We start from the raw sequence: 56,052 nt of genomic DNA on the forward strand, positions 1-56,052 counted from the left end.
ACGATGGTCGCGGAAGATTGGCGTCGCCGTGCGGGTACAATCGGCAAGTCCGGGCAGCCCGGCGGGCAACGGGTTACGTGACGGGTCCGGAGTTGGTGCATCTCACGCTGTAAGGAGTCGGATGCATCGTCGATCAATGTGTACCGGTTTCAGCAATCAACATGACATACGTGAACGGATTCGCCTCTATCCCGGGGGAGACATGGTAAGGCACACGGATTCGGCATTCGAACCTCCAAGCAAGGAGGATCTCGAGGCGATGTCGGAATTCCGTTATCGACTCCGGCGCTTCCTGCGGTTTTCGGAGAACGTCACGCATATCGCAGGCGTTACGCCGCTTCAATATCAATTGATGCTTCATGTCAGGGGTATCCCCGGGCGGCGCTGGGCCAGCGTCGGAGAGCTGGCCGAACGACTTCAGGCGGCGCCGAACGGTACGGCCGCGCTGGTATCGCGCTGCGAGCTGGCAGGGCTCGTCGTTAGAAAACCGGGCCAGGCAGACCGTCGCCAGGTCGAAGTGCATCTGACGCGCAAGGGCGAACGTCTCCTGAACCGGCTTGCCGCACTTCATAAAGCCGAGATCAAGGCGTCCGGCTGGCTTTTCCGCTAGACGGTAACGGGATGGGCAACTGGTCGTTCGAAACTGGTCGTTCGACATTGCCGTGCCGACCAGCCGTGCCTTCACATCGATTGCGGATCGCCCGGTTCAGGAATGCCGTCACGCGAGGCGCGGCGCTTACGCGCTGGTCGCGCCGACGGGACCCGATAGTGCACCGCCGCGCCACTGCTCCGCGAGCCGCTTGACAGCTAGCAGCAGACGCGCATTGATGATCTGACTTCAGATAAGCACAGTGGCGCCGATGAGAAAGCCGGAGGAATGGGGCAGGCGGGAAATGGTGCGAGCTCGAGGCTCGCACAGAGTGCATCGGGCAACGCGTGCGAATCGCCCAGCAGGTCGACGCCGTGCTCTTCAACGTATCGGTCGAACAACCGATACCGCTATGACGCCACGCCTGCGAAGCTTGTCTTCACGCGAGCACGATGTCGCGTACTCCACCGGATTGAATCATGATGTACACCACATCGTCTGCCGTTTCGTTCTTGACGTGGTGTATCACGCCGGGTTCGACGGTGTAGTGGTCACGCACTTGCGTGCTGTCGATGAGCCCGCCTGTTTTCGTTTCGACCGTCAAGGTGCCTTGAACGACGACAAAGCGATCTTTGACATGCGTATGGTGGTGCCACTGCGTTTCGCCTCCCGCGCGAACCGTGGTTTGGGAGACGCTATAGCTCTGCTCGCTTAGCAGCGTTTTATAGAGAACCTTGGCATTGGCCAGTGGAATGTCTGTATCGTTCATGCAAGACTCCTGTCGTGACTTCGACGTCACTCTAACGACGGGAACGACCGGCGGGGTAGCGATAAATTTGTGCACCCCCATGTGAGTTAAATCGACATCTCCACCCTATGCGCCGACTTCCCCCGCTTAATACGCTGCGCGCCTTCGATGCCGCTGCCCGCCACCTCAGCCTTTCCTCGGCCGCGCAGGAACTGCACGTAACCCACAGTGCGGTGAGCCATCAGGTTCGTCAGCTTGAACAGTGGTTCGGCAAAGCGATGTTCGTGCGCCATGCGGGCGGCGTGCGATTGACCGCGGAGGGGCAGAACCTGAAGCTCGCTACCGATCATATCTTCGCGCTGCTGGAAGCACGTTGCGCGGAGATTGCCGGGCAAGCCCCGATCGCCGAAATCGTGCTGGGTGCGCCCGGTAGTTTTCTGTCGAACTGGCTTATCCCGAGGCTCGATCGTTTCGAGGCGGTCCATCCCGACGTTCGAGTCCGCTTGCAGACGAGTACGACGATGGACGATCTGCAGCGGCATGTCGTCGATTGCCTCATTGTCAGCGACCGCAGCTGGCCGGCGGATGTCGACGCCGAGCGCCTTTTCGAAGAAACCATCGGCCCGGTCTGTGCACCGGACTGGCCTCATCGCATTGCCACGCCGACCGAACTGCAAGGTCAGCCGCTGCTGCACACCACGTCGCGTCCTCGCGCGTGGGAGGATTGGGCGTCCCGCAACGAGCTTGAACCGGCCATGTTCGCGAATGGCCGTTGCTTCGACCACCTGTCTTTGCTTCTTGAAGCGGCGGCTGCCGGTCTTGGTGTCGCGATTGCCCCGGCGTTGCTCGTCGAGCGCGAACTGTCGCAAGGCAGATTGATTGCGCCGCTTGGCTTCGAACCGAGCGGCGCCGTCTTCGCTTTCTGCACGATGAGCGGGCGGTCCGATAACGCGCTCGAGAGCCTTCGCGAGTGGCTGAAAGGCGAGAGCCGCGTGTAGGGCAATGAGGATTGCCCGGCGCTCGTATTCCAGACGATGAAGCTGGCCGTCCGGCTCCGATATGCAAGCCGGACAGTCTGCCTGTATGCTGAAACGCCTCGCTTCGCAAGAACGAGGCGCACGTTCACCGGCACGGCTACCCGAAACAAAAGACGATACATGGCGCACTCTTCACGACCTGCTCACACGCGACCGCGCAAGAAGCCGAGCCAGGCGCGCGCGGAGGAAACCGTGGAATCGATCATCGAAGCCGCTGCACAGGTTCTCGAAACGAGCGGGCTCGGTGGCTTCAACACGAACGCGATCGCCCGGCGCGCGGGCGTCAGCATAGGGTCGTTGTACCAGTACTTTCCCGGCAAGGACGCGCTGACGGTCGCACTGATCCGGCGCGAAACAAAGCGGTTCTACGACGATGCGGCAGACGCGCTCGCTCAACGCAGCGGCAAGGCCGCGCTCGAGTATCTGATCGGCGCGTCGGTGCGTCAGCAGCTACGGCGGCCGATGCTGGCGAAGCTGCTCGACGTGCAGGAGAGCAGCCCAGCATTGCGCGGCGAAATCGAAAAAGGGGAGTTCGAAGCGCTGGTTGTCGCCATCGTCAAACGTGCGGCCCCGCGACTCGAGCATCCTGAGGTGGCGGCAGCGGATCTGCTCGCGATGATCCAGGCTTTGACGGACTCGGCCGGCGCGCGCGGAGAGCGCGACCTCGCGAGCCTCGAACAGCGCGTGCGCGCGGCTGCTTTCGGCTATTTGTCGAGGGTCGAGAGGGCCGGCTGACGTTCGCCGCGAGCGGACGGAATGTGAGCAATCGCAGCAAGCCCGGCCGTGCCCGGTGGTCCGGAACGCACGCAACGCGGGGGCTTTACGGCACACGGCGAAGCGATCGTAATGCGAGTTGTTGAATGTGAGCTTTTGCTTTTATTCTGACGTCGTCGGGCGGCAGTGCCCACAGTTATTGAAAGAGAGACGACGATGAACGATCTGACCCAAAACATGAAGCTCAACCATCTGAGCTTCCCCTCGGCCGACGCGGCCGCTACCGCGCAGTTCTTCGAGCAATACCTGGGCTTCACCGTTTCGGGCACCTGGGAGGGGTCCTACATACTCAAGCGTCCCGGTTTCGATGTGGTGATCGACGCCAGCAGTCACGATATTCCGGCGTGGCCTACGGCGTTCCATGCGGGATTCGAACTGCCGGATTTCGACGCTGTTTGCGAGCTATACGAACGCTTCAAGGCGGACGGCGTCGAGATGGAGACCGAAGTGTTCAACAATGGCCGCGGTTCGCGCTTTTTCTGCCGGGCTCCCGGTGGCGTGATGTTCGAACTGAATACGCGTGCGGATGCCGCGCCTGAGTATCGCGACTCTTTCCGGAACTGAAGGGAAATGCCTGGGTCGGGACAATGGACGCGTAAGACATTGCCGCGAACCAGGATTGCCGCCACGCAGGCGCGTTTCGGTCACCACGCTTTCGCCGAAGCGCGCTGTTTCCCACCTTTATCGAGCTTCATCGAGCCGCGCGCGGCACAGGTCGACAAAGCGCTGCACCGGCTGCGTCAGCGTCGCGCCGCGGCGCGTCGCAATGCCGTACGGAGGCCCGCGCCGCTCGATCTTCAACGGCAGCACCTTGAGGAGCCCGTGTTGCGCGAAATATTGCGCGACCTTGAGCGGCATCAGGCCGATCGTGCCGACGCCGGAGCGCAATAGAGACAGCGTGGCGAAGGTCGACGAGGTTTCGATCGCATAGCGCGGAAAAGGCAATTGCGCGTCGTCGAACAGCTGCTCGAGCAGCGAGCGCATCGGCAGCGCGGCCTGTGGCGCGATCCATGGGTTGCCGGCGAGGTCGGCCAGTTCGATGTGTGTCGCGTCTGCAAGCGGATCGCCGCCGTCCACCACGAGGCACACCTCCTCCACTTCGAGCGGCATGAAATCGTAAGCCTCGGGATGCACGCTGATGCTCGGTCGTCCGATCACCAGATCGAGCAGCCGTTGGTCGAGCATCGACAGCAGCCGCGCGCTGTTGTCTTCCCACACTTCGACCGATATATCCGGCTGTACTTCGCGCAATGCTTTCAGGATCGGCGTCAGCCACCCCGGCAACGATCCCATGACCGCGCCGATTGCGAGCGTGCCGCCGCTGCCGCGCATGATCGCCGCGAGCTCGTCGCGCAGCGCGCTGATCTCGGAGCGCAACGTGCGCGCGTGGCGGATCACGCAGCGTCCCATCTCGTTCGCGACGATGCCGCGCGGCGAGCGCGAAAAGAGCTCGGCGCCGAACATCGCTTCGATCTCGCGCAGCGACTTCGTCATCGCGGGCTGGGACAGCGACACCTGCTGCGCCGCTTTACGCAGCGAACCGTGGTCGTCGAGTGCAATCAGCAGTGCGACGTGGTTGCCGCGCAGTCTCCTCAATATCGCATCGATACTGGTTATCACCGATATAACTCCTCGCTTTCACCTGATCGCAACGTTTCATTATCGGCACGCACGCATCGCCCATACACTCGTTCTGTCGATGCTCATTGCGCGTAGCGGCTGGCCGGCTTGCAACGGCCTGTCACGGCCCGCTCGCGATCGCGTACGAACTCGGCCTGGGACGCATCATAACGGGTGAAACATTCCTCAGCGACGCCACGGCCCCGCCGTCCCGCTTCGGCGTGCGCATGGAGAGAGGCAATTGAAAAGAATCGGTATCGATGTCGGCGGCACATTTACCGATGTCGTGATGCTGGATGACGAAACGGGGCGCATCTGGTCGACGAAGGTTCCGACCACGCCGAAAGACCGGGTGGTTGGAACGGTCGAAGGTTTTCGCAGAATTCTCGAGTTGTCCGGTGCGGCCAGCGCCGACGTCGCGTTTCTCGGCCACGGCACGACCATGGCGACCAATATGGTCGTCGAAGGCACGGGCGCGAAAACGGCGCTCGTCACGACACGCGGGTTTCGCGACATCCTCGAACTGAGGCGCGTCTCGCGGCACGACCGCGCGGACCTGTACGACCTGCTGTTCGACAATCCGCGGCCGCTCGTCGAGCGCCGCTGGCGTTTCGAGGTCTGCGAGCGGATGCGTCACGACGGCACGGCGATCGCGCCGCTCGAGCGCGCGGAACTCGAGCAGATTGCCGAGCGCATTCGCGCATCGGATATCGAGGCAGTCGCGGTCTGTCTGCTGCATGCGCACTTGAATCCGTTGCACGAGCAGCAGGCGGTCGACGCGCTGCGCGAACTGCTGCCGGACCACTTTATTTGTGCATCGCATCAGGTGAACCCGGAAGCAATGGAGTACGAGCGCACCAGCTCGACCGTCATCAACGCGATGCTCGGGCCGGTCTGCGGCCGTTATATCGGGCGGCTCGTCAGTACGCTTGCGCAGCTCGGCTTTGCCGGCAAGTTTCTGTTCATGCAATCGAACGGCGGGCTCGCGAGCCCGGCGATGGTCGCCGACCGGCCAATCGTGCTGCTCGAGTCGGGGCCGGCCGGCGGCGTCAGCGCGGCGCTGCGCAATTGCGAAAAGAGCGAACTGCGCAATGCGATTCTCGGCGATATGGGCGGCACCACGTTCGATGTCTCGCTGATCCGCGAATTCCGGCCCGAACTGCGTAACAGGAACTTGCTGCATACCTACACGGTGCGCTCGCCGAGCATCGATATCGACTCGGTCGGCGCGGGCGGCGGCTCCCTTGTCTGGATCGATGCGGGCGGCGGGGTGCGGATCGGGCCCGAAAGCGCAGGCGCCGACCCCGGTCCCGCGTGTTACGGGCGCGGCGGCACGCGGCCGACGGTGACCGATTGCAATCTCGTGCTCGGTTATATCGATCCGGACAGTTTTCTCGGCGGCGAATTCCGGCTCGACGCCAAGGCCGCATGGCGCGTGGTCGACGAGGTGATCGCGAAGCCGCTTGGCATCAGCGTGCCGGAAGCGGCGCAAGTTGTCCGGGCGGTAGCCAATGCGCTGATGGCGCAGGCCATCCGCATCATGACCGTGGAGCGCGGTTACGATCCTCGCGAGTTCTCGTATATCTGCTATGGCGGCGCGGGGCCGGTTCACGCGCTCGATCTCGCGCAGCAGATGGGTATCCGGCGCGTCGTGATTCCGCCGCTGCCGGGCCTCTTCAGCGCATTCGGCATGATGGTCGCCGATCAGCAGTACGACTATCAGCGGCCGCTCGAATGCGACCTGGCGAGGATCGACGACGCGACGCTCGGCGAAGCGCTCGACGGTCTGCTTGCTCAAGGTATCGACGAATTGCAGCGGCACGGCGTCGATCCGGGCGGCGTGAAGGTCGTGCGGCTCGCCGATTGCCGCTACGCAGGCCAGCCCGATGTGATGACGGTTGCCGTGCAGGACGGCACGCAAGGGGTGTGCGCGGCGCTCGCGGCAAGCTTCGAGGCCGCGCATCAGCGGCAGTGGAATTTTGTCAGCAAGGACAAGCCGGTCGTCGTGGCGAATGTGCGGCTGCAACTGATCACGTCGACGGGCTGGCGCGGCGGCGTGGCACGACCCGACGCCGCCGCGCAGCCGAAGCCGGTGCGCAGGCGCGACGTGTACATCGAGGGCGGCGTCCATTCGCTGCCGGTGTTCGCGCGCGCGGAGATTCCGGTCGGCGCGCATGTCGAGGGGCCGGCCGTGATCGAAGAGCACAGTAGTTGCGCCGTGCTGAAAGCGTCGCATGTCGCGCGCGTCGACCCTGATCTGAATCTTGTCATTGAACTGGCCGCCTGACCTATGGATATCGTTACCTACGAAATCATTCGCAGCAGTCTTTTTGCTATCGCCCGCGAAATGAAGATCGCGATGATGCGCACCGCGGGCAGCCCGTTGATGCATGCAAGCGGCGACTCGTCGGCCGCAATTTTCGATGCCGATATGCAGCTCGTCGCACAAGGCAACGACATCCCGACGATGCTCGGCTCCGCGGTGATCTCGACACGCGTGTCGGTCGAAGCCGTTGGCCGCGACAATCTGCGTCCGGGCGATGTCATCGTCAGCAACGATGCGTATGTCGGCGGCGGCAATCACCAGCCCGACGTGCAATTCACGCGGCCCGTGTTCGCCGACGGCAAGATCGTCGCGTTCGTGATGACGCGCGGCCATTGGACCGATATCGGCGGGCAGTCGCCGGGCAGCTATACGATCACGACCTGGGACGTGTTCGCCGAAGGCATTCGCATTCCGCCGGTATTGCTGTATCGGAACGACGAACCGGTGCGCGACATGCTCGAGCTGCTGACGCGCAACAGCCGCAACGCACACGAGCTGAAACTCGATATTCAGGCGCAATACGCAGGTACCTTCGTCGGCGACCGCCGTATTGCGGACCTCGTCGCGAAGTACGGCGCCGATGCGCTGCGCGACGTGATGAGCCAGAGCCTCGACCATTCGGAAAAACTGATTCGCGCGGAAATCGCGCGAATTCCCGATGGCGTCTATGAGGCGGAAGAACTGCTCGATCCGATCGAAGCGCCGGGCTGGAAGCAGGAGCGGCCCCTGATCAAGGTGACGGTGACGGTGGCGGGCGATTGCATCACGTTCGATTACACGGGCACCGGCGCGCAGGTGCGCGGCGGCGTCAACTGTCCGTTTTCGGTGACCTGCAACAGCACATGGTTCACCGTGAAGGCGTTGACCGACCCGGGCATCCCGATCAATCAGGGCTGCTATCGGCCGGTTACGATCGTCGCTCCCGAGGGCAGTGTGCTGAACTGCCGCTACCCGGCCTCGGTCGTGTCGGGCAACACCGAGACCTCGCCGCGTGTGATCGACCTGCTGTTGAAGGCGCTCGCGCCGGCGGTGCCCGAGCGGATCACCGGACAGAGCAACTGCGCGTCGTGTGCGGGCATCTTCAGCGGACGCGATACCGATGTGGCGCGCGTTGAAGAGACCGGCCAGGAGTTCGTGACGATGCATGACGTGCATGCGGGCGGGATGGGCGCGCGTGCGGACAAGGATGGCGTGAACGGCGTTCGCGTGTATGTCGGCAATGCGGGCAGCCAGTCGGTCGAGATGATCGAGCGGACCTCGCCGTTGCTCGTCGAGGAGTGGTCGCTCGTGGCCGATAGCGGCGGCGCCGGGCGCCGTCGCGGCGGGCTGACGTCGCGGCGCGTCTATCGCGTCGAATACGACGAAGCGACGTTTACGATCTCCGGCGAGCGCGGCCGGTCGGCGCCGCAAGGCCACTTCGACGGCCTGCCGGGCGAGCGCTTCCTGTGCACGGTGCAACGCGCGGACGGCAGCGAGCATGCGGTGCCGGCGAAAGGCGGGCAAACGGTCGTGTACCGCGGCGATCGCGTGACGGTGCAGCCGGCCGGCAGCGGCGGCTACGGCGATCCGTCGCTGCGCGAACGCGAACGCGTCGCGGCCGATCTTGCCGATGGTTACATCAGCAAGGACGCGGCGAGCCGCTTGTACGGGTATGTCGAAGACGTTGCACATGCAACTTCCGAGGCCGCCGCGGACGTCCCGACGCTTGCGGTGGCCGGCGCATGAAAAAGACCGCTACCGCTACGCCCGCACGCAGGTCTCTGCCGCTGGAAGGGGTGTGCGTGATCGAGATCGGCCATAGCCTCGCGGCACCCTATGCGGGGATGATCCTCGGTTCGCTCGGCGCGGACGTGATCAAGATCGAAAGCGCGGAGGGCGGCGACTACGCGCGCGATTGGGGGCCGCCGTTTATCGACGGCGCCGCGGCGCTATTTCATGCGGTCAATCACGGCAAGTCGAGCATTACGATGTCGCTGTCGAACCCGCACGACGCGGCGGCGTTGCGCGAGTTGATCGTGCGGCGCGCGGACGTCGTGCTGCAAAACCTGAAAGCCGGGGGCACGGAGAAATACGGCTTGGGCAGCGCACAGATGCTCGCGCTGAAGCCGTCGCTCGTGTACTGCAATCTCGGCGCATTCGGCACGACCGGACCGTGGCGCGACAAGCCCGGCTACGATCCGCTCGCGCAGGCGCTGTCCGGCCTGATGAGCTTTCTCGGCGGCCCGGGCGAACCGTTGAGCCGCATTCCGGTATCGGTCAACGATATGGGCACGGGCCTGTGGGCGGCGCTTGGCATACTGGCCGCGCTGTTTCGCCGTGCGGCGAGCGGCGTGGGCGAGGTCGTTTCCGTTTCGCTGTACGAGACCGCGCTGAGCTGGGCCGGGATGCAGATCGCCGACTACCTCGCATCGGGCAACTTGCCCGGCCGCTGGGGTTCGGGCACGGCGGCGATCGTTCCGCATCAGGCATTTGCATGCGCCGACGGCACGATCATGGTCGCGGCCGGCAACGACAGGCTGTTCCGGCGTTTGTGCGAGGTGCTCGGCCTGCCCGCGCTGGCCGACGACGTCCGCTTTGCGACGAATGGCGCGCGCGTCGAGCATCGCGTCGAACTGATCGAATTGCTGCAACAGGCGTTCGGCACCGCGCGCATCGCGCATTGGCTCGACCGGTTCGACGCTGCCGGCATTCCATGCGGCCCGATCCAGACAATCGACGAAGTCGTTGCGCACGAGCAGACGAAGGCGCTCGATATCCTGCGCACGACCGACGACGGCGCGGCGAGTTTTGTGGGCCTGCCCGTGTCGTTCGGCGGCGTGCGGCCCGCACGCAACGGCCGCACGCCGAAGCTCGGCGAACACAACCATCTGCTGGCGAAGACGCCACTGGAGACACCTTGAAACTTGCCTCACACCTTGGTACGAACCCGCTTGCGACGCTGCAGCTCGAGGAGATCGACCAGCAGATTCTGGTGGTGACCCTGAATCGCCCGGCGGCGTCGAACGCGATCACCACGACGATGGGCGACGAACTGATTCGCGTATTCGGCGCGCTCGAAGCGGACCCTGCGCAATATCGCTGCGTGATCCTGACCGGCGCCGGCGAGCGCGCGTTCTGCGGGGGGGCCGACCTGAAAGAACGCGAGGGCATGAGCGACGAACGGTTCGGCGTGCAGCATTACCTGTTCGAGCGGATGAACCGCGCGCTCACGTATTGCCCGCTGCCGCTGGTCTGCGCGGCGAACGGCTCGGCGGTGGCCGGCGGTCTCGAACTGCTGCTCGCCTGCGATTTCGCTTATGCAGCGAAGACGGCCGTATTCGGCTTTACCGAAGTGAAGCGCGGCATCATGCCTGGCGGCGGCGGCACGCAGCAATTGCCGCGCACGATCGGCGCACGCCGCGCCAAAGAGCTGATTTTCCGCGGCGCGCGTTTTACCGCGGACGAAGCGCTTGCGTGGGGCGTGGTCAACCGGCTGTGCGAGCCGGGCCGCGTCCTGGCCGACGCGATCGAGGCCGCACGCGATATCTGCAGCAGCGCACCGCTCTCGGTCGTGCAGGCGAAGAAGGCGATCGACCTCGGCATGCAGGGCGATCTGCGGACCGGGCTTTATCTGGAGATCGAAGCGTATAACCGGCTGATTCCGACTGCCGACAGGCTCGAAGGCATCAGCGCATACAACGAGAAACGGCAGCCCGTATTCAAGGGCCGTTAGCCGTTCGGCGGCGGTACAGCGGTATCGGTTTTACAGTGGTATCGGTGGTGCTCACATAAAACCGGATCAAACCGGAGGAGACAGTGATGACCTCAACCCCAGGCAGCGCGGAGGACGCGCATGCGGAACAGACCTACGGCAAGATCACGCGCAGGCTGATTCCATTCCTGTTTCTCTGCTACGTGTTCGCGTTTCTCGATCGCATCAATATCGGCATCGCGCAACTCGATATGAAGCACGACGTCGGCTTCAGCGATCTGACGTACAGCATCGGCGCCGGAATCTTTTTTCTCGGCTATGTGCTGATGGAAGTGCCCAGCAATCTGTTGCTGGCCCGTATCGGCGTGAAGCGCACGTTTTCACGCATCATGGTGCTGTGGGGCATCGTTGCGGCCGCAACCGCTTTTGTGACCGCGCCCGCGCATCTGTACACCGTGCGGTTTCTGCTCGGGCTCGCCGAAGCCGGGCTGTATCCGGGCGTGATCTTTTATCTGACGCGCTGGTATCCGGTCGAGCGCCGTGCGAAGGTGATCGCGATTTTCACCTGCGCGACCGGTATCGCGGGTCTGGTCGGCGGCCCGCTGTCCGGCGCGCTGATGACGTATTTCAACGACGTATTCGGACTGCGCGGCTGGCAGTGGATGTTTATCGTGCAGGGGCTGCCGGCCAGTGTGCTCGGCGTGATCGCATTCTCTTATCTCGACGACGGGCCTCAACAGGCAGCGTGGCTCACCGAGCGCGAGAAGGCCGTCGTGCTCGGCGACCTTCGTCGCAGCTCAAGTGTCAGCGCGACGCATGCGGAACATACGTTCGGTCGTGCGCTTGGCGATTTTCGTGTCTACGTGATGGGCTTCGTGTGGTTTGCGCAGATCGCCGGCGTGTTTGCAATCGGCTTCTGGCTGCCGGCGCTGATCAAGAAGTCGGGCGTCGGCAGCGCGTTGCATATCGGGCTCTATTCGGCGATTCCGTACTTCGTCAGCTGGGTGGCGCTGGTGATGCTCAATCGTCATTCCGACCGGACGATGGAGCGGCGCTGGCATTGCGCGATCGCCATGCTCGTCGGCGCCGCGGCGCTCGTATGGGCCGGGTTCACGAGCGGCAATCTGGCGATGTCGCTGGTCGCGTTGTCGATCGCGACGGCCGGCATTCTCGCGCCGAACCCGCTGATCTGGGCGATTTCGACCGACTATATTCGCGGCAGCGGAGCGGCAGGCGGCGTCGCCATTATCAATTGCGTGGGGCTGCTCGGCGGTTTCGTCAGCCCGATGATCATCGGCTCGATCAAGACAGTGACGGGCAGCATGGCCGGCGGCCTCGGTGCGATTGCGGTGCTGATGACAATCGGTGCGATCGCGGCGATTGCGTTTGCGCCGGCGACATCGGGCACGGTCGCGGCGGGCGCGGCTTCGCCATCGGAAGGCGCGCAAGCGCATGGTGATGGCAGCGGCACGGTTGCCGATGCGGCGCTGTGATCGAAACGAAGGAGCATGAAGTCATGACGACGCAAGACTCGTTTGTGCAGATTCGCGAAGTCGGATTGCGCGACGGCCTGCAGATGGTGCGCACCATCCTGACGAGCGCGCAGAAGCTCGACTGGTGCCGCTGCATGGTCGATGCGGGCGTGACCGATATCGAAGTGACGTCGTTCGTGCCGCCGAAAGTCGTGCCGCAGTTCGCGGACGCAGCCGACGTGGCGAGCGGCGCGCTGAAGATCGACGGCCTGCATGCGGCCGCGCTGGTGCCGAACCTGAAAGGCGCGCAGCGTGCGTTCGAAGTGGGCTTGGGAAAGGTGCACTTCGTGCTGTCCGCGAGCAACGAGCACAACCTGAAGAACGTGCGGCGCAGCACCGCGGAATCGGTCGAGGACTTTGCGCGGATCGTCGCGGCGCGCGACGAAAGCGACGCCCCCGGCGTGCGCGGCATTGAACTCGGCGCCGGCATTGCGACGGCATTTGGCTGCACGATTGCCGGCAAGGTCGACGAACGGATGGTGCTGGACCTCGTCGACACGCTGCTCGAGGCAGGGGCCGACGAGATCACGATCGCCGATACGGTCGGCTACGCAAATCCCGGCCAGGTGCGCGCGCTGATGCGTCGCGTCTGTGCGATGGCGGGCAGCGTGCCGGTTGCGTGCCACTTCCACGACACGCGCGGGCTGGGACTCGCCAACGTGGTTGCCGCGCTCGACGCGGGCGTGCGCCGCTTCGATGCCTCGCTCGGCGGACTCGGCGGTTGCCCGTTCGCGCCGAACGCGACGGGCAACATCAATACCGAGGACACGGTGTTTTTGCTGGAATCTGAAGGTATGCACACGGGCGTCGAGATCGGCAGACTGCTTGAGATTCGCGAGAAGATCGCCGCGTGGCTGCCGGGCGAGCCGTTTACCGGCGCGATCGCGCGCGCTGGTTTGCCGATCACGTTCGAACCGGCGCAAGCGGTCGCTGCGTGACGATGATTAGAGGGCGCGTAACGCTGCCCAGGTAAATCGCGGCGACCGCCGCATCCATTCCCCGGGAACGTTTGGCCTTGCTGGCGACGACGTTACCCGGCTTTCCATCGGAATCCGTATCAAGCCGCGTCAGGCCGCATCAAGCCGCCGCGCGCTTCGATATCTCCTTTCCATCGCATATCTTTCGCAGACCTGACACGGCAGGCTGGTGTCCCTGCTCGTCCAGCCGGTTCGTCGAAGGCGCGCTTTATCCAATTGACAAGCCCGGCGATAGCTCCTATCTTTGTCATCACAAATGTGCGTTACATTCACATTTGTGATGACAAAGCAGTAAAACAACAAATTGGAGACAACCGATGTTCAAGAGCACAGCTCATGCATTGAGATTCGTGTCCGTCGCCGTCTGCGCGGCAGCCGCGCTGACGGCGACCCCAACCGCCGAGGCCAAAGGTCTGAAAATCGGCTTCAGCCAGGTGACGCTTCAATCGCCGTTCTATGTCCAGCTCAAGGAGGGTGCGCAGGCCGCCGCCAAGGCGAACGGCGACGAGCTGATCTTTCTCGACGCGAACGGCGACGTGAACAAGCAGAACAACGACATTCAGGATCTGCTCACGCGCAAGGTCAACGTGCTGATCGTCAATCCCGTGAACCCCGATGCGGTGGCGCCGTCGCTCGATGCCGCAAGCCGCGCGCACGTGCCGGTCATTACCGTCGACCGCGCCGCGCACGGCAGCGTGGCGGCCTATATCGGCCGCGACAACGTGAAGATGGGCGAGCTGTCGGGCAAGGCGCTCGTCGCCGCGCTGAAGAAGAAAGGCGTGACGAGCGGGAAGATCGTCGAGATTCAGGGCGATGCGGGCGGCACCGTGATGCAGGATCGTCGCAAGGGGTTTCACAACGCATTCAACGGCACCGGTTTCAAGGTCGTCGAGGGTCCGTATAGCGAATACATTCGCGCCAACGCCGTCACCGCGATGCAGGATCTGCTGCAGGCGAACGCCGATCTGAAGGCGGTCGTCGCGCACAACGACGACATGGCCCTCGGCGCGATGCAGGTGCTGCAGGAGGCCAATCGCAAGGACGTGCTGGTCGCAGGTATCGACGGCCTGTCCGAGGCGCTCAACGCGATCGAGAGCGGCAATCAGTATGTCGCGACCGCGCTGAACGATCCGCGCTATCTCGGCGACATCACGATCCAGACTGCCGAACAGGTGGCGGCCGGCAAGAAGGTGCCGTCGTTCGTCGATGCGGGCACGGAAGTCGTCACGAAGGACAACGTCAGGCAGATCAAGCACGACGGGCTGTTCGGCGAATATCGTCCGAAGGTGTACTGATCTTCGGGCAGCCGGCCGGCACGATTGCGAGCCACGTGCCCGGCCGGCCCGGATCGCCTCGTCGCAAGCGAGCGCGCTTTCAGCATCGGCTTTGAATCATGCAGGCGTCGAAGCCGTCGAGCGTCGCTATGTCTGGCGGCAGGTTTTTCATCTACTCACTTGTAAGGAAATCATCGTGCGAGCAGCTGTCATGCATCGGCCGGGCGACATCCGTGTCGAAGAAGTCGAAAAACCGTCTGTGAGGCCGGGCCACGCACTCGTGCGCGTGGCCGCGTGCGGCGTGTGCGGGTCCGATATCCCGCGCATGCTGAGCAAGGGCGCGCATGTGATGCCGCTGATTTGCGGTCACGAATTCGCGGGCTTCGTCGAAGCGCTCGGCAGCGGCGTGGAAGGCTTTTCGGTCGGCGAACTGGTGACCGTGCCGCCGCTGATTCCGTGTCTGAAATGCGATCAATGCATGCGCGGGCATCCGTCGCGTTGTCTCGACTACGACTACTTCGGCAGCCGCCGCGACGGCGCCTATGCCGAGTTTGTCGGCGTACCGGCAACCAATCTCGTGAAAGTGCCGCAGACGATGGACCCGACCGCGGCCTCGCTCGTCGATCCCGCTGCGATCGCGATTCACGCGATCTGGCAGGGCGAACTGAAGGCCGGCCAGAACGCCGCCGTGGTCGGCTGCGGACCGATCGGCCTGTTCGCGATTCAATGGATGAAGCTGATGGGCGCGCGCAACATCGTCGCGATCGACATCGCGGAAGACAAGCTCGAGATGGCGCGCACCGCGGGCGCCACGCACACGCTGCTAAGCGGCCAGCCCGATGCGGATCTGCCGCGTTGCCATCTGATCGTCGAAGCGGCGGGCCACCCGAGCGCGATCAATCAGGCCGTGCAGCTCGCGGGCCCGGGCGGCCACGTGGTGTTCATCGGCATTCCGACCGCCGACGTCGCGCTGACGAGCAAGAGCTTTTCGCACTTTCTGCGTCAGGAAGTCTCGTTGCACGGCGCATGGAATTCGTTCTCGGGCCCGTTCCCCGGCGACGAGTGGACCGCTGCGATCGACAAGCTCGCGACCGGCGCGCTGCGCTGGGACTTCATGATCACGCACGATCTTCCGCTCGAGGCGCTGCCCGACATGTTCCAGCATTTCGCGGAAAAGAAGGGGGCGGCCAAAGTCGTGTTCCGTCCGTCGTAGCGTCCTGCGTAATATGGAGTCGACATAACAAACGTAGGAGGAGACAGAATGTCCTTGCTCTTGGGGCTGGACTTCGGCACGGGCAGCGTTCGTGCCGGTTTGTACGATGCGGGCACGCACAAGCTCGTGCGCGTGGCGGAAGCGCGCTATCCGACCGTTTATCCGCGCCTCGGATGGGCGGAGCAGGCGCCGCTCACGTGGTGGCAGGCGCTCGGCGAAGCGTGCCGCGAGCTGATGGCGAGCGCCGGACATCCGCGTGTCGCTGGAATCTGTGTGGCGACGACTTCGTCGACCGTCGTCGCCGCGGACGAACACGGCGTTCCGCTGCGGCCCGCGCTGCTGTGGATGGATTGCCGTGCCGGCAATGAAGCGAACGGCACGCGTGCCGTGCGTCATCCGATGATGAGCGCCGGCGGCGACGCAGTCGAATGGCTCGTGCCGAAGGCGATCTGGCTCGCTCGCAACGAACCGGACATATATCGCCGGGCGGCGCGCATCTGCGAAGCCGTCGACCTCGTGAACTACTGGCTCACCGGCCGCTGGGTGGCATCGCAATTGAATGCGACCTGCAAGTGGAATTACGACACGGTTCAGCAGCGTTTCCCCATCGACCTCTACGAACGGCTCGGCGTGCCCGATCTCGCCGACAAGCTGCCCGGCGAGATGATCCGCGTCGGCGGCCGGATCGGTCCGCTCACGGAAGAGGCCGCGCGGCATCTTGGCATCGCCGGGCAGCCGGTCGTGGCGCAGGGCGGCATCGATGCGCATATGGCGATGCTGAGCGCGGGCGCCACGGGTCCGGGCGACCTGCTTTTCATCGGCGGCACGTCGATCGTTCAGCTCATGCACATTCCCGAATGGGTCGACGTGCCCGGCATGTGGGGGCCTTATCCGAACGCGCTGATCGACGGGCCGTGGCTTATCGAGGGCGGCCAGGTGTCGGCCGGCTCGATCCTGCACTGGCTCGCGCATCAGATGTTCGGTCTCGACGAGGCCGGTCATCAGGCGCTGATCGCCGAGGCGGCCGAACTCAAACCCGGTGAAACGGGCCTGCTGGTGCTCGACTACTGGATGGGCAACCGCACGCCCTACCGGTCGTCGGAGCTGCGCGGCGCGATCCTCGGCCTGTCGCTGAACCATCAGCGCAAGGATGTCTACCGCGCATCGGTCGAAGCGATCGCGCTCGGCTCGGCCAATGTGTTTCATACGTTGCGTGCGGCCGGCATCGAGGTGCGGCGCGTGATCGCGGCTGGCGGTTTCCAGAAGAACCCGCTATGGTTGCGCGCAACCATCGATGCGACGGGCGTCCCGTTCGAAGTCGTCGCTCACGACAACCTCACGCTGATCGGCGCGGCCGCTGCTGCGGCATGCGGCGTCGGCGAATGCGCGCAGTTGCGCGAGGCGGTCGCGAGCTTCGCGACGCGCGGCGTGCGCGTCGACCCGGACCCGCAAGCGCACGAGCAATACCAGATGCTGCTCGAACGCTATCGCGAGGCGACCGACACGGTGGGTCCGATTGTCTCCCGGCCGCCGCTCGAGGCGGCTGCCGCCATGAGGTCCGCAGCATGACAACCATTTCGACGAACGATTCGCTGCCGTCGCGACTGAACTCCGATCCGCAACGCGAGCAGTTGATGGCGCAAGTCGCCAAGCTCTACTACGACCTCGAGCGCACCCAGAACGAAATCGCGAAGGAAACGGGCCTTACGCGCTGGCAGGTCGCGCGGCTGCTGCGCGAAGCGAGGGAAGTCGGCATCGTGCGCATCGAGATCATTCCGCGCTCGCCGCGTCTGCCGCATCTCGAGGCCGACATGCAGCGCCGCTTCGGGCTGCGCGAAGCGATCGTGCTCGCGGCGAGCGGCGACGAGGACGTCGAGCTGAACGTCGTCACGCAGGCGGCAGGGCGCTATCTGGCCGGTCTGCAGCCGTCGCCGTCGCTGGTCGGCGTGTCGTGGGGCCGCACGATGATCAAGATGGCGCAGTGGCTGCCGCCGCGCTGGAACGACGGCGTGCACGTCGTGCTGTTGAACGGCGCGATCAGCATCCGCAACGTCGCCGAGCAGACCAACAACGTTGCCGAGCGTTTCGCGCATGCCGGTAACGGGCACGCGACGCTGCTGCCGGTGCCCGCGATGCTCGGCAGCGCGCGCACGCGCGAAGCGCTCGAACAGGACATGGTGGTCGCCGAAGCACTGCGTATCGCCGACGAAGCGCCGGTCGCGTGCTTCAGCATGGGCGAACTGTCGGACCGCTCGGTGCTCGTCGAGTCCGGTTATGTCGACCAGGCGATCATGCGCGAGCTCGCGAAGCGTGGCGCCGTCGGCGATATCCTCGGCCGTTTCATCGACGCAAACGGCGAAATCGTCGCGCCGGAGCTTGATAGCCGCACCATCGGCTTGCGGCCCGAGCGGTTGCGCGACAAGGCGTACTCGATCGGCGTCTGCGTCGGCGAGCGCAAGCACAAGGTCGCGCGCGCCTGTTTGCGCGCGCGCTATGTCAACGTGCTCGCCACCGACGAGGCGACCGCGCGCTTCCTGCTGGAGCACGGCGATGAGTGACTACGTACTGGACGTGAGCCATGTATCGAAGCGTTTTCCGCCGAACGTCGTCGCGCTCGTCGATGCGTCGCTGCGCGTGAAGCCCGGCGAAGTGCATTGCCTGCTTGGCGCGAACGGCGCGGGCAAGAGCACGCTGCTCAAGATCGTGGCCGGCGCGCATCGGCCCGATACCGGCGCGCTGCATATCGACGGCCAGCCTGTCGATCTGCGCAATCCGCAGGAAGCGAGCGCGGCAGGCATCGCGATGATCTATCAGGAACTCGACCTGATCCCGCAGATGACGGTCGAAGAAAACCTGCTGCTCGGCCACGTGCCGCGGCGCTTCGGCATCGTGTCGCGCGCGAAGCGCCGCGCGCTTGCCGCGGCGGCGCTCGCGCGGGTCGGCGCGACCTTCCCGCTGACCGCGCGCGTCGAGACGCTGTCGATCGCGAACCAGCAGCTTGCCGCCATCGCGCGCGCGCTGACGGGCGCCGCGAAGGTCGTCGTGATGGACGAGCCTTCGGCGGCGCTCAACGAAACCGAGCTCGAGAAAGTGTTCCAGGTGATTCGCGAGATCGTGGCCGGCGGCGTGTCCGTGGTTTATGTGAGTCACCGGCTCAACGAAATTCGCGAGATCGGCGACCGCGTGACGGTGCTGCGCGCGGGCAAGACCGTCGAGACGTTCGAGGTGGCCGCCGTCGACGAGCACACGCTCGTGTCGGCCGTAGTCGGCGACAGCCACGAACTGCTGGAACGCGGCGAACATGCGCCGCCGCGCGAGACGTTCGCATTGCGTATCCGGCGCCTGGCCGGCCCCGCCGGTCTCGAGATTCGCGATCTCGACGTGCGCGAGGGCGAAGTGGTCGGGCTCGCGGGACTGAACGGCGCGGGCCGCACGACGCTGTTGAAGGCGCTGTTCGGCGTGCAGCCTTCGAGCGGCGAGATCGAACTGTTCGGCGCGCCGTATCGCCCGAAACATGCGAAAGACGCGATTCGCCGCGGCATCGGCCTCGTTCCCGAAAGCCGTAAGACCGAAGGCCTCGTGCTCGATGCGCCGATCTATCGCAACGCGACGCTCGCGCACAACCGCCGCTACCGCTGGCTTTCGCATCGACGCATGAAGGCGCGCACGCAACCGGTGCTCGGGCAGTTGCAGACCAAATTCGGTTCGCTGACGCAACCGGTGCGCCAGCTCTCGGGCGGCAACCAGCAGAAGGTCGTGCTCGCGAAGTGGGTGATCGACGGCGCGAAGCTGCTGCTGCTCGACGAGCCGAGCCGCGGTCTCGACATCGGCGCAAAGGCGGACCTCTACCGGCTCGCGCGCGGCCTCGCGGAACAGGGCGCGGCGGTGCTCGTCGCGAGCAGCGAACTCGAAGAACTGTACGCGAACTGCAATCGGATCTGGGTCATTCACGAAGGCAAAAACGTCGTCTGTTTCGATCCGGCCGTCACGCCGAGTCTCGAGATCCAGCAGGCGACCATCATCGGACGAAGGACTTGAAACATGGATACGACTTCAAAAGAGCTCGTGACCCGCGGCGGCGATAGCGGGCCACGGCGCAGCTTCATCAACAGTCCGCTCGTCGAATGGGCGATGCGGTACAACTTCATTCTGATTTTTCTGCTTGCGGTGGCCGTAGCGACGTCGCTATCGAGCGATTTCCTGACCTTCGGCAATATCGCGAATCTGTTCCAGCAGGCCGCCGTGGTCGGCATCGTGGCGATCGGCATGACCTTCGTGATTCTGACCGCCAATATCGATCTGTCGGTCGGCAGCCTGTCGGCCTTCATCGGGATCGTCGTCGCGACGCTGTTGCACGGTGGCATGTCGGGCTGGCTTGCGACACCGCTCGCGCTGGGCGTCGGGCTGGTCGCCGGCGCATTGATGGGCGCGATATCGGTGTACGGAAAGGTGCCGAGCTTCATCATCACGCTCGCGGGCCTCGTCTCGCTGCGCGGCGCGACCTATCTGCTCTCGGACGGCTCGCCGATCGGCGGTCTGCCGAGCGGCTTCAGCAGCATCGGCTCGGCGATGATTCCCGTGCTGCCCGGTTCCGACCTGCTGTTCCCGGTGATGGGCATCATCTTTCTTGCGATCGCCGTGATCGCGGGACTCGTGCTGCGCTATACGGTGTTCGGCGAGTACGTGCTCGCGACGGGCGGCAATATCGAAGCCGCGCGTCTGTCGGGCGTGCCGGTGCGCGCGATTTCGATTGCGGTTTTCGCGATCTCGGGCCTGCTTGCGGCGCTCGGCGGCGTGCTGCTCACGTCGCGTTTGCACATCGGCCAGCCGACCTCGGCGCAAGGCCTCGAGCTCGATGCGATCGCGGCCGTCGTGCTCGGCGGCACGAGCCTGTTCGGCGGACGCGGCGGCATGCTCGGCACGACCTTCGCCGTGATGCTGCTGCAGGTGTTGCGCAACATCTTCAACCTCGTCGGACTCGGCTCGTTCTACCAGATGACGATTACCGGCGTGATCATCGTGCTGGCCATTCTGCTGAACCGCCTGATCGACCACTACGCGGGGCGCACATGACTGCCGGCGCCCGCACTTCCAGACGGCGGCGGCCTGTAGCGTCGCCGGCCGCGATTCCCGCTCAACCTCCGCATCCCGAACCCATGTCCGAACACTTAGCACGCAATCCGGGGGTGGCGCTCGCCCTCGACGCCGTACTCGGCCCGCAGGTCAATGCGCCTGCCGCCGCGCGCCGCAGCGACACGCTCAAGGCGCGCCGCTCGGTCAAGAAGGCCTGGCAGGCCGCGTGGCACGTAAAGGCGATTTCCTGCATCGACCTCACGACGCTCGCGGGCGACGACACGCCCGGCCGCGTCAAACGCCTCTGCGCGAAGGCGCGCCGGCCGCTGCGCGACGATCTGATCAGCGCACTGGGCCTCGACGACGCACCGCCCACGACGGGCGCCGTCTGCGTGTATCCGACGATGGTCGGCGCGGCCGTCGCGGCGCTCGAAGGCTCGGGCATTCCGGTCGCGTCGGTCGCCACGGGTTTCCCGGCCGGCCTCACGCCGCTCAGGCAACGGCTCGAGGAGATCCGTTACGCGGTGGCCGAGGGCGCACGCGAGATCGACATCGTGATTACGCGCGAACACGTGCTGCTGCAGCAGTGGGACGCGCTCTACGACGAAGTCCGGCAGATGCGCGAGGCGTGCGGTGACGCGCACCTGAAGGCGATTCTTGCGACGGGCGACCTGAGGACGCTGCGCAACGTGTACCGCGCGAGCATGGTGTCGATGATGGCGGGCGCGGATTTCATCAAGACGTCGACCGGCAAGGAGGATGTCAACGCGACTTTGCCCGTGAGCCTCGTGATGTGCCGCGCGATTCGCGACTACGAAACGCTGACGGGCTTCAAGGTCGGATTCAAGCCCGCCGGCGGATTGCGCACCGCGAAGGATGCGATGAACTGGTTGATCCTGATGAAAGAAGAGCTCGGCCGGGCGTGGCTCGAACCGAACCTGTTCCGTATCGGCGCGAGCTCGCTGCTCAGCGATATCGAACGGCAGATCGAGCATTTCGTCACCGGTCAATATTCGGCGCTGCACCGGCACGGTCTCGCGTAGCGCTTGCGCCCCGCACGGCGCGTCACGTCACGTCCATTCGCGGACCTACCGGAACACTCGGGATACACGCATGAAAACTTCACAAGCACGGATCAAAGACATACTCGAAACCATGGAATATGGCCCCGCTCCCGAAAGCGCCGATGTCGCAATGAGCTGGCTCGACGCGCGCGGGCGCGCATTCGACCATTTCATCGACGGGGCATTCGTCGCGCCGGCGGACGGTGCACGCTTCGCGGTGGTGAACCCGGCGAACGAGTCGCTGCTTGCGCATGTCGCGCAGGGCAGCGCGGCCGATGTCGACGCGGCCGTTGCGGCGGCTCGATGCGCCTTCCCGGCGTGGTCGTCCGCGCCCGGACATGAACGTGCGCGCCTGCTGTATGCGCTTGCGCGGCACATCCAGAAGCACGCGCGCTTTCTCGCGGTGCTCGAAAGCCTCGACAACGGCAAGCCGATTCGCGAGTCGCGCGATATCGACGTTCCGCTCGTCGCCCGGCATTTCTATCATCACGCGGGATGGGCCGAACTCGTCGACGACGAGTTTCCTCATCATGAGGCGCTCGGCGTATGCGGGCAGATCATTCCGTGGAATTTTCCGCTGCTGATGCTCGCATGGAAGATCGCGCCGGCGCTCGCGGCCGGCAACACGGTGGTGCTGAAGCCGGCCGAGTTCACGCCGCTTACCGCGCTCGCTTTCGCGGAAATTTGCCAGCAGGTCGGGCTGCCGGCCGGGGTCGTCAATATCGTGACCGGGGACGGCGCAACGGGCGCGGCGATCGTCGCGCATGGCAATGTCGACAAGATCGCGTTCACGGGCTCGACCGAAGTGGGGCGCGCGATTCGCCGCGCCACCGCGGGCACCGGCAAGAAGCTCTCGCTCGAACTCGGCGGGAAGTCCCCGTTTGTCGTGTTCGACGACGCCGATCTCGATGCGGCTGTCGAAGGCGTTGTCGATTCGATCTGGTTCAACCAGGGGCAGGTCTGTTGCGCGGGCTCGCGCATTCTCGTGCAGGAAGGCGTGGCCAGTCGTTTTCATGCGAAATTGCGCGCGCGCATGAGCGCGCTGCGCGTCGGCGATCCGCTCGACAAGTCGACCGACATCGGCGCGGTCGTCGATCGCGTGCAGCTCGAGCGGATCGCGTCGCTCGTGCAACGCGGCGTGACCGAAGGTGCGACGTGCTTTCAACCGCCGATGGCGGTGCGCGACGTGGGCTTTTTTTACCCGCCGACGCTCGTGACCGATGTCGAGACGTCGTCCGTGCTCGTGCGTGAGGAGGTGTTCGGCCCGGTCGTCACGTCGAGCACGTTTCGCACGCCCGACGAAGCGATCGCGCTTGCCAACGATACGCGCTACGGACTTGCCGCGTCGGTGTGGTCGGAGAATCTCAATCGCACGCTCGAGGTGGCGGCTGCCGTAAAGGCCGGCGTGGTGTGGGTCAACAGCGCGAATCAGTTCGACGCGGCGGCCGGCTTCGGCGGCTATCGCGAAAGCGGCTATGGGCGCGAGGGCGGGCGCGAAGGGATGCTCGAATATCTGTCGCCTCGCGGTATGCGTCATGGCGAGCGGTCTTCTGCAAACGCAGCAACAAGCGCGGCTAAAAGCGCGGCTAAAAGCGCGGCCGGCGAGGCAAGCGCTGCCGCGCTGCGTTCGCCGGTTCCTTCGCAAGGCTTCGTCGCACAAAACGGACAGGTCGACCGGACGGCGAAGCTTTATATCGGCGGCAAGCAAACGCGGCCCGACTCCGGTTACAGCTACCGCGTATTCGGCGCCGACGGCGCGCCGCTCGGTCTCGCGCCGCTCGGCAACCGCAAGGACGTGCGCAATGCGGTCGAGGCGGCACGCAAGGCCGGCAGTTGGTCCGGTATGTCGGGACATGCACGCGCGCAGGTCGTCTACTATCTCGCGGAAAATCTCGCCGCGCGAAACGCGGCATTTGCCGCATTGCTGCGCGAATGCACGGGCGCGACCGAGGCGGATGCCGCGCGTGAAGTGGAACTGAGCGTGCGGCGCCTGTTCCGGTGTGCCGCGCTCGCGGACAAATACGATGGCCGCGTGCATTCGACGTTGACGCGGCACGTCACGCTCGCGATGAACGAGCCTTGGGGCGTGCTTGGTATTGCGTGCCCGGACGATGCGCCGCTCATCGGCATGGTATCGATGATCGCGCCGGCGATCGCGCTCGGTAATCGCGTGGTCGCGGTCGTCTCGCAGACTCACCCGCTGATCGGCGCCGATTTCTATGCGTTGCTCGATACGAGCGACGTGCCGGGCGGTGTCGTGAATCTGCTCAGCGGACCGCGCGACGAACTCGTTCAAACGCTCGCCGCGCATAACGACGTCGACGCATTCTGGTACGCCGGCGACGCAGCGGGGTGCGCTCGTGCCGAAGCGGAATCGGCGGGCAATCTGAAACCGGTATGGACGCCCGATCCAGCCATGTTCGGGGCGGGCGCCGATCGTCATGCGCTCGGCGAGTTCGCGAGCCGCGCGCTGCAGGTGAAGAATATCTGGGTGCCGTATGGCGAATGAGCAGTCCGGGCGAGTCGCACGTGCGGTCATCTTCGATATGGATGGACTGCTGATCGATTCGGAAGGCATCTATACATCGGTCACGCAGCAGATTGCTTCGCGTTTCGGCAAGACCTTCGACTGGGAGGTCAAGCAGAATACGATCGGACGCGGCGCGCGCGATCTGGCCGAGTACGTCGTAAGCGCGCTCGGTCTGCCGATGACCGCGGAAGAATTTCTCGTCGAGCGCGAGCCGCTGTTGCGCGCCGGCTTCGCCAATGCGCCGGCGAAACCGGGTGCGGCGTCGCTGGTGCGGCATCTGGCGGAACGGGGCGTGCCGATCGCCGTCGGCACGAGCTCGTCACGGCCGTTCTTCGATATCAAAACGTCGCGGCATCAGGACTGGTTTTGTCTGTTCGATGTCGTCGTGACGGCCGACGATCAGGACGTGCGCAACGCAAAGCCGGCACCCGATATTTTTCTCGTCGCGGCACGGCGCCTTGGTGTCGTACCCGGCGACGTGCTGGTATTCGAAGATTCGCCGTTCGGCGTAACGGCTGCGCGGGAGGCCGGCATGCATGTCATTGCCGTGCCGGATCCGGCGATGAGCGCCGCGCGTTTTGCGCATGCGCATGCCATGCTGGGGTCGCTCGATCAGTTCGAGCCGCAGCAGTGGGGACTGCCGGCGCGCGTACAGCCTGCGGCGAGTTTCATAGGGCAGCCGTAGCGCGTACCGCGGCGCGACCCGACCCGACCCGACCCGCGGCGAGCCGCAGTCTAGAAACGCGGGGGAAGCAGACTGGCGGGATTGCTGCAGATCCGCTGTATTTCGAACGCGCGCAAGCGGTCCATATCATCGACATTTGTCTCGTGACGAGCTTGCGCGGTGCCGTCTGGCGCAGTTCCTGCCGAAGGTGCAACAAAGCGGAATACAGGGGACAGCGTTGCGAGAAGTTTTGCGATGCCGGCCATGATTGTCTCCGAAGCGAGTTGGAAGGCACGCGAGCCGCACTGGACGGGTTACATACATCACAACACACTGCCCGCATGACATGACCTGATTGTCAGCCGCGAGGATGAGCAGAAAATTAGCCGGTGACCGAGGGCAGAGCGAGACTATGGGAGCCGAGCGGGCCTGATGCGTCCCGGACCGGCGATTCGACTATGGCGGGCATGGGACAGCAGGTCGTCGACGGACCACTGATCGTAAATATGCTTTCCATACTTGCAGGCGAGAATCCGCCCATCCGTGCCGATGAGGAAGTCGGCGGGTAGACCCAGCTTGCCGCCTTCCGGATGAAAAGACGCCACAGGCTGCCTGCCGCGCACAAGCCTGCCAAGACTGCGCATCACGCCGCGCAGTATGGGAAGCCATGCCCGAGGGTCCAACAGTGCACGCGGCGACGACTCGACGCCGAACGCCGCGTATAGCGCTTTGTCCGGATCGGCGACGATTGCGAACGGCAATTCTGCTGTAAACGGCCGCAAGTCGTTGGCGGCCGTGTGGAACACAGCCACTTCCCGAATGCCGGCGGACACAATCTCGTCATGACGTTTCGCGATCGAGTGCAAGTGAAGATCGCAGACGGGGCAACCGGCAAAACGCCGGAATTGCAGATGAATCAACCGGGTCGGGTCGGGCAATGCCACCACGCCGTCGAGCGCGGAAAGCTGCCGGATTTTGACGAGCTGGCCAGGTTCGAACCCTGGACGTGTACGTAACGTGTGCATGACTTTTTCCCCTTGTAAGAGTACAGTGTACGCTTACGTCGCAACGTCACGCAATTCCGCCATTCAATCCATGCCACGGTCACGTTCCCTGACACACTCCGACCTCGCTGCAGCGGCCCTTCGCGTCGTCGACCGTGACGGGCTGCCGGCACTTTCCATGCGTACTGTCGCGGCGGAACTGGGCGTGGGCGCCATGTCGCTGTACCGCTACGTCGAGGATCGCGAGGCCATGGAAAGGCTCGTGGTCGACGAGGTGCTGGCGAGTGTCGAAACGGATCCGGGGCAACGTCTATCGTGGGATCGGCAGATCGCCCGGCTCATGGAAAGAATCCGCGATGCAGTGGAAGGACACCCGTCGATCGTGCCCTTGCTCATGCTGCACCGCCATGACTCGCAGGCGGTGAAGCGATGCGCGGAAGCGTTTCTGCATAGGTTGACCGAGGGCGGATTCACTGGCAGGCAACGCGTCATCGCGTTGCGCACTCTGGTCAGCTATCTTAGTGGCGCGCTGCAGGCGCAATACCTGGCTCCGCTCGACGGACGGGGCACCGACGCAATGGCCGATGCATCGCACGGTGAATACCCGCTGCTGTCGGCAACGGCACGCGTTGCGCGACGGGTCACGTCTCGCGAAGAGTTTCGAAGAGGAACTGAAATCCTGTTGCGGGGTTTGGCGAGTGTGCTTGAGGAGAAGTGAGCCTGTCTTTATCTCACATCGACGATCGCGGCATCGCTGTCGCTGGGCACCATTACCCCGCGAGATCGTGTCTTTGCGAACGCCTCGGACCAATCGACGGCCCGGAACTATACTGATGCACCAGGAGGTTCTCATGACCGATCAAGACAAACTGCACCCGCTTCGTCCGCTCCTTAAAAACTGGATCTGGGAGCATGGTCGAATCGGCACGCGATATCTCGACTGCGTCGATGGCGAAATCAGGTTTGATGAAGGCAAGAAATCGCGTTTCGCGGCCGAGGAATACATCTACGTGCCCCTCGATAAGGAACGTAAAGACGCCGACGTGTCTGCCGGCGCACCTGCGATCCAGGAAGCCGGGCTCGCGCGGTTTCTGCGCGCGGCACAGATGGGCAAGCCGGAGGACGCCGGTTCGGTAGCCGAGGTTCAGCGCGCCGTGCAGGACTGTCTGGAACTCGGCCTGTTCAGCGCATATCAACGCGAGGCTCGAGAGGCGTTCGCCCGCTATTCGCAGGAACCCATGTTCGACGACGAGATCCAGGCAGCGGTTGTCGACGACATTCGGCGCAGCTACGTCGGCATGCGGGAACAACTGGCGCTCTACGATTTCAGTGTGCTTTACGGCTTGTCTGCGCCGCTGCTTATCAGTGAAGCGCCCTTCATCGACTGGCGGGTGCGCGCCAGTCCGGCGCTTCCGTTTGTATCGCTTCCGCTGGGGCCGTACTGCCTGCTCGTCGGCGCATCGTCGGGCAGAAGCAGCCGGGTCGGTCCGGTGGTCTGGAAGGCAGCTACCGCGTTGGGCCCGTTGAAGGACCATAACCGCCAGATCGTCGAGCATGCACGTCTGTGGCTCGTCGCGACGACCGATGACCCACTCGCTGCGGCACAACCGCGTTTTGCCGTGGAGAAGGGATCAGAACGGCCCGCATGAAACATGCGACGGTCTCACCGATCGGCAACGACTGTCGGCATAGCGACGCGGCGCGAACGTTAGCTCAGGCCATCTGCCACTACTGCCGCGTAAGCATCAGGTCAAGATTCTGAACCGCGGCGCCCGATGCGCCTTTGCCAAGATTGTCAAAGACCGCGGCCAGCAGGATCTGCTCGTGCTCCATATCAGGAAACACGCTCAGGCGCATGTCGTTGGTACCGTTTAGCACTTGCGGATCCAGATGCTTGAGGTCGCGCGATTCGTTTAGCGGCAACACATGCACATGCGCCGCATCGGCATAGTGACGCGCGAGGCACGCGTGTACCGCGGTGCCATCCACCTCGGGCGCCAAGAGGCGCAACGCGAGCGGCACCGTGAGCACAATGCCCTGGCGAAACGCCCCATACGCAGGCACGAAAATGGGGCGTTTCGCGAGCCCTGCGTACCGCTGGATCTCCGGGGTGTGTTTGTGCGCGAGTTCCAGACCATACACCTGGTAAGCGGGCGCGTTGACGGCGCCCGGGCCCTCGTGTTCCTCCACGCCGGCACGCCCGCGTCCGGAATAGCCGGACACCGCATGAATGCTGACCGGGTAGTCGTCCGGTATGAGCCCAGCCTGCATCAGCGGATGCAACAAGCCGATTGCGCCGGTCGGATAGCAACCGGGATTGGTGACGCGATGCGCGTTCGCGATACGCCCGGCCTGCGCCGGTGACATTTCCGGAAAGCCGTATATCCAGTCCGGCGTAGTGCGGTGAGCGGAACTTGCGTCGATCACTCTGACGTTGGGGTTAGCAATGGCGTTGACCGCTTCGCGCGCGGCGGCATCGGGCAAACAAAGGATCGCGATGTCGCATGCGTTGATCGCCTGCGCGCGACGCCGCGCATCTTTGCGCTCGGCAGCGGCAAGCGTGACGAGCCTGAGGTCGGTCCTGTTGCGCAACCGTTCGTGAATCTGCAACCCGGTCGTGCCCTGGTCGCCGTCGATGAAAACAATAGGGGAGCTCATACGCGCAGATATCCGGTGACGGTGAGTCGCTAGCAAGCAGAATGGACCTCTATATTCCCCGCGCCGCTAGAATAGGGAAAGTTGAATTTCCTGACTTCGACATTCAGATTTTCTGAATTTGGACGCTTATGCGAGAGATCAGCCTTGACCGCTTGCGCACGCTGGTTGCGATTGCCGACCGTGGCTCGTTTGCCGGTGCAGCGCGGGCATTGAATCTGGCCGCGCCGACGGTCAGCCTTCACATCGCTGAACTGGAAGACCGCATTGGGGCTCCGCTGCTGTCGCGCAAGCGCGGCGATGTCAGGCCGTCGGCGATAGGCGAGGTGCTGATCGAGCGCGCGCGTCGGTTGCTCGCCGATGCGGAGCAGGCGTTGGACGATATTCAACGCCAGGTGCAAGGGCTCGAAGGGCGCGTGCGGCTCGGTGCGTCGACTGGCGCAATCGCGCACCTGTTGCCGCAAGCGCTGGAGGCACTGCGCCAGGATCATCCCGCGATCGACATTCAGGTTGCGGTCCTCACTTCGCAGGAAACGCTGTCCCGGCTCGTGGATGGAACGCTCGATGTCGGACTCGTCGCACTGCCTCAGCCGCCTGTTGCCGGACTCGTGATCAAACCCTGGCGCCGCGACCCTGTGATGGCTTTCGTGCCGGCGCATTGGCGGTGTCCGGCCCGCGCCACGCCTGAATGGCTTGCCGCCCAACCTCTTATTCTCAATGACGCGACGACGCGCCTTTCGCGTCTGACCGCAGAGTGGTTTGCGTCCGCGGGGCACCATCCTGTGCCGCGCATTCAACTCAATTACAACGATGCGATCAAGAGCCTGGTGGCGGCCGGTTATGGCGCAGCGCTATTGCCGCATGAGGCCACGACGCCGTTACCGGACCCGCGCATCGTCATGCGTCCGCTGCGCCCTGCATTGTGGCGGCGGCTTGGCATTGCCCATCGCGCGGGGTATGTCGAGCGGTCGACGCAGCACGTGCTGGATGTGGTGTGGGGCTTGCGATTGCCTTAGGGCCTATCCGATTGCCCGTTCGCTTTGCTCGAGACAACGACACATTCCTCCGGCGACTCTCTCTGTTCACCGAATTTGTCATCGCTTTTCCCACCATATGGGTAGTTGAACCGCGATATCCCCTGCGTCACCGCCAGCACGTCTTTGCGGCTTGACCTATACTGCAGCAAGTACTTAAGAAAATCGATCCATCAAGTGTTTTGCCTGCCCCGGAATCGATCAGTCATCTTGCTGCAGCCAACAGTTATAGCGACCTCTCGCGCAATTCAATTACGCATGCTTACGGCATGAGTTCGCTTGCGTCGACTCCTGTCACGCGACGTTTCGTATAGTTGGTGCCGACGCCGGAATCGTAAGCGGCGAGCGCAGCTAGTGATTACCCGATCCGCGGACAGGCGAATGGCGATCGGCTGCGTCAATATTCCAGCCCAATCACGGAGACGAACCTTGAACAAGGCAATCAGCACATTCATCGCGGCCGGTGCCGCTCTCGCGCTGTCGGGCGGCGCTTATGCCCAGAACAACACGCTGGCGACGCCGAGCGTCGTGTCGCCTGTCGCCGCTGCGGCCAATGCGACGAATGGCTACGGTACGCCTGGCGCCGGCAATTCGGACAGCGGCACGAGCGCCGGGTCGTCGAACGCGGGCGCGCCGAAGAGCGTGACTACGAGTTCGGCGGTCAGCAGCGCTGCTTACGGAGCCAACAATACGCTGGCGACGCCAAGCACTGCGTCGCCGGTCAAATAACGACAATCGCGTTTCGAGGGCCTGTGAAGGACCGCTGTCCGTATGGGCAGCGGTCCTTTGCTTTATTTGTCGCCTGTTTCACCGAACCGGTACGATATGGATCGTAGCGGTGCGGACCACGTTTGTTCGAGCTCCATCGGGATGTGAAATGAGTATGCAACTCCACCCTTTGCGTCTCTTTCGCGGCAACGATGTGCGTGCCGCCATCGAAGACGTGCTGCGTCAGCAAGCGGTCTTCGCGGCCTATGTCGTCCAGGGCATCGGGAGTCTCACGGTCGCTCAATTGCGATTTGCCGGGGCCGAGGCGCCAACCGAGCTAGCGGGCGACCTCGAGATCGTGTCGTTAGCCGGATCGGTATCTCCTGACGGCGCGCATCTGCATATGTCGGTGTCAGATGCACGAGGTCAGGTGTTCGGCGGCCATGTGGCAAACGGATGCACGGTTCGCACGACAGCTGAACTCTTGCTTGCGCTGCTTCCCGATCATCGCTTTGCAAGGAAACTCGACCGGTCAACCGGCTTTATGGAGCTCGTGATTCACAGCGGATCGTGAATACGGATAGAGTGGCGATCGAACCGCAAGAAACGCGGCTCGCATGACGGCAGCCGCGTGACGGCGGCGACGGTGGCCATGTGGTCGAGCTGCGCGGCGCGGCACAGCACATACACTATCGGCCTGAACGGAGGCCCGGCATTCACGCAAACCGAGGCATTCTCGTTTCAGGTTGCGACCGACGACCAGGCCGAAACGGATCGCTTATGGAACGCGATTGTCGGAAACGGCGGCCAGGAAAGCGCATGCGGCTGGTGCAAGGACAAATAGGGACTGTCGTGGCAGATCACGCCACGCGCATTGATGGCCGCGATTGCCGACCCCGATCGAGCGGCAGCGAAGCGCGCGTTCGAAGCGATGATGCAGATGGGAAAGATCGACATCGCCACGATCGAAGCGGCTCGACGTGGTTGAGCGGATCCAGAGGATTACTGCGTTCGGGCCTTCTGCACGCGAGAGTCGCTCACGTCGTCGACCAGGCATGGGCGGCCTGGCGTTTCTTCGACAGCGTTCAAGGCGCCTTGACGGGAACCGATCGTCGCGCTCGCAACCCGTCGACACCCGGAAGTCGTACCGCTGATCAAGCAGATTATCTACATGGGCGCAGCGTTAGATGTGCCGGGAAATACGACCGCAGCATTCTGCCAGGCCTTCCCCGATGCGCACCGAAATGATTTCACTTGGGCAACAGCCCACTTGCCCGGTAGCCTTCGATCAACGCATCGAACAGCGCGATATCCGAACGGCCGCGCGCCATCAATTGGGCGCCGACAACTGCGGAGAAGATGGAGCGGGCTCGCTTCTTCGCCTCTCTCGGACCGACGATGCCCGCTGCCGATAACGTTTTACCGAGCCATGCGATGTTCACGTCGGCAAAGGTTTGAACTTCCTTCTTGACCACGTCGGGCAGATCGTCGTATTCGGCCGTCATGAAGCTCGCGAGACACATGCGATTGCCGTTTTCGAGCGACTTGCGAAATGTCTCGTCCGGGTATCTGCGCAGGCGCTCGACGGGATCCCGCACTTCAGCCGATAGCGTTTCCAGCAACGCAGCCGCATCTTCCCAGTAACGTCTCGCCACTGCAGCGGCCAGCTCGGCCTTGCTCGGAAAATGGTGGTAAAGACTCGCGGCCTTGATACCCACGTCTTCCGCAAGATTACGGAGATTCAACCCGCCGTAACCGTGCGCCTGCGCGATCTCCGTGGCCGCGGCCAGGATCCTGTCGCTTGAACTCACGTCTGCTCGATTCTTCACGGACTCGCCCAAAAGGTGTTGACGAATCGTATTATAGCTTCGGGTATCGTACCTAACAAACGATAGACAGAATAATCTCTTTCGCTTGTACCGTGCCGCCAGTACGATGGAAGGCCGCAACTGAATGCCGCGCGCTGCGCTCAGGGTTTGGCCGAAACCGGTTCCATTCCGTGACGCCGCGCGAGGCTTGCTGCCTGGTCCGAGGCGATGAACGCGAGAAACGCTGCGGCAACGGCGCGATTCGGGCAAGTGGCCGTGACGCCCGCACTGAACACCGTCACCGATGCAATCGATGAGGGCAGCGTTCCGAGCACGGCGATGCCTTCCACATGCATGAGTTCGCTCAATTGCTGGAAGCCGATTTCGACGTTGCCATTCGCAATCAGCGAGCCGACCGGCACGCCAGGCTTCGCCTGGACGATACGCGGCTCGCCCGGCGCGATGCCCCAGCGTTCGAGCAGCCGCAGCACATGTGCGCCGCTCGGTCCGGTCGAATAGCCTATCGTTTTCGCGCGCAGTATCGCTTCGCGCAAAGCAGACTCGCTGCTGATGTCGGGCGCCGCCGTGCCGTCTTTGACAGCAACGGCAATCGACGAGCGCACCACATCGACGAGGCTATCGCGCGCAATATGGCCTGCATCCGCGAGCCGGGCCATCGCATCCGATGCAAGCACGACGACGTCGAACGCCTCGCCGTTCTCCACACGCTTTGCCGCTTCGACGCCGCCTACGGATTCGATCGCGACGCGCTGCTGCGTCTGCCGTTCATATAGCGCAGTCAGGTCCGCGAGCAAGCCGCGCGTCGCCATCGACGAAATGCCGGTCACGACATGCTCAGCCGACATGGCGCACCCCTCCCGTTACGTTCGGTGTGCGCATCGGGCGCATTGGGTGCGTCGGCTTGTTGCGCCGGGCTTCCGGCGCGTCGAACGCGCTCGGGCAGGGGCCTTGAACGTCGATAGTCATGAGAGCGCTTCCTCGCTGATAACGTGAACTAGAAGGTGTGCTGCATGCCCACGCCGAATGTGCTTCCCGACGGATTCGCCGTGAGCTTGTCGTAGGAGTACAAGGCGTAGACGTAAGTCCGTTTGGACAGGATGTAGTCGTATGCGATGGTGCCCGTGTTGCGCACGCTGTCTGCGTCGCGCGGGGCGCTGTGCTTCGTGCGCGCCCATTCGGCACGGATGTCGTTCACCGAGTTGATGGGCACCCTGAAGCCGAGTTCGTAGGTATGCGATCCCGTTTCCGCCTCGTTGTTGCTCGTCATCTGTGCGGCGCCATACAGCTTGACGACGCCGAAGTCATAGGCAGCCCCGGCAAGGTAGAGATTCTGCGGCGCCACCACCGGCGCGAGCACCGACGATCGCACCCGCTGCGCGGAGAAGACGGCCGTCATCGGTCCGTGGATGTAGGTGAGGTGCAGGCCCAGGTTGTCATGCCCCTGATGCCCGGCCGTATCGCTCACGCCATAGATGACCGCTCCCGTCAGTCCGTGGAAGTTCGGCGACACGTATTCGACGGCATTGCGCCAGACGGTATCGCCGATTTCCGTGTTGCCGAAGGTAGCGATATACGACTGCACGATCAGCGGCGAGAACACCACCGAAGAGCCGAACGGATTGACGAACTGCTGGTTCAGATACGTCGGGTTGGTCTGTTCGCCGAGCTTGACGGTGCCCCAGGAGCCCGTCAGGCCGACATAGGCATTGCGCGAAAAGAGGCCGTCCGTCGTATTCCGTCCAACCTGGCCGGTGTTCGGGCGAAAGAAGCTCTCGAGGCTGAACACCACGGCGTTGTGGCCGCCGAGGTCCTCGCGGCCGCGAATGCCCCAGTAGGACGTCGTCATTCCGCCGCCGGCGAGCTGCACGGTGCTGTGCCGTGTCGAGCTGAGCTTGGAGCTGTCGATGAACATGCCGATAAGCCCGTACATTTCCACGCCGGGATTGACCATCTGCGCCGCGCCGGCCGCAGCCTGCGAGGACTGCGCATGGGCGTTTCCGAAACTGGCTGCGCACGCGCACGTCATGCAGAAGCCGCGCAGCGCCATCGTGCGCATCGGTCGATTTGTTCTGATTTTCAAAGCAGTCTCCATATCTGTCGTTTTTTTGGCGTAAAGCGTCCCCGCTGCGTGGCCGGATGCCACGCAGACTGAAACGGTGAAGGGCGATTAGCCTGTGATTACTCGGTGCGCTGCCGCGACATGACGGCGTTCATCTTCGAGCGGTCGAGTTCCTTTTCCCATGCGGCGACGACGAGCGTTGCAACGCCGTTGCCGATGGTGTTGACGATCGCGAGACCGGTGCCCATGAAACGGTGAATGCCGAGGATCAGGACCATGCCCGACACGGGAATGATCGGAAATACGAGCAGCGTCGAGGTCAGCATGACGAATGCGGCTCCCGCCACGCCGCTCGCTCCCTTCGACGTCAGCATGGCCACGCCGACCAGCGTCAGCTGCTGGGTCAGCGTGAGCTCGACGTTGAACGCCTGAGCGATGAACAGCACGGCCATCGAAAGATAGATGTTGGTGCCATCCAGGTTGAACGAATAGCCGGCAGGAATCACGAGACCGACGACCGACTTCGAGCAGCCGATGCGCTCGAGCTTTTCGAGCATCTGCGGCAGCGCGGCTTCGGACGAGCTCGTGCCGAGCACGATCAGAATTTCCTCGCGGATATAACCCATGAAACGCACGATATTGATGCCGAGCGCGCGCGCGATCGCACCGAGCACGACCAGAACGAAAATCACGAGCGTTACGTAGAACGTGCCGATCAGTTTGAGCAGAGGAATGACCGCCTCGATACCGAACGTGCCGATCGTGAACGCGATCGAACCGAACGCGCCGATCGCCGCCGCTTTCATGATGATGTGCACGATGCCGAAGAACGTATGCGCGATCTGATCGATCATTTTCGTCAGCGGCGCGCCGCGTTCCCCGAGTGCGGCGAGCGCGGCGCCGAACAGCACCGAGATCAGCAGAATCTGCAGAACATTGCCGGTCGCGAACGCACTGGTGACCGTGTCAGGAATCAGGTGCACGAGGAAGTCGACCGCGCTCATGTTGTGCGCCGCCGTGGTGAACGCGCTGAGTTCTTTCGTATCGATGGTCGCCGGGTTCAGGTTGAAGCCCGAGCCCGGTTTGAAAATATGCCCCGCGATCAGACCGATCACGAGCGATAGCGTCGAGACCACCTCGAAGTACAGCAGCGCCTTGCCGCCGACGCGGCCGACCTTCTTCATGTCGCCCATGCCCGCGATGCCCGTGACCACCGTGCAGAAGATGATCGGCCCGATCACCATCTTGATGAGCTTGATGAACGCGTCGCCTAGCGGCTTCATCTTGACCGCGAGCGACGGCGCGAAATGGCCGAGCAGCACGCCGAGCAGAATGGCGACGAGCACATGAAAGTAAAGCGCGCGATAGAAAGGCTTCTTCGCGCGTCGGGCGGGGGCGCTCATGATTGCCGTCTCGTTCATGATGCTTCTCGCGACAGCAATGCGTGGTCGTACGTATACATTTTCGTTGTCTCCTGTTTCACAAGCGATGGCCGCCTCGGGGCGGTTCTTGTTGACCTTTTCTTTCTATGCCGGGTTCAAAAGCCGCCCGGTTCAAAAGCCGTACAGTTTCGCCGGATTCGTCACGAGCAGCTTTTCGCGCAGACCGGCATCGGGGCAGAACTCGAACATCAGATCGACGAGTTCGCCGTCGTTCGGCATGTCCTTGCTGATGTTCGGGTGCGGCCAGTCGGTGCCCCACAGCACGCGGTCCGGCGCGGCTTCGATCAGCGTGCGCGCGAACGGAATCGCGTCGTCGAACGGGCGCTTGCCGCGCGACACGCGCTCCGAACCGCAAACCTTCACCCATGCGAGCGGATTGCGCATCAGTTCGAGCAATTGCTGGAACGGTTGCTGATCGATGCCGGCTTCCGCGCGCACGCGGCCCATGTGGTCGATCACGAACGGCACCTTGATGCGCGCGATGCGGCCGGCGTACTGCACGATGTCCTGCGCGTCGAGATGCAGCACGACATGCCAGCCGAGATCCTCGATGCGCTCGAGCACGCGATCGAAGACGTCGAGATCGGGTGCGCCGCCCAGGTGCGCGACGAAATTGAAGCGCACGCCGCGCACGCCCTGGGCGTCGAGATCGGCGAGCTGTTCGTCGGTCACGTCGCCGTCGACGATCGCCACGCCGCGATACCGTCCCTGGCCGCGCGCGATCGTGTCGAGCATCGCGGTATTGTCGGTGCCGTGGCAGCTCGCCTGGACGATGACGCCGCGGCTCAGCCCGAGGAAATCATGCAGGGCGACGAGGCGTTCGAACGGCGCGTCGGGCGGAGTGTAGCTGCGATCCGGTGCGTACGGGAAGACGTCTGCGGGCCCGAAAACATGACAGTGAGCGTCGCAGGCGCCAGCAGGCAGCTGATGCGACGGCTTGACGGGATTGGGGTCGGGAGGCAGGCAGGATTTCATTCGTATGACGTGTCTCGTGTTCAACCGACATCCGCGCGGAATGCGGGATGCATCTTCTGGCGTGCGGATGAATTGTGAGAGTTCGCTTGTTCGCCTACAATCGTCATACCCAACTAGCTGATATGTGAATTTCACATAGATCGACTGAATGGACCTGAAACAGCTCGAGGCTTTCGTGCACGTCGCGGAGCTGGGCAGCTTCACCCGGGCGGCCATTACGCTCGACACGAACCAGCCTGCGTTGAGCCGCCTCGTGCGCCAACTCGAAGTCGAACTGCGGCATAACCTGCTCGAGCGGAACGGACGCGGCGTATCGCTGACGTCTGCCGGCCAGCGGATGCTTTCGCACGCGAAAGGCATCCTGCAACAGGTGCAGCGCGCGTCCCAGGACCTCGACGAACTGCGCGGCACATCCGGCGGGCATTTCGGCGTGGGCGTCACGCCGAGCTTCGCGAAGGTCGCCACGAACAGGCTCGTTCACAGCTTTCGCGAGTCGTTTCCCGGCGCGACGATCTCGGTGGCGCAAGGCCTGTCCACGCACCTTATCGAATGGCTGATGATGGGCCGCATCGACGTCGCGGTGCTCTACGACACGTTCGACACGCCGCTGATCGACAAGCGCACGGTGCACACCGAGGAACTGTTCCTGATCGGCCCGCGCACGGGCGACAGCGATGCCGGGTCGTCTGCAGGCGAATCGTCGATGGTGCCGCTGCGCGACATCGTGAAGTATCCGTTGATCATTCCGGGCCGGATGCATGCGATCCGCCGCATGGTCGAATCCGCGGCGGCCGAGCAGGGGGTGCGCCTGCGCATCGCACTCGAGGTCGACGCCGTTGCGTCGATCCTCGATCTCGTCAAGGAAGGCATCGGCTACGCGGTGCTGCCTTTGAAGGCCACATCGGGCAGTGCGCAAGAGCAGCACTTCAGTATTCTGCGCATCTCGGAACCTACGCTCTTCAGCCGGCTGGCCATCGCGACGAGCACCAAGCACACGCTTTCGCAACTCGCAATCCAGTCGATTGCGATGCTCGAATCGAGCGTATTGCCGCTATACGGCAGCGCGAGCTAGCAGGTCGGGTCGTCGATCTTGCCTCGCGCGATTCATGTCGCCGAACGCCTGATCGCAGACGTGGACCGATCGAGGCGTCGTCCCCGCGCGCGATAGAGCACGATACTCGCGGCTAGTGTGGTCAGCTCGGTCACGGCGACGGTCATCCAGATGCCGCGTGGCCCGAGCCATGCGGGCAGGACCCAGAGCATCGTCAGCAGCAACAGCCAGCTGCGCAGCAGCGCGACGATCATCGATGCGAGCGGCGCCTCGATGGCCGTCAGATATCCGCTGATCGCGACATTGATCGCGGCGGGCACGAACGCCAGCGCACACCACGGCAATGCGTCGCGCAGAAGCGCTTGCGCGGCCGGACTGTCGGGCACGAAGAGCGCGCCGAGCGGGTGCGCGACGGTGAGCGTCGCCGCGGCAGCGCAAAGCGCGAATCCCGCCGTCACCGCGATGCCGAGCGTGAATGCGCGCGACACGGCTTGCCCGTTGCCCGCGCCGCGCTCGAAGCTCACGATCGGCTGCATGCTTTGCACGAGTGCGATCATCGTGACCGACGCGATCATCGATACGTATTCGACCACGGCGAACGCGATGAGACCCGTCTCGCCGAGCCAGCGCAACACCGCATGATTGAACGCGAAGATCGTCACGCTCGGCGCGATCTCGCCGAGAAATTCCGAGGCGCCGTTATAGGCCATGCGCCACGCGTGGTCGATGCGCGCAAAGGCCTGGGCGATGGGCCGAACGCGTCGCGCCTTGAGGAAGTGATAAGCGAGCATCGGCATGCATGCCAGCGCCTGGCTGATGCCGGATGCGAGCGCCGCGCCGCGCATGCCCCAGTGCAGATGGCTCACCATCCACCATGTCAGCGCGACATCCGCGATGCCGCCGGCGATCAGGCAGGCGAGTCCGAATCGGGCCGCGCCTTCGATACGCAGGAACAGTTCGAGCGCATAGCACGCCGTCGGGAACAGCACGAACGGCGCGTAGGCGTGCAGGAAGTCTTTTGCTAGGCGCGCGAGATCGCCGCGTGCGCCGGTCCATTGCACGAAAGTGTCGGCTTCGAAATGAATCGCCAGTCCGAACGCGAGGCCGCACAAGGCGAGCAGATACAACGCTTGTGTGAATGCCGCGGCGGCATCGCGCTCGCGCCGCTCGCCGAGTAATCGCGAAACGAGCGTCGATCCGCCTACGCCGATCATTACGCTGAACGCGTAAGGGAGATAAAGCAGCGGGACGAGCAGGTTCAATGCGGCGAGCGCATCGGCGCCGACGTAGCGTCCGATGAATACGCCGCTAATGACGGAATGGATGCAATACGCCCAGGCGGCGAGCACGGTGGGCACTGCGAAGTTCGTAAATCGTCGAGCGAGGGGAGCGTGGTTGAGCGAATCCATGACTGACATCCCGACGTTACTTGCGAGGCACGCGAGGCCGGGCCTCCAGGCGCAACGGTGGCCGTTAGCCCGGCTTGGGACGATCAGACTAGCGCCGCACAATTAGCACGGAATGATTACGATGCCACGTTTGGGGTCTGGCAGGTCCGTGACAGTGATCCGATCGCCTAAAATGAATCAACGCGTCGAGCGTCGGTGCTCGACAATTTACGGGCATATACGGGCGGAACAGTTCGTGAGTGGTGCGATACGAACGTCTGAGGGATACATGAATCCAGGCGACTGGCGAGGCCGTGCCAGACTTTTTATTCAGCGCTTCTGGCAACCAACCTGTGCCTGCATGACCTGCATGCCGGGAAGCTGGGGCAATTTTCCGAGCCTTCCCCATTGGACGGTTGCATTCCATACAGGGCTGGCCACGGGCATTCTTGCCGTGCTGTTGACTTTTACGCCTGCGACGAAGCTCTACGTGAACCGCTACGGTAATGCGTTAATCGTCGGGTTGCTGACAGTGTTGGGCGATGCTTATTCGCATGCGAATCACTATGGCTTCTTCTTTGCGGAGGCAATTGTGACGGGTGTGACTTCGGGTCTGCTGGCGCTGGCCGGTTCATATCTTTTCGAAGACCATGCACGTCGCCTGCGGGCCGCATGGGCGTGGATTCTGAAATCGCCGGTCCGCTAGCGGTCAAAGCGCGCAGCAAGCAAGACACCCATCGACTGGTCTGAAAGTCCGCAAGTTTTCCGCTTGCGGACTTTCGGCTGTTAGTACCCGTAGCCGCCCTGGCACGGTACGTAGGCGCGCTGGTAGCCGTCGTAGCAGGCGGCCGGCGGCGCTTGCTGATAAACCGGCTGTGCGTAAGCGGGTTGCTGGTAGACCGGCTGCGCGTAGCTGGGTTGCGCGCTTGCAACCGAGGTCACGAGCGCGCCAAGCACCGCGCCGCCGATCAGCGCCCCGACGATCGCGCCGCCATTGCCCCCACCGTGCCCATGGCCATGGCCCCAGCCGCCGCGCCCGTGCGCCGATGCCTGATGGGCCACCGACAAACTACCGATCAACAACAAAACAAGCGCTGTGCGTTTCATGATGACTCTCCGTATCCCGTTTGACGGGTTTATGGAGATCATCGTAAGCAAGCGTCTAAGAAATAACTGATGCAGTTGGTAACTGCACATTTCAAGAATTACAAAGTCGGCAAGGGCGAGGTCAGCGTTCGACCCCGACATGGGTACTGATGGAATCGACAATTTCCCCCATCCGCAACTTTTTCAGCACGGGTACATAGACATCGGCGAATCGGACTGCCTTCTCGAGCAGATCGTGGTCAGGCGGCATGGGCGGCGTCGGCGGGGTGGGCACGTCTGCCGCGCCGTTGCCTTCGGCCATACCGCTCAGCACGGTATGCGCGAATTCCGCCCATTGCCGCGGTTCCTTGAAGCCACGCATCGCCGCTAACAGAAACAGTTGCGCTACATGCGGAATCGTTACACCTGATCCCGATACCGGACTAACGAGAAACTGAAGTGCATGGCTGCCGTATGCGCGCTCGCAGACGACCGCGTTTAAACGCCCGGCAGAAACCTGCGCCAGTTGTATCTGCGCTTCGTCTTGCGCATTGAGCACAGGGCCGGCGCCAATTAGCAGCGTGACTGCTTCGACCACCTGTTCAAGCGTAATTCCCGCTTTGCTCACTTCGCGCTCGATCGCTCCAAGCGTCGTCACGCGGCAGTCCGCCATCGCCTGCAAAATGGGCCGATAGACTGCTTCCGGCAGCGCGGTTTCCCCGAGCCCGCCACGTACCTTTAGAGAAACCGCCCATTGCGGCGCCGAGAGCATCACGCGATGCGCACGTAGCGCCGCGAGCCGTTCGCTCGCCTCGAGCGCACGAGGCTGCTTGACCCAATAGTCGCGTCGAAACGACCGGTTCATGCATAGATCGCGAGCCGCCTCGCGCAACGCCAGGTCGTCGATGCCCGCAAGCAGGTCGCGCTGGGCCGCAAGCAAATTGATCGAGTCGACGTGATCGCGATAGTCAGCCGATGCGAGATAAGACAGCCCGGACGACTCGAGCGCCTCGGCGACCTGTAGAAACGATGTCGGATGCCAGTTGCGCGCAAAGTATTCGTGAGCAAGGTAGCGCGGATTCTCTTCCGACAAGCCGTTCACACGTTCGACAATCGCAGGATTGACCTGCGCGTAACCGGGGCGCGCGGCCACGACCTTCTGCGCAAACGCAATCGCCGCCCGGATCCGCTCGGTGGTGTGGTGCTCGTCCGGTTCGTCGGGTTCGTCGCGTTCGTGCGGTTCGTTGCCGCCGGTCCGGTGCCGGCGGCTCGCCATGAAATGGCCATGCATGAGTTCGCGAACCGGCATCATCGCGGACCAGCCGGGCTGTGTGTTGTAACTGATATACAGCACGCCGCCCGGTTTCAGTTTCCGCGCGATAAACGCGGCGACGGTTGCGCGGTCTTCGTCGGGGATCCAGCTCCATACGCCATGCAGACCGATGAACTCGAAATCGGGCAGATCGTCGCGGCGGCAAAACTCGGCGAAGCGGCCGGACAGCAGATGTGCCTGCGTTTGCGCATCGTGCGCGAGTTGTTGCGCAAAAGCGGCGTGCCTCGGATCGGCGTCGACGCCATACCACTGAACGGTTGAACCGGCCGCATGAAGGTTCGCGCTGACGCCGAAGCCGAACCCGAGCTCGCACGCGTTGTGGATGACCGGGAAGTCGAAACCCGCACGAAGCAACGGCAGCCTGGCGCGCAGCGGATTCAGTTCATCGCAATAGCCATGCGTATAGGCCATTTCGTTATCGTAGTGATGAGCCAGGCCAGTCATCGTGCCGCCGCATGTATTGAAGAGCGGCAATCTTAAGCTACGATTCGTCACCTGTCATTCCGCGCCGAACGAAAACCTTTATTACGTTTTGCGTTCAAAAATAAGTGCAACCGGAACTGTGACTCGCGCGAATTAGCATTGGGATAGATACTGTGTCCAGACCATCGTAGCCGGCCGAAATCAGGCGTTTTACCGGTTACGAATTTGAAAGCATCCACGAAACATCGACGAGACCCGATGACGATTCACTTCGGCTGTACCCAATGCGGCAAGTGCTGTCACAACCTCAAGCTTCCGCTAAGCCTCGCGGAAGCCGCGACATGGCTGCGGCGCGGCGGCGATATCGAGCTGTTCTGCGAAGCGATTCCGTGGCCCGTCGAGCCGCCCGACACCGACGCGCAGGCGATGCACAAACGCAGGCTCTCATTTCCTGTCCTGTGCGGCGCGTTGCCTATCCGTGTGGTCGTTACCGTCGTGGCCAGCTTCGACGGCGCGTGCCCGCATTTGCAATCTGATGGACGATGCGGCGCCTACGAACTGCGGCCGCGCGTATGCCGCATCTACCCGGCCGAGGTCAACCCTTTCATTCCGTTGACCCCCGCGTCGAAGGCCTGTCCACCTGAAGCATGGAGCGCCGACAAGCCCGTGTTCCTTGCACAGGAACGCCTGGTCGATGCGGATACGCTCGAGGTGATCAACGCATCGAGACTGGCCGCTGCGCATGACGCGCCGCTCAAGCAGCACCTGTGTGCCTATCTCGGCGTGTCGAGTGCGGCGCTCGCTAACGAAGGGTTCGTCATTTACGCGTTCGCGCGCGATGTGATGCTCGAGGCGCTCGAGCGCGTTGAACGCCTCGAACGCCTTGGAGGCGGCGACGCGCATGCGTTGCCCGCCTCGGAATGGCAATTCGTTTCCAACCGTCGCGCGACCGTAGATGCGCTCGCGTCGATCGAAGCCCATCACGCTGTTGCGTCGTCTTTAACGGAAGGGCATGTGCGCTACATGGAGTTCTTCGCGTCGGACCTATGACGCGCTCGTTGCCGACGGCGCGCGCGATGCGTCCATTCGTCTTGTCAGGCTTTTCATGCCGCGGTGGAGGCTGGCCTTGATAGCGGCTTGCGACCAGCCCGTCAGTTGCGCGGCCTCGATGACCGAGAAGCCTTGCAGTTTGATCCACACGATCAACACCTGCTGCTTGCGCGGCAGTCGCTTCAGCATGGTTTCGATATCGCGCTTTGCGTCGGCGCGTTCGGTGTCCGACGTGCCGTGGACTTCGTAACCCGTATCCAGCATTTGATGCAGCGCGGCCCAACGCGATTTCGCGCGCCAGTAGTCCGTAAGCTTGTAGCGCGCAATCGCGTACACCCATGCCGTGAGCGGTTCGTTCCATCGATACGTTGCGCGCGCATCGTGAACGGCAAGCATGATCTCCTGGACGATGTCGTCGACGTCGTCGAGAAGCGGGTAGAGGCGCCGGCGCAGGTAAGCGTGCAAATGAAGCGCCAGCGCATCGAGAAATGCGCGATACGCGGCGCCATCGCCATCGAACGATCGCTTCAGCAGTGACCGGAGCGCATGCTCGACCGCGTTTTGTTGCGAGGCATCAGTGGATGTGACCATGGCGTTGTTTTCCCGGTATGTCGGGTGGAAGACAACGCGTTGGTCGGATCAGCGCGTGAGATATGACAAGGGGCGTTAGTCGTAGTCTTTGTCATGCCCTGGGCGTGGGTTGTTTGCGTGGCTGTCGTGGGACGAAGCAGCGCCCCTGGCGGTTGGTGTCGGGTTTTCAAGCCTCGGTGTCGGCTTCACCGGTGGCGAGGCCTCGCCGTAGCAACTCGTCGAGCAGGCCCGTCATCCCGCCCGGGTGCGTCGCGGCACGCGCCTTCAGTGTGTCCACGAGTTCGCTGTTGAGCTTGCACGCAAACGCCACGAGTCCTTGAGCCTGATCCAGCTTGCGCTGCTCGCGCCGGTCCAGCGGGGTTTCCGTCACGCCTTTGCCGAAGCGCTCGGAGCGCGTCTGCTTCATCGAGTGGGTCAGTTTCAGCGCCTTGTTCTTTTCGAGGTCGGTCTTTTTCATTGCCATATGACAGGGTCTCGCGGTTGGAATCGGTGAGGCCGTATTGTACGAGTTGTCACGGGCGTTCGAGTACCGGGGGTGCGAGCGGCAACGGCCGTTGCCGTCCTTGATATGATCGTCGCCTGACGAACTGGAAATGCCTTCATGCAAGTGCTAATCGATGCGGACGCTTGCCCCGCTGTCATCAAAGACATGCTGTTTCGGGCTGCGCGACGTACTGAAGTCACGGTGACGCTGGTGGCGAATCAGTATCTGCGCACGCCGCCATCTCCATATATCCGGGCCATTCAGGTGCCGGCGGGTATCGACGCGGCCGACGCGCGTATTGTCGAGCTCGTCACGTCGGGCGATCTGGTGATTACCGCGGACATACCGCTTGCCGCCGCGGTACTCGACAAGGGCGCCCATGCGCTCGATCCGCGCGGAGTCTGGTTTACCATCGAAAACATCCGGGAACGCCTGACGATGCGCGACGTGATGGATCAACTGCGCAGCGCAGGGATCGATACGGGCGGCCCCGCGCCCTTCAGCGCGCGCGACAGCAAATCCTTCGCAGCTCAGCTCGATCGATTCCTTGCGATGCATGGCGCGTCGCCGCGCGGGACATGATCGTGGCTGCGAGCCAGCGCCGCACATCGATGCTGCAAATCAGGGCTGCACGGGCGGCGTCGCGACGTTCGCGCGCACGCGATACAGCAATGAAGGATCCTCGTTGACGATTTGCCAGTTGACCCATTGACCCGCCGGCACGATCAGTCCCGGATGGTTCGCATGCACCTGGCTCGGTTGCGGCGGTAGTTTGCAGCCGCTGGGGCTTTGACGCGCCGTATTGCTTTCGACGGTGTCCTGCGCATCGATTGCGAGAACCGACTCGCTCGGGTTCGCCCGCAACGGCGAGACCGTGATGGTGCGCTGCAGATCGATACTTCCCGCAGCCTGATCCTTGCAGCCTACCTTGTGCGTGACCACCTTGTGATGTCTTTCGGTCTGCGCCTGACCGAGCGCGGTCGTGCCGTCGAATGAATCGATCTGCTGACCGTCGCGAATGACCTGCAGCGTCCAGTTGACGACGGGCTGCACGCCCGGCTGCGCGGACGGTTGAGCTGCAGGGACCGCCGGCAGCGGTGCCGGGGGCTGCTGCGCTGGCGGTGCGGGTTGAGCGTAGGGCGGCTGCGGCGGCGCCGGTTGCGCATAAGGCTCGGATGTCGGCGCGGGCTGCTCCGCGGGCTGCGGCGTCGGCGCTGGGAGCAACGGGGGCTCTGGCTGTAGGGCGGGCGCTGGCGCGCTCTTGTGAGTTGCTTCATGAGCACGCTTACGCGCGGGCTTATGAACCGGCTTCTCGGCGGGCTTCGCAGCGGGTTTCGCGGCGCCTTTTTCAGACGGCTTCCCAGCAGGCTCTTGCGCAGCGGGCTGCACAGCAGACGCCGGCGGATGCAGAGGAACGGCGTGCACCACCGGTGGCGGCGCCGGAACCTCCGGCTGCACCACACCCTGCACCTGCGTCTGCGCATGCGCGGATATGAACGCGGCGGTCGAGACGGAAAGAGCAACGGCGAGGCAGTTCTTCCACGACATCATGTAGGCAGGCTCCGGGCACGCGTTCCGTTGCAACGTCGTTGCACAACGCGTGCCTGGTCGCCATGAAAACCGCGAGCGCATTCATCGCAGGATCTCGTGCCGCTGGCTACCGAGATGCTCGATGCCGCACTCGAGCACATCGCCTTCCTGCATGAAGCGGTTCTTGCCGAAACCGACGCCCGGCGGAGTTCCCGTCGCGAGCACGTCGCCGGGAAGCAGTGTCATATGAGCTGAGAAATAGGCGAGCATCTCGTCGACCGAAAACAGCATGTCGCTCGTATTGCCCTGTTGCTCGAGCCGACCGTTCAGCTTCGTCCACAGGTCGAGCTTCATGCCGTCGACGCCGGTGACGAGGTACGGGCCAATCGGCGAGTAGCCCGGCCGGGACTTGGCGCGCACGAGGTGCTGTTGGCCTTCCGCGTCCACCTGAGTGGTGCGGTCCGACACGTCGTTGATGCAGACAAAACCGAAGATATAACCGGCCGCATCGGCTGCCGCGATGTCGCGGGCCTCGCGGCTCACCACGATCGCCAGTTCGACTTCCCAATCAAGCTTCGCATCCGCGTTCGGGCCGCGGGAGATCGGATCGTTCGGCCCCGCAAGCGACGTCACCGCCTTCAGAAAGACTTCGGGCTCCGTGGGCGGCTTCATCTTGAACTCCTCGATATGCTTGCGGTAGTTGAAGCCGGTTGCGGCGATCTGCCGGATGCCTTCGATCGGCGCGAGGTAGGTGAATTCGCCTTGCAGCGGCGTGAGTGCGCTCGTATCGACGCGGTTCAGCACGCCGCTGGCGATCGCAGCGGGCGTGATGTCCGCCACGACCGGACGCAGGTCCAGATGTTCGTCGCCAACGATGATGACGGGAACAGCACGGTCTTTCACGAGAACCCGGGCAAACTTTTGCATTTCAACTCTCCTTGAATGTGCGGCTGCACACGGCTCCTGTCACGGGTGTCAGCCAATCGATGGATACTTTCCGCCATCCCGGAATCGACGCCATGCAGTGCGCGTCTGACTGCAGAATAGAGAAGGAAGGTATAAGCTTCAAAGACTCATTTCTTACGCTTCCCATAAGCAGGGCTTATAGAGATGCTGCTTCGCCATATCCGGTATTTCAAGGCGGTCGTGGACCACGGCGGCTTCACCCGCGCGGCGCAGATGCTGCATGTCTCGCAGCCTGCCTTGTCGCAGCAGATCAAGGAACTCGAAGAGAGCCTCGGCGCGCAACTGCTCGACCGAACGGGCCGCCAGGTCCGCCCAACGGATGCGGGCGCCGTGTATTTGCGTTATGCCGGTCATGTGCTCGAGCAGCTGGACGAAGCGGCCCGCGCGGTCCGCGACGTCGAGGATCTTTCGACCGGGTCGCTGCGCCTGGGGGTCACGCCGAGTGTGGCGGCCTATCTCGTTGGCCCGCTATTGCAGCGCTTCAGATCGGCTTACCCCGGGATCACGCTGTCGATTCGCGTCGCGGCGCAGGAGGAGGAAATCGAGCCGGCACTGCGCAACGGCGAACTCGATCTGGGCATCGGTTTTGGCGACTTGCCCGCAGAGGACATCGAGGCGACGCTGCTGCATAAGGAGCGTTTGACGTTGCTCGTGGGGAGGGGACATCCGCTCACGAGCAAGGCCGCCGTTACGGCCGCCGAGGTGGCGGCGCTTCCGCTCGCTTTGCTCGATACATCCTTTTCGACCCGCAGGATCGTGGACGGCTATTTCAGAAGTCGACGCTTGCGTCCGACCGTTGCCGTGGAAGCGAACTCTTTGCTTGCGCTCATGCAGGTCATCCGGCACACGGGCCTCGCCACCATCCTTCCCGAAAATATTGCGGATGCCGAACTAGCTACGGTGAGGTTTCGTCCGGAGCTCGAACTTCGGCGCGCGGCGCTGCTGCAACGACGCGGCGCGTATCGGTCGGCGGCGGCGCGCGCATTTGTCGCGATCGTTCATGAGGTGACGCAGGCGTTTGCGGACGGACGATAGTGCGGTTCTCGTCCATTCGAAACAGGCGAGCAAGCGAATCTTCATAGCGTGCAATCGTCGGATTTAAGCGGTTCGTGCGAAAGCGTAACAGTCGCTCGGAAGTGCTATCTACAATTACAATAGCCTTTCAATCAATCGCCTGACGAGCACATGGTCCTCTATCACTGCGGCGCTGCAATCTGGCCCTCCAGCACCCGACATGGCAACACCTTCGTTGCGCACGCGTGCGTTCTGAAGGATGACGGTGAGCCCGTGTCACTGGCTGATCTCGGGCAGTTCGCAAGCCGAAGCTGCGCCTATGCGTTCGCCTTGCGCTGCGCAACGGCGTTCGTCGACGGCAAGCCGCTACCTCGCAAGCCCTTTTGCGCCAATCCCGACGCGCAATAAGCGGATGCACGGCAAGCAGCTTCGCTTGCCCGGATGGCAATCCACTGTCAAACAAGGTCGACCTTTAACCGTTCAACAGAGGAACGTTATGCACACGCCTCAGATAAGCCGCTTCAAGTACACGCGCGGGCACGGCGAACGTCGTACTTACGACGTCACGCTCAACGTCACGCGCAAGAATTCCGGCGTCTATGCTTACGCGGCCTGGGTGCAGTTTCAGGCGGAATACAAGGGCTCGGGACTGATGCTTCCGCTCGTCGCAAGGACTCGCGAGCATGCATTGGATGAGGCGCGTACCCGCATCCAGAGCGAGATCGACAGCCTTATCGGCGTAGTCGAGTAGCCGTGCGCGTAGAAGCACCAACCCGAACGGCAGGTAATACGACATAAAGAACGCCGGCGCCCGGGGGAAAACCCTGGCGCATCATTCCCATAGGATGAGAATCGCTTTTTTGTCCGGCGGGAATCTCGTGGCATGCTCTGCGCATCGCCTCAGTTTTAAGCCCTTACCGTGAATCAAGACCCGAGCGTCACGGGCGCCGAACGCCTGCTTCTCGTGCTCACCGCGTTGGCGAGCCACGGCAAAGCCATGTCCGTCAAAGACATGCTTGCCGTCACGGGCCTCGCGCAAAGCACGCTCTACAGGCAAGTTGCGCTGCTCAAGCGCTGGGGCTTCGTCGCGGAAGACGCCGGCTATTACGCGCCGGGACCCGTCAGCCTGCAGCTTGCCGTTGGCTTCGACATCAACTCTTTGCTTGTCGAATCGAGCCGCGACGGCATGACGCAACTCTCGCGCACCACGCAGGAAAGTATCGGCCTCGTCGTCGCAGTCAACGATCAGGTGATCTGCCTCGAGATGATCGAAAGCACGCACTCGCTGCGCTGCTCGTTTGAAAAAGGCCGCGCGGTGCCGCTAAGAGCGGGCGCCTCCGCGAAGTCGCTGCTTGCCTTCATGCCCGACAAGACGCGCGCCGAAACGCTCGACCGCCAGTTCGCCAACGACCCGAAAGGTCGTCAGGCAATCGAAGCGGAACTGAACGAGATCCGCATGCGCGGCTATGCAGTCAGCGACAGCGAAGTCGATCCGGGCGTATGGGGCGTCAGCGTGCCGGTTTTCCGCCGCGCGCCGCGCGGTGCGGGTGCAAGCGTGGGCGCAACGGCAAGCGCCTCGATCACGCTGATGGCGCCATCTTCGCGCGCCGCGGGCCGCGAGCAGCAACTCGCCGACTGGACCGTGCGCACTGCACAAAGCATTTCGGCTCGTCTGCAAGCCGAATCATTCCAACGCAACGCCTGATCACCCATCAACAAACCACTTTGGGGAAGAGGAACCACCGATGATCAAACTGCACAAAGCCCTTTTTGCCGCCTGCCTGACGGTCGCGATGGCTTGCGCCATTGCGCCGGGCACCGCCGCCGCGCAAGACTCGAACGTGTTGAACGTCGCCACCGACGCGACGTTCCCGCCGATGGAATTCGTCGACAAAGGCCAGCGCACGGGCTTCGACATCGACCTCATGAATGCGCTCGCCAAAGCGATGGGCAAGCAGATTCAATGGACCGACATCGATTTCAAAGGCCTGATTCCAGGCCTCATTGCCCATCGCTTCGATGCGGCGATCTCGGGCATCTACATCACGCCGGAACGCAGCCAGGTGGTGGACTTCACGCAGACATATTTCGCCGGCGGCTTGTCGGTGCTCGTGAAGGCCGATTCGCCGATCAAAACGCCCGCCGATCTGAACGGCAAGAAGGTAACGGTGCAGGTCGGCACGAAGTCGGTCAACTTCCTGCGCGACAACTATCCGCAAGTGCAGCGCGTCGAAGTCGAGAAGAATCAGGAAATGTTCGATCTGGTCGGTATCGGCCGCGCCGATGCAGCCGTAACCGGCAAGCCGGCCGCCTATCAGTTCGCGCGCACGCGTCCGGGCTTTCGCGTGCTCGACAAGGAACTGACGAAGGAAGAGTACGGCATCGCGGTGCGCAAGGATGAGCCGCAACTGCGCGATCAGATGAACGCCGCGCTCGCGAAGATCAAGGCGGATGGCACTTATGCCGCGATCGTGCAGAAGTGGTTCGGCACCACCGCGAAGTAACCGCCCGGATCCGACCTATGCAACTCGACTTCACGCCGGCCATCGCCGGCTGGGCCGACATCGCACACGGCGCGCTCGTCACCGTCGAAGTGACGGCCGCCGCGCTGGTGCTGAGCTGCGCGCTCGGCCTGTTCATCGGTATCGGCCGGCTCAATCCGCGGCATAGACTGATCTATGGTTTTTGCACCGCGTATCTCGTGTTTTTTCGCGGCACACCGTTGCTCGTGCAACTATTTCTGCTGTTCTTCGGCTTGCCGCAATTCAACATTCTGCTGCCGGCTTTCGTATGTGGCATGTTCGGGCTCGGACTCTATTCGGCTGCGTACGTTTCTGAAATCGTGCGCGGCGCGATCCAGTCGGTCGACCGCGGGCAAATGGAGGCGGCGCGTTCGATCGGTATGTCCGCGGCCCAGGCAATGCGCGCAATCATTCTGCCGCAAGCGGTCGTGCGTATGATTCCGCCGCTCGGCAACGAATTCATCGCGCTCGTCAAGAACTCCGCGCTCGTCTCGCTGCTGACCATCGACGATCTGATGCACGAAGGCCAGAAGATCATCAGCGTGTCGTATCGCTCGCTCGAGGTGTATCTGGTCATCGCGCTCGTCTATCTCGTGCTGACGCAAGCGACCAACTACATGCTTCACCGCGTCGAGCGCCGTCTGCGCGCAGGAGGAATGGTCCAGTGAGCGGCTTGAGCGAACCTATCGTCCGCATTCGCGGACTTGTGAAATCGTTCGGTACGCATCGCGTGCTGAACGGCATCGACTTCGATATTCAGCCACAGCAGGTGGTGGTGGTGATTGGCCCGAGCGGTTCCGGTAAAAGCACGTTTCTGCGTTGCTGCAACGGACTCGAACAGCCGGAGAGCGGCACCGTCGACATATGCGGGCATCGTCTCGTCGACCATGGCGCCATGCTGAAGGATCGTGCGCTCAATGCGTTGCGCACTGAAGTCGGCATGGTGTTTCAAGCGTTCAATCTGTTTGCGCATCTATCGGTGCTGCATAACATCACCGTCGGGCCGCGCATGTTGCGCGGCGTGTCGAAAGCGGATGCCGAGGCGGCCGCGCTTGCGTTGCTCGAAAAGGTTGGACTTGCACATAAGGCGCATGCGATGCCCGCCAGTCTTTCGGGCGGACAGAAGCAGCGCGTTGCGATTGCACGCGCGCTCGCGATGCAGCCGCGCGTGATGCTGTTCGACGAACCCACGTCCGCGCTCGATCCCGAACTCGTCGGCGAAGTGCTGCAGGTCATGAAGCTGCTCGCGTCGGAAGGCATGACGATGCTGGTCGTCACGCATGAAATGGGCTTCGCAAAGGAAGTGGCGGACGTGGTCGTGGTGATGGATGGAGGCGAAATCGTCGAGGCCGGACCGCCGGCGACGATCTTTTCCGCACCGTCGCAGCCGCGTACGCGGACGTTCCTGCAGGCCGTGCTGTCGCGCGCGTGATGCGCGTGCGCGCAAAGCGCCAGTAGGCAACGCTAAATGTTCGGCTCAAGCAGGCACCGGGAACAGGAAACCATGAATCAATCAACTCGCGCGATTTTTGCAGAGCACGCGTTGCTGCCCGAAGGATGGCGCAGCAACGTGCTGCTCGAATGGAACGAGCAGGGCGCGCTGCTCAATGTCTCGCCGGATAGACGCGATGCGCCGGCGAACGTCGCGAAGGCATCGGGCCCGATCGTGCCCGGTATGCCGAATCTTCACTCGCACGCATTCCAGCGTGCGATGGCGGGCCTCACCGAGTATCGCGCGAACCCGACCGATAGTTTCTGGAGCTGGCGCGATCTGATGTACCGGTTCGCCGCGCGCATCACGCCCGACACGCTTGGCGCGATTGCACGCTGGCTCTATGTCGAAATGCTGAAGGCCGGCTACACGTCGGTTTGCGAATTTCATTACGTTCATCATGCGGCGGACGGGCAACGCTATGCGAATCCGGCGGAACTTGCGCAGCGCGTGGTCGACGCGGCAAGCGAGACCGGCATCGGCATGACGATGCTGCCCGTTTTGTACCAGTACAGCGGCTTCGGCGCGCAGCCACCGCGTGATGATCAGCGGCGCTTCATCAATTCGCCCGGGCATCTGCTTTCGCTTCTCGAAGCGCTAAGGCAAGCGAGGCCCGAACACGGCGCGCTGCGTTACGGCGTCGCGCCGCATTCGTTGCGCGCCGTCTCCGAAACCTCGCTGCGCACGCTGATCGAGGGGCTCGACGTACTATCGCCCGATGCGCCCGTGCATATCCATATCGCGGAACAGACGGCCGAAGTGGAAGCATGCCTTGCCGCCGAAGGCTCACGGCCCGTCCAATGGCTGCTCGATCGATTCGATGTGACCGGGCGTTGGTGTCTCGTGCATGCAACGCATGTCGATGAGAACGAGACGATCTCGCTTGCAAAGCGCGGTGCGGTGGCTGGACTATGCCTGACTACGGAGGCGAATCTCGGCGACGGCATGTTCCCCGCGCAGGAATATCTCGACGCAGGCGGCCTGTTCGGCATCGGCTCGGATAGCCATATCGGCATCGACTGGCGCTCCGAATTGCGGTTGCTCGAATACGGGCAACGGCTCGTCAGGCGTCAACGCAACGTTTTGGCATCGCCGCAGACCGCGCACGTCGCCGACCGGCTTTTTCACGGCGCGCTCTCAGGCGGCGCGCTGGCGACGGGCCGCACGGTCGGCGCACTGAAGCGCGGCAGCCGCGCCGACTGGCTCGTGCTCGATGCGCAGCATCCGCATCTTGCGGAACAGCAGGCGGATACGTGGCTTTCGTCGATCGTCTTCGGCGAGCACGGCGAAACGCCGGTTCTCGACGTCTATGTCGGCGGCGAGCGCGTCGTGCATCAACGCCGCCATCGCGATGAAGGGCGCCTCTATGCCGACTACCGCAAGGCGCTTTCGCATCTGCTTGCCGATGCGTGAATGCGCGCAATCACCTGAACGGAGATCCACTCGATGAGCGAACTGTTTTTTATCGAGCGCGGCACGGCGCCGTTGCTGATTTCGATTCCGCATCTTGGCACGCTTATTCCCGAGACGATGCGCGACCAGTACACCGATATCGCATTGACCGTTGCCGATACCGACTGGCACCTCGATCGCCTCTATGCATTTGGCAAAGCGCTCGGCGCGACGATGCTCGGTGCGCGCATCTCGCGCTATGTGATCGACCTGAACCGTCCGTCGAACGACGAAAGTCTTTATCCGGGGCAAACGACCACGTCGCTGTGTCCGACCGAAACATTTCGCGGCGAACCGCTCTATCGCGACGCACGCACACCGGACGACGCCGAACGCGAGCGACGCGTCGCGACTTATTGGCAGCCTTATCACGATGCGTTGCGAGCGGAACTGCAACGCTTGCGTACGCAGCATGCGAATGTGCTGCTATGGGAGGCGCACTCGATCGCAAGCGTGCTGCCGCGTCTTTTCGACGGCAAGCTGCCCGATCTGAACATCGGTACGCAGGACGGCCGCACGGCCGCCGCGCCCGTGCTCGACGCGGTAAAGCAGGCGGCCGCCGCGAGCGCGTTCACGTGGATCGCGAACGGGCGATTCAAGGGCGGCTTTATCACGCGTCGCTTCGGCGCGCCTCAGGACGGCATTCATGCGGTGCAGCTCGAGATGTGCCAGTCGACCTATATGAGCGAGAACGCTCCGTTTGACTATCTCCCGGAAGTTGCGCAGCAGGTCGAGCCGGTGGTGCGGCAGATGGTGAGTGGAGCGCTCGATGTCGTGGTCGCGATGAATGCTGCGGTTCGCTGAACGCCCGAGGATGCGCAAAATTCAGCAGCCGGTGCGCGCCGTTTTGCACTTCCAGCGATGGCTAATCGCGCAGACAATGAAGCGCGCCAACGCAAACAGGCAGAGTTGGCACCAAGGGCAATTCCGAGTCTGAAGACCGGACGGATTGCACGGAGATATTCGACTGCCGACTCCCTATCGTTGAGGCTAAAGATGCGTATCGCGGGTAATGTTGTTTATCAGACGTTGGAGATTGCCAACAAATTCGAGAGCTCGCTAAACAGCCAACGGCGCGGCAATCGGCAGAGCAATCCCGCTGCGGCCGTACCCACCGACGCGATCGGCGATGCGACAAAGCAGGGCTCGGCAGCCGTGCGGCCGAAGAATCTCGTTCCGGTTGTGGCGCTGCCCGGCCAAACTGGATTTTTGCCTAAAGGCGCATCGGGTCTCATCGACGAGATCGTCTGAGAGGTCGATGTTCGGAAAGAGGCTCTCTGTCGGGTGTGATCCCGATCTCATCGATTGCCGGTGCAAGTGCCAGATATACGCGCAAGAAAAGTCGATTGGGAAGATGTCCGCATCTTTGCCGCTCTGGTACGTCATGGCAGCCTGACGGCGGCCGCGCGTGCACTCGCGGTGACTCACGCGACGGTCGCACGACGCGTTGCATCGCTCGAGCACGCGCTGGGCGAGACACTCGTCGAGCGGCGTCCGGACGGCTATGTGCTGACGGAAGCGGGAACGCGCGCGATTTCGACAGCTAACGAAATGGAAACGGCCGCGGCCACGCTGGTTCGCGGCGGACGTCCCGATGGTCCCAGGGGGCTTGTGCGTCTCAGTGCGACGCCGGCGCTTGCCGAACGTTTTCTGGCGCCAAGCCTCGCAGTTTTGACGGCGCAGCAGTCGGCGCTCGACGTGGAACTTGCATCTGATCTGCGCGACGTCAGTCTCGAGCGCCGCGAAGCCGACATCGTGCTGCGGTTTGGACCGCACTTCGACGACGCAACCGTTTCCACGCGGATTGCCACACTGGATTACGGCTTTTACGCCAACGCCGAATGGAAGCAACGGGTCGAGAATGGCGTTGCTCCCGTGTTCATCGGGTTTGACGAGGCAAACGCCGATATCCCCGACGCCTGGTGGCTATCCACGACTTATCCGCGTGCCCGCATCGCCCTGCGAGCGAACAATCAGGCGGCACAAGCGGCCATCGCAGGGATGGGTGCGGGAATCGCGTTGCTGCCTCACTTCATAGGCCGCACCGACCGCCTTCTCGTTCCTTGTGCCTTGAGCGAGAAACCCCCGTCGCGCGAACTCTGGCTCGTGCGGCGCCGGCAAGAAAGCGAAAGTGCCGCGATCTCGACAGTCTGCGAGTTTCTGATGAACCAGTTCAAGCAGGAAAGAGCCTTGTTCGAAGATCGATAGTGACCTGCTCGTGCAGCACGTCGGGATTGCCTCGCGAACGGCGTGCGCGTACTTTTGCACAATCGATGTGCGAAAATGCCGGTTCAGCGTCGCCGCATACGTGGGCAATAATGCGTATTGCGTGGACACCGGCCGGACACTTCGGCGCGTGTGCGCGATAAACACGAATATCCGGTTGGGATCGCCCTGAGTTCGAGGTCGGTTCGCATGATCGGGCAACATCCCGGCGCATATTTAGTCCCCGGGCATGGCGAACACATTTACGGCGCGACGTTCAGCCACGACTCACACCGTGCACAGCGCGCATTGATCGGGCATGCTCTCCATCGGAATCGTTGGTTGACGCACTATGGATTTGAACGACAAAAGCCCCGCGGAATTGAGCTGGGAAGACGTACGTTTTTTTGCGACACTGGCGCGCCATGGCAGTCTCTCTGCGGCTGCGCGTGCACTTTCGGTCAACCATGCAACAGTCGCGAGGCGAATTTCGTCGCTCGAACAGGCGCTGGGCCAAAAGCTCGTCGAACGGCGGCCAGAAGGCTATGTGCTGACATCGGCCGGTCTGGACGCGATTGCCGCCGCACAAGATATGGAAGCGGCTGCGGCAACGCTAGGGCGTTCCGGCGCCGCCGACGACGCCCCGA

General features: G+C 63.2%; 57 protein-coding genes and 1 pseudogene (1 of these 58 only partly in view). 41 read left to right on the plus strand and 17 right to left on the minus strand.

Going from position 1 to position 56,052, the window contains the following annotated elements:
• The first annotated feature begins 202 nt into the window (after positions 1-202).
• Positions 203-610, plus strand: coding sequence for a MarR family winged helix-turn-helix transcriptional regulator (locus tag BTO02_RS05760; RefSeq protein WP_075156225.1), 408 nt, complete (start codon positions 203-205; stop codon positions 608-610).
• Between the two features lie 418 nt (positions 611-1,028).
• Here the strand turns inward: BTO02_RS05760 and BTO02_RS05765 are convergent, their stop codons facing one another.
• Positions 1,029-1,358 (minus strand): cupin domain-containing protein, encoded by a 330-nt coding sequence (locus BTO02_RS05765; RefSeq protein WP_075156226.1) that lies wholly within the window; start codon positions 1,356-1,358, stop codon positions 1,029-1,031.
• A 107-nt stretch (positions 1,359-1,465) separates the two neighbouring features.
• Here BTO02_RS05765 and BTO02_RS05770 point away from each other — a divergent pair, with 107 nt between their 5' ends.
• From BTO02_RS05770 to BTO02_RS05780, 3 genes are all read left to right on the plus strand, one after another.
• Positions 1,466-2,335 carry a LysR substrate-binding domain-containing protein gene (locus BTO02_RS05770; protein ID WP_075156227.1) on the plus strand — a complete coding sequence of 290 codons (870 nt, stop codon included), beginning with the start codon at positions 1,466-1,468 and terminating at the stop codon, positions 2,333-2,335.
• A gap of 159 nt (positions 2,336-2,494) precedes the next feature.
• Positions 2,495-3,109, plus strand: coding sequence for a TetR/AcrR family transcriptional regulator (locus tag BTO02_RS05775; protein WP_075156228.1), 615 nt, complete (start codon positions 2,495-2,497; stop codon positions 3,107-3,109).
• Between the two features lie 195 nt (positions 3,110-3,304).
• A complete protein-coding gene (locus BTO02_RS05780) occupies positions 3,305-3,712 on the plus strand; it encodes a VOC family protein (RefSeq protein WP_198039199.1) in 408 nt (135 codons plus the stop codon).
• A 117-nt stretch (positions 3,713-3,829) separates the two neighbouring features.
• Here BTO02_RS05780 and BTO02_RS05785 read toward each other — a convergent pair whose 3' ends face one another.
• Positions 3,830-4,768 carry a LysR family transcriptional regulator gene (locus tag BTO02_RS05785; RefSeq protein WP_075156229.1) on the minus strand — a complete coding sequence of 313 codons (939 nt, stop codon included), beginning with the start codon at positions 4,766-4,768 and terminating at the stop codon, positions 3,830-3,832.
• 241 nt (positions 4,769-5,009) lie between these two features.
• Between BTO02_RS05785 and BTO02_RS05790 the strand changes: the two genes are divergently transcribed.
• From BTO02_RS05790 to BTO02_RS05860, 15 genes are all read left to right on the plus strand, one after another.
• Positions 5,010-7,055: a hydantoinase/oxoprolinase family protein gene (locus tag BTO02_RS05790; RefSeq protein WP_075156230.1), complete on the plus strand. Its 2,046-nt coding sequence runs from the start codon at positions 5,010-5,012 to the stop codon at positions 7,053-7,055.
• A gap of 3 nt (positions 7,056-7,058) precedes the next feature.
• Complete coding sequence (locus tag BTO02_RS05795; RefSeq protein WP_075156231.1) at positions 7,059-8,819, plus strand: hydantoinase B/oxoprolinase family protein; 1,761 nt, start codon at positions 7,059-7,061, stop codon at positions 8,817-8,819.
• Entirely contained in the window at positions 8,816-9,994 is a 1,179-nt protein-coding gene (locus BTO02_RS05800) for a CaiB/BaiF CoA transferase family protein (RefSeq protein ID WP_075156232.1), read from the plus strand. The genes BTO02_RS05795 and BTO02_RS05800 overlap by 4 nt, the downstream gene beginning before the upstream one ends.
• A complete protein-coding gene (locus BTO02_RS05805) occupies positions 9,991-10,806 on the plus strand; it encodes an enoyl-CoA hydratase-related protein (protein ID WP_075156233.1) in 816 nt (271 codons plus the stop codon). The genes BTO02_RS05800 and BTO02_RS05805 overlap by 4 nt, the downstream gene beginning before the upstream one ends.
• Before the next feature lie 86 nt (positions 10,807-10,892).
• The gene (locus tag BTO02_RS05810) at positions 10,893-12,278 is read left to right on the plus strand and encodes an MFS transporter (protein ID WP_075156234.1); all 1,386 of its coding nucleotides are present in this window, start codon (positions 10,893-10,895) and stop codon (positions 12,276-12,278) included.
• 23 nt (positions 12,279-12,301) lie between these two features.
• Positions 12,302-13,255 (plus strand): hydroxymethylglutaryl-CoA lyase, encoded by a 954-nt coding sequence (locus tag BTO02_RS05815; RefSeq protein WP_075158627.1) that lies wholly within the window; start codon positions 12,302-12,304, stop codon positions 13,253-13,255.
• A 356-nt stretch (positions 13,256-13,611) separates the two neighbouring features.
• On the plus strand, positions 13,612-14,589 hold the full coding sequence (locus tag BTO02_RS05820) for a substrate-binding domain-containing protein (protein ID WP_075156235.1): 978 nt from the start codon (positions 13,612-13,614) through the stop codon (positions 14,587-14,589).
• A 175-nt stretch (positions 14,590-14,764) separates the two neighbouring features.
• The gene (locus tag BTO02_RS05825) at positions 14,765-15,781 is read left to right on the plus strand and encodes a galactitol-1-phosphate 5-dehydrogenase (protein WP_075158628.1); all 1,017 of its coding nucleotides are present in this window, start codon (positions 14,765-14,767) and stop codon (positions 15,779-15,781) included.
• A 48-nt stretch (positions 15,782-15,829) separates the two neighbouring features.
• Positions 15,830-17,350, plus strand: a complete 1,521-nt coding sequence (locus BTO02_RS05830) for an FGGY-family carbohydrate kinase (protein ID WP_075156236.1) — start codon at positions 15,830-15,832, stop codon at positions 17,348-17,350.
• On the plus strand, positions 17,347-18,339 hold the full coding sequence (locus BTO02_RS05835) for a sugar-binding transcriptional regulator (protein WP_075156237.1): 993 nt from the start codon (positions 17,347-17,349) through the stop codon (positions 18,337-18,339). Before BTO02_RS05830 ends, BTO02_RS05835 begins: the two co-directional genes overlap by 4 nt.
• Positions 18,332-19,819 carry a sugar ABC transporter ATP-binding protein gene (locus BTO02_RS05840; protein WP_075156238.1) on the plus strand — a complete coding sequence of 496 codons (1,488 nt, stop codon included), beginning with the start codon at positions 18,332-18,334 and terminating at the stop codon, positions 19,817-19,819. Before BTO02_RS05835 ends, BTO02_RS05840 begins: the two co-directional genes overlap by 8 nt.
• 3 nt (positions 19,820-19,822) lie before the next feature.
• Positions 19,823-20,854 carry an ABC transporter permease gene (locus tag BTO02_RS05845; protein ID WP_083615006.1) on the plus strand — a complete coding sequence of 344 codons (1,032 nt, stop codon included), beginning with the start codon at positions 19,823-19,825 and terminating at the stop codon, positions 20,852-20,854.
• Positions 20,855-20,937: 83 nt separating this feature from the next.
• Positions 20,938-21,897 (plus strand): deoxyribose-phosphate aldolase, encoded by a 960-nt coding sequence (gene deoC, locus BTO02_RS05850; protein WP_075156239.1) that lies wholly within the window; start codon positions 20,938-20,940, stop codon positions 21,895-21,897.
• 70 nt (positions 21,898-21,967) lie between these two features.
• Positions 21,968-24,427, plus strand: a complete 2,460-nt coding sequence (locus tag BTO02_RS05855) for an aldehyde dehydrogenase family protein (protein ID WP_232243463.1) — start codon at positions 21,968-21,970, stop codon at positions 24,425-24,427.
• Complete coding sequence (locus BTO02_RS05860) at positions 24,417-25,133, plus strand: HAD-IA family hydrolase (RefSeq protein WP_075156241.1); 717 nt, start codon at positions 24,417-24,419, stop codon at positions 25,131-25,133. Before BTO02_RS05855 ends, BTO02_RS05860 begins: the two co-directional genes overlap by 11 nt.
• Before the next feature lie 50 nt (positions 25,134-25,183).
• Here the strand turns inward: BTO02_RS05860 and BTO02_RS34135 are convergent, their stop codons facing one another.
• Complete coding sequence (locus BTO02_RS34135) at positions 25,184-25,378, minus strand: hypothetical protein (protein WP_156883755.1); 195 nt, start codon at positions 25,376-25,378, stop codon at positions 25,184-25,186.
• Between the two features lie 144 nt (positions 25,379-25,522).
• Positions 25,523-26,050, minus strand: a complete 528-nt coding sequence (locus BTO02_RS05865) for a peroxiredoxin-like family protein (RefSeq protein WP_198039200.1) — start codon at positions 26,048-26,050, stop codon at positions 25,523-25,525.
• 157 nt (positions 26,051-26,207) lie between these two features.
• Here BTO02_RS05865 and BTO02_RS05870 point away from each other — a divergent pair, with 157 nt between their 5' ends.
• On the plus strand, positions 26,208-26,834 hold the full coding sequence (locus tag BTO02_RS05870; protein WP_075156243.1) for a TetR/AcrR family transcriptional regulator: 627 nt from the start codon (positions 26,208-26,210) through the stop codon (positions 26,832-26,834).
• Positions 26,835-26,967: 133 nt separating this feature from the next.
• A complete protein-coding gene (locus BTO02_RS05875) occupies positions 26,968-27,765 on the plus strand; it encodes a hypothetical protein (RefSeq protein WP_075158630.1) in 798 nt (265 codons plus the stop codon).
• Positions 27,766-27,844: 79 nt separating this feature from the next.
• On the opposite strand, the gene argC is transcribed toward BTO02_RS05875, so the two are convergent.
• Complete coding sequence (argC, locus tag BTO02_RS05880; RefSeq protein ID WP_075156244.1) at positions 27,845-28,774, minus strand: N-acetyl-gamma-glutamyl-phosphate reductase; 930 nt, start codon at positions 28,772-28,774, stop codon at positions 27,845-27,847.
• Between the two features lie 128 nt (positions 28,775-28,902).
• On the opposite strand from argC, the gene BTO02_RS05885 reads away from it, so the two are divergent.
• The 4 genes and pseudogenes from BTO02_RS05885 to BTO02_RS05900 form a co-directional block, all read left to right on the plus strand.
• Positions 28,903-29,787: a LysR family transcriptional regulator gene (locus BTO02_RS05885; RefSeq protein ID WP_075156245.1), complete on the plus strand. Its 885-nt coding sequence runs from the start codon at positions 28,903-28,905 to the stop codon at positions 29,785-29,787.
• Positions 29,788-30,234: 447 nt separating this feature from the next.
• On the plus strand, positions 30,235-30,534 hold the full coding sequence (locus BTO02_RS05890) for a hypothetical protein (RefSeq protein WP_075156246.1): 300 nt from the start codon (positions 30,235-30,237) through the stop codon (positions 30,532-30,534).
• 154 nt (positions 30,535-30,688) lie between these two features.
• Positions 30,689-31,087 (plus strand): PPC domain-containing DNA-binding protein, encoded by a 399-nt coding sequence (locus BTO02_RS05895; protein ID WP_075156247.1) that lies wholly within the window; start codon positions 30,689-30,691, stop codon positions 31,085-31,087.
• Between the two features lie 117 nt (positions 31,088-31,204).
• Positions 31,205-31,501 (plus strand): annotated as a pseudogene (locus tag BTO02_RS05900) (VOC family protein); the annotation flags it as partial.
• A 262-nt stretch (positions 31,502-31,763) separates the two neighbouring features.
• Here the strand turns inward: BTO02_RS05900 and BTO02_RS05905 are convergent.
• The 5 genes from BTO02_RS05905 to BTO02_RS05925 all read right to left on the minus strand — a co-directional run bounded on the left by BTO02_RS05905 (position 31,764) and on the right by BTO02_RS05925 (position 36,818).
• Positions 31,764-32,324, minus strand: a complete 561-nt coding sequence (locus BTO02_RS05905) for a TetR/AcrR family transcriptional regulator (RefSeq protein WP_442953436.1) — start codon at positions 32,322-32,324, stop codon at positions 31,764-31,766.
• Between the two features lie 158 nt (positions 32,325-32,482).
• Positions 32,483-33,187 (minus strand): substrate-binding domain-containing protein, encoded by a 705-nt coding sequence (locus tag BTO02_RS05910; protein WP_075156248.1) that lies wholly within the window; start codon positions 33,185-33,187, stop codon positions 32,483-32,485.
• Between the two features lie 149 nt (positions 33,188-33,336).
• Positions 33,337-34,398, minus strand: coding sequence for a porin (locus BTO02_RS05915; protein WP_075156249.1), 1,062 nt, complete (start codon positions 34,396-34,398; stop codon positions 33,337-33,339).
• 122 nt (positions 34,399-34,520) lie between these two features.
• Positions 34,521-35,804 (minus strand): dicarboxylate/amino acid:cation symporter, encoded by a 1,284-nt coding sequence (locus tag BTO02_RS05920; protein ID WP_232243465.1) that lies wholly within the window; start codon positions 35,802-35,804, stop codon positions 34,521-34,523.
• Between the two features lie 150 nt (positions 35,805-35,954).
• Positions 35,955-36,818, minus strand: coding sequence for an amidohydrolase family protein (locus BTO02_RS05925; RefSeq protein WP_075156251.1), 864 nt, complete (start codon positions 36,816-36,818; stop codon positions 35,955-35,957).
• 148 nt (positions 36,819-36,966) lie between these two features.
• Here BTO02_RS05925 and BTO02_RS05930 point away from each other — a divergent pair, with 148 nt between their 5' ends.
• Entirely contained in the window at positions 36,967-37,890 is a 924-nt protein-coding gene (locus BTO02_RS05930) for a LysR family transcriptional regulator (protein WP_075156252.1), read from the plus strand.
• Between the two features lie 32 nt (positions 37,891-37,922).
• On the opposite strand, the gene BTO02_RS05935 is transcribed toward BTO02_RS05930, so the two are convergent.
• On the minus strand, positions 37,923-39,278 hold the full coding sequence (locus BTO02_RS05935) for an MATE family efflux transporter (RefSeq protein ID WP_075156253.1): 1,356 nt from the start codon (positions 39,276-39,278) through the stop codon (positions 37,923-37,925).
• 268 nt (positions 39,279-39,546) lie between these two features.
• On the opposite strand from BTO02_RS05935, the gene BTO02_RS05940 reads away from it, so the two are divergent.
• The gene (locus BTO02_RS05940) at positions 39,547-39,963 is read left to right on the plus strand and encodes a hypothetical protein (RefSeq protein ID WP_075156254.1); all 417 of its coding nucleotides are present in this window, start codon (positions 39,547-39,549) and stop codon (positions 39,961-39,963) included.
• Positions 39,964-40,043: 80 nt separating this feature from the next.
• Here the strand turns inward: BTO02_RS05940 and BTO02_RS05945 are convergent, their stop codons facing one another.
• Positions 40,044-40,364, minus strand: coding sequence for a hypothetical protein (locus BTO02_RS05945; protein WP_075156255.1), 321 nt, complete (start codon positions 40,362-40,364; stop codon positions 40,044-40,046).
• Between the two features lie 121 nt (positions 40,365-40,485).
• On the minus strand, positions 40,486-42,120 hold the full coding sequence (locus BTO02_RS05950) for a methyltransferase regulatory domain-containing protein (protein ID WP_075158632.1): 1,635 nt from the start codon (positions 42,118-42,120) through the stop codon (positions 40,486-40,488).
• 237 nt (positions 42,121-42,357) lie between these two features.
• On the opposite strand from BTO02_RS05950, the gene BTO02_RS05955 reads away from it, so the two are divergent.
• Complete coding sequence (locus BTO02_RS05955; protein WP_075156256.1) at positions 42,358-43,149, plus strand: YkgJ family cysteine cluster protein; 792 nt, start codon at positions 42,358-42,360, stop codon at positions 43,147-43,149.
• Here BTO02_RS05955 and BTO02_RS05960 read toward each other — a convergent pair.
• Both BTO02_RS05960 and BTO02_RS05965 read right to left on the minus strand, forming a co-directional pair.
• A complete protein-coding gene (locus BTO02_RS05960) occupies positions 43,144-43,740 on the minus strand; it encodes a sigma-70 family RNA polymerase sigma factor (RefSeq protein ID WP_075156257.1) in 597 nt (198 codons plus the stop codon). The two genes, BTO02_RS05955 and BTO02_RS05960, sit on opposite strands and share 6 nt — an antisense overlap.
• A 166-nt stretch (positions 43,741-43,906) precedes the next feature.
• The gene (locus tag BTO02_RS05965; protein ID WP_075156258.1) at positions 43,907-44,203 is read right to left on the minus strand and encodes a hypothetical protein; all 297 of its coding nucleotides are present in this window, start codon (positions 44,201-44,203) and stop codon (positions 43,907-43,909) included.
• A 138-nt stretch (positions 44,204-44,341) separates the two neighbouring features.
• Here BTO02_RS05965 and BTO02_RS05970 point away from each other — a divergent pair, with 138 nt between their 5' ends.
• Positions 44,342-44,806, plus strand: coding sequence for a YaiI/YqxD family protein (locus tag BTO02_RS05970; protein WP_075156259.1), 465 nt, complete (start codon positions 44,342-44,344; stop codon positions 44,804-44,806).
• A 39-nt stretch (positions 44,807-44,845) separates the two neighbouring features.
• Here BTO02_RS05970 and BTO02_RS34140 read toward each other — a convergent pair whose 3' ends face one another.
• Both BTO02_RS34140 and BTO02_RS05980 read right to left on the minus strand, forming a co-directional pair.
• The gene (locus BTO02_RS34140) at positions 44,846-45,319 is read right to left on the minus strand and encodes a hypothetical protein (RefSeq protein ID WP_232243510.1); all 474 of its coding nucleotides are present in this window, start codon (positions 45,317-45,319) and stop codon (positions 44,846-44,848) included.
• Between the two features lie 537 nt (positions 45,320-45,856).
• Positions 45,857-46,681, minus strand: a complete 825-nt coding sequence (locus BTO02_RS05980; RefSeq protein ID WP_075156261.1) for a fumarylacetoacetate hydrolase family protein — start codon at positions 46,679-46,681, stop codon at positions 45,857-45,859.
• A 183-nt stretch (positions 46,682-46,864) separates the two neighbouring features.
• Here BTO02_RS05980 and cynR point away from each other — a divergent pair, with 183 nt between their 5' ends.
• The 12 genes from cynR to BTO02_RS06040 form a co-directional block, all read left to right on the plus strand.
• Positions 46,865-47,755 carry a transcriptional regulator CynR gene (gene cynR / locus BTO02_RS05985; protein WP_075156262.1) on the plus strand — a complete coding sequence of 297 codons (891 nt, stop codon included), beginning with the start codon at positions 46,865-46,867 and terminating at the stop codon, positions 47,753-47,755.
• Positions 47,756-47,905: 150 nt separating this feature from the next.
• The gene (locus BTO02_RS05990) at positions 47,906-48,142 is read left to right on the plus strand and encodes a hypothetical protein (RefSeq protein WP_075156263.1); all 237 of its coding nucleotides are present in this window, start codon (positions 47,906-47,908) and stop codon (positions 48,140-48,142) included.
• A gap of 88 nt (positions 48,143-48,230) precedes the next feature.
• Entirely contained in the window at positions 48,231-48,485 is a 255-nt protein-coding gene (locus BTO02_RS05995; protein WP_075156264.1) for a hypothetical protein, read from the plus strand.
• A 168-nt stretch (positions 48,486-48,653) separates the two neighbouring features.
• Entirely contained in the window at positions 48,654-49,439 is a 786-nt protein-coding gene (locus BTO02_RS06000) for an IclR family transcriptional regulator (RefSeq protein WP_075156265.1), read from the plus strand.
• Between the two features lie 40 nt (positions 49,440-49,479).
• Positions 49,480-50,238, plus strand: a complete 759-nt coding sequence (locus tag BTO02_RS06005) for a transporter substrate-binding domain-containing protein (protein WP_075156266.1) — start codon at positions 49,480-49,482, stop codon at positions 50,236-50,238.
• A gap of 17 nt (positions 50,239-50,255) precedes the next feature.
• Positions 50,256-50,924, plus strand: a complete 669-nt coding sequence (locus BTO02_RS06010) for an amino acid ABC transporter permease (protein WP_075156267.1) — start codon at positions 50,256-50,258, stop codon at positions 50,922-50,924.
• Positions 50,921-51,688, plus strand: a complete 768-nt coding sequence (locus BTO02_RS06015; protein WP_442953437.1) for an amino acid ABC transporter ATP-binding protein — start codon at positions 50,921-50,923, stop codon at positions 51,686-51,688. Before BTO02_RS06010 ends, BTO02_RS06015 begins: the two co-directional genes overlap by 4 nt.
• A 72-nt stretch (positions 51,689-51,760) precedes the next feature.
• Positions 51,761-53,161 (plus strand): formimidoylglutamate deiminase, encoded by a 1,401-nt coding sequence (locus BTO02_RS06020; RefSeq protein ID WP_075156268.1) that lies wholly within the window; start codon positions 51,761-51,763, stop codon positions 53,159-53,161.
• Between the two features lie 33 nt (positions 53,162-53,194).
• Entirely contained in the window at positions 53,195-54,004 is an 810-nt protein-coding gene (gene hutG / locus BTO02_RS06025; RefSeq protein ID WP_075156269.1) for an N-formylglutamate deformylase, read from the plus strand.
• A 192-nt stretch (positions 54,005-54,196) separates the two neighbouring features.
• Positions 54,197-54,451 (plus strand): hypothetical protein, encoded by a 255-nt coding sequence (locus BTO02_RS06030; RefSeq protein ID WP_075156270.1) that lies wholly within the window; start codon positions 54,197-54,199, stop codon positions 54,449-54,451.
• A gap of 66 nt (positions 54,452-54,517) precedes the next feature.
• Positions 54,518-55,408: a LysR family transcriptional regulator gene (locus tag BTO02_RS06035; protein ID WP_075158634.1), complete on the plus strand. Its 891-nt coding sequence runs from the start codon at positions 54,518-54,520 to the stop codon at positions 55,406-55,408.
• Between the two features lie 355 nt (positions 55,409-55,763).
• A protein-coding gene (locus BTO02_RS06040) for a LysR family transcriptional regulator (RefSeq protein WP_075158635.1) crosses the window boundary here: on the plus strand, positions 55,764-56,052 show its 5' portion. It continues 626 nt past the right edge of the window; the window shows 289 of its 915 coding nt (coding positions 1-289); its start codon is at positions 55,764-55,766; the stop codon falls past the right edge of the window.

The organism is Paraburkholderia sp. SOS3 (assembly GCF_001922345.1).
Taxonomy (GTDB): Bacteria; Pseudomonadota; Gammaproteobacteria; order Burkholderiales; family Burkholderiaceae; genus Paraburkholderia.

What these genes read in the sequence shown, in the direction of transcription:
- BTO02_RS05765 (WP_075156226.1), bottom strand. Translation starts at nt 1,358, where the DNA reads ATGAACGATACAGACATTCCACTGGCCAATGCCAAGGTTCTCTATAAA.
- BTO02_RS05840 (WP_075156238.1), top strand. Translation starts at nt 18,332, where the DNA reads ATGAGTGACTACGTACTGGACGTGAGCCATGTATCGAAGCGTTTTCCG.
- BTO02_RS05970 (WP_075156259.1), top strand. Translation starts at nt 44,342, where the DNA reads ATGCAAGTGCTAATCGATGCGGACGCTTGCCCCGCTGTCATCAAAGAC.
- BTO02_RS05935 (WP_075156253.1), bottom strand. Translation starts at nt 39,278, where the DNA reads ATGGATTCGCTCAACCACGCTCCCCTCGCTCGACGATTTACGAACTTC.
- BTO02_RS05925 (WP_075156251.1), bottom strand. Translation starts at nt 36,818, where the DNA reads ATGAAATCCTGCCTGCCTCCCGACCCCAATCCCGTCAAGCCGTCGCAT.
- BTO02_RS05870 (WP_075156243.1), top strand. Translation starts at nt 26,208, where the DNA reads ATGCCACGGTCACGTTCCCTGACACACTCCGACCTCGCTGCAGCGGCC.
- BTO02_RS05895 (WP_075156247.1), top strand. Translation starts at nt 30,689, where the DNA reads ATGCAACTCCACCCTTTGCGTCTCTTTCGCGGCAACGATGTGCGTGCC.
- BTO02_RS05960 (WP_075156257.1), bottom strand. Translation starts at nt 43,740, where the DNA reads ATGGTCACATCCACTGATGCCTCGCAACAAAACGCGGTCGAGCATGCG.
- BTO02_RS05760 (WP_075156225.1), top strand. Translation starts at nt 203, where the DNA reads ATGGTAAGGCACACGGATTCGGCATTCGAACCTCCAAGCAAGGAGGAT.
- BTO02_RS05965 (WP_075156258.1), bottom strand. Translation starts at nt 44,203, where the DNA reads ATGGCAATGAAAAAGACCGACCTCGAAAAGAACAAGGCGCTGAAACTG.
- BTO02_RS05770 (WP_075156227.1), top strand. Translation starts at nt 1,466, where the DNA reads ATGCGCCGACTTCCCCCGCTTAATACGCTGCGCGCCTTCGATGCCGCT.
- hutG (WP_075156269.1), top strand. Translation starts at nt 53,195, where the DNA reads ATGAGCGAACTGTTTTTTATCGAGCGCGGCACGGCGCCGTTGCTGATT.
- BTO02_RS05810 (WP_075156234.1), top strand. Translation starts at nt 10,893, where the DNA reads ATGACCTCAACCCCAGGCAGCGCGGAGGACGCGCATGCGGAACAGACC.
- BTO02_RS05940 (WP_075156254.1), top strand. Translation starts at nt 39,547, where the DNA reads ATGAATCCAGGCGACTGGCGAGGCCGTGCCAGACTTTTTATTCAGCGC.
- BTO02_RS05875 (WP_075158630.1), top strand. Translation starts at nt 26,968, where the DNA reads ATGACCGATCAAGACAAACTGCACCCGCTTCGTCCGCTCCTTAAAAAC.
- BTO02_RS05800 (WP_075156232.1), top strand. Translation starts at nt 8,816, where the DNA reads ATGAAAAAGACCGCTACCGCTACGCCCGCACGCAGGTCTCTGCCGCTG.
- deoC (WP_075156239.1), top strand. Translation starts at nt 20,938, where the DNA reads ATGTCCGAACACTTAGCACGCAATCCGGGGGTGGCGCTCGCCCTCGAC.
- BTO02_RS06010 (WP_075156267.1), top strand. Translation starts at nt 50,256, where the DNA reads ATGCAACTCGACTTCACGCCGGCCATCGCCGGCTGGGCCGACATCGCA.
- BTO02_RS05950 (WP_075158632.1), bottom strand. Translation starts at nt 42,120, where the DNA reads ATGACTGGCCTGGCTCATCACTACGATAACGAAATGGCCTATACGCAT.
- BTO02_RS06030 (WP_075156270.1), top strand. Translation starts at nt 54,197, where the DNA reads ATGCGTATCGCGGGTAATGTTGTTTATCAGACGTTGGAGATTGCCAAC.
- BTO02_RS06020 (WP_075156268.1), top strand. Translation starts at nt 51,761, where the DNA reads ATGAATCAATCAACTCGCGCGATTTTTGCAGAGCACGCGTTGCTGCCC.
- BTO02_RS05795 (WP_075156231.1), top strand. Translation starts at nt 7,059, where the DNA reads ATGGATATCGTTACCTACGAAATCATTCGCAGCAGTCTTTTTGCTATC.
- cynR (WP_075156262.1), top strand. Translation starts at nt 46,865, where the DNA reads ATGCTGCTTCGCCATATCCGGTATTTCAAGGCGGTCGTGGACCACGGC.
- BTO02_RS05775 (WP_075156228.1), top strand. Translation starts at nt 2,495, where the DNA reads ATGGCGCACTCTTCACGACCTGCTCACACGCGACCGCGCAAGAAGCCG.
- BTO02_RS05860 (WP_075156241.1), top strand. Translation starts at nt 24,417, where the DNA reads ATGGCGAATGAGCAGTCCGGGCGAGTCGCACGTGCGGTCATCTTCGAT.
- BTO02_RS05980 (WP_075156261.1), bottom strand. Translation starts at nt 46,681, where the DNA reads ATGCAAAAGTTTGCCCGGGTTCTCGTGAAAGACCGTGCTGTTCCCGTC.
- BTO02_RS05910 (WP_075156248.1), bottom strand. Translation starts at nt 33,187, where the DNA reads ATGTCGGCTGAGCATGTCGTGACCGGCATTTCGTCGATGGCGACGCGC.
- BTO02_RS05990 (WP_075156263.1), top strand. Translation starts at nt 47,906, where the DNA reads ATGGTCCTCTATCACTGCGGCGCTGCAATCTGGCCCTCCAGCACCCGA.
- argC (WP_075156244.1), bottom strand. Translation starts at nt 28,774, where the DNA reads ATGAGCTCCCCTATTGTTTTCATCGACGGCGACCAGGGCACGACCGGG.
- BTO02_RS05915 (WP_075156249.1), bottom strand. Translation starts at nt 34,398, where the DNA reads ATGCGCACGATGGCGCTGCGCGGCTTCTGCATGACGTGCGCGTGCGCA.
- BTO02_RS05920 (WP_232243465.1), bottom strand. Translation starts at nt 35,804, where the DNA reads ATGAGCGCCCCCGCCCGACGCGCGAAGAAGCCTTTCTATCGCGCGCTT.
- BTO02_RS05855 (WP_232243463.1), top strand. Translation starts at nt 21,968, where the DNA reads ATGAAAACTTCACAAGCACGGATCAAAGACATACTCGAAACCATGGAA.
- BTO02_RS05945 (WP_075156255.1), bottom strand. Translation starts at nt 40,364, where the DNA reads ATGAAACGCACAGCGCTTGTTTTGTTGTTGATCGGTAGTTTGTCGGTG.
- BTO02_RS05815 (WP_075158627.1), top strand. Translation starts at nt 12,302, where the DNA reads ATGACGACGCAAGACTCGTTTGTGCAGATTCGCGAAGTCGGATTGCGC.
- BTO02_RS05995 (WP_075156264.1), top strand. Translation starts at nt 48,231, where the DNA reads ATGCACACGCCTCAGATAAGCCGCTTCAAGTACACGCGCGGGCACGGC.
- BTO02_RS05820 (WP_075156235.1), top strand. Translation starts at nt 13,612, where the DNA reads ATGTTCAAGAGCACAGCTCATGCATTGAGATTCGTGTCCGTCGCCGTC.
- BTO02_RS05835 (WP_075156237.1), top strand. Translation starts at nt 17,347, where the DNA reads ATGACAACCATTTCGACGAACGATTCGCTGCCGTCGCGACTGAACTCC.
- BTO02_RS05885 (WP_075156245.1), top strand. Translation starts at nt 28,903, where the DNA reads ATGCGAGAGATCAGCCTTGACCGCTTGCGCACGCTGGTTGCGATTGCC.
- BTO02_RS05930 (WP_075156252.1), top strand. Translation starts at nt 36,967, where the DNA reads ATGGACCTGAAACAGCTCGAGGCTTTCGTGCACGTCGCGGAGCTGGGC.
- BTO02_RS05830 (WP_075156236.1), top strand. Translation starts at nt 15,830, where the DNA reads ATGTCCTTGCTCTTGGGGCTGGACTTCGGCACGGGCAGCGTTCGTGCC.
- BTO02_RS06005 (WP_075156266.1), top strand. Translation starts at nt 49,480, where the DNA reads ATGATCAAACTGCACAAAGCCCTTTTTGCCGCCTGCCTGACGGTCGCG.
- BTO02_RS05780 (WP_198039199.1), top strand. Translation starts at nt 3,305, where the DNA reads ATGAACGATCTGACCCAAAACATGAAGCTCAACCATCTGAGCTTCCCC.
- BTO02_RS05845 (WP_083615006.1), top strand. Translation starts at nt 19,823, where the DNA reads ATGGATACGACTTCAAAAGAGCTCGTGACCCGCGGCGGCGATAGCGGG.
- BTO02_RS34135 (WP_156883755.1), bottom strand. Translation starts at nt 25,378, where the DNA reads ATGGCCGGCATCGCAAAACTTCTCGCAACGCTGTCCCCTGTATTCCGC.
- BTO02_RS05955 (WP_075156256.1), top strand. Translation starts at nt 42,358, where the DNA reads ATGACGATTCACTTCGGCTGTACCCAATGCGGCAAGTGCTGTCACAAC.